Below are 57671 nucleotides of genomic sequence, written 5' to 3'. Positions count from 1 at the left end.
GCCGCCGAGCGCGGTGTGAAGACCTATTGCATTGTGATTTCGGCCCGCGGTCCGAACGAACGCGAAATGAAAGCGGTCGAAACGATCGTCCCCGAGATCAAAGAAAAGTACGATCTGAAGATCTGCGCCTGTTTGGGACTGCTGTCAAACGAACAGGCCGATCGTCTGAAGGCGTGCGGCGTTGACCGGGTCAACCACAACGTCAACACCAGTAAGGACTACTACGAGAAGATCTGCTCGACCCACACATATGACGATCGACTGGAAACGCTCGCCGCGGTCCGTAACGCCGGCATCGAACTTTGCAGCGGCGGCATCGTCGGCATGGGGGAGACCGATCTGGATATCGTCCGGATGGCGAACGAACTGCGCGACCTGAACGTCGAATCGATTCCGGTCAATTTCCTGAACCCGATCGAAGGGACGCCGCTGCACGAGCAAGGCCGCGACCTGACCCCGCGCCGCTGCTTGCGAATCTTGGCGATGTACCGCTTCGCCAATCCGGAAAGCGAACTGCGGATCGCCGGCGGTCGCGAGATCCATCTCCGCAGCCTGCAGCCGCTGGGCCTGTACGCCGCCAACTCGATCTTCCTGGGCGATTACCTGACCACCGAAGGTCAGCAAGCCGAAGACGACTACCGCATGCTGGAAGACCTCGGCTTTCAGGTCACCAAGTGCGACGAAGCGATCGTCGGCCAGGGGCGTCTGGAGAACTGAGGTTCTTGGAACTCTTGGTACTTGGCGCCATGTTCTTGCGGCGTCTTCGCCGGCTTGAAGCATGTCTTCGATGCAGCCAAGACGCACGACAATCGGCTAGCCCCGATTGCTCTCGCTATCGGGCCGACGAAGTTGGCAAGAGGCATCACTCCGCGTGATGTCCTGCGTCGGTTGCTTCGATCCCGATTAGCGTTGCCCAACTCTGGTTTCTTCTCGCCGCAAGTTGATGCCTCCTGCGGCTAACCTTGGGGCGTGCAGCGTCGCGTCTTACAACCGTCCCAACATCTCCGCCGCTTTCGTTTCAAACATCGCTTGCCACTGCGGCGCCAATAGACAGTCGCTGTCCTCTTGGGCGCCGCCCCGGTTTTGCATTTGCTCGACCGTCGGGCAGTAATAGATGTAGCCGTTGGTGTAGCCGGCGACGAAGGTCAGGTCGTGCGGCGATTTCTTCTTGATGTTCATCCCGATCGGGCTCGTCAGTTCGCCAGGGAAGGTGACCAGCACAAAGTCGCCGATCCGCAGGCCGACCAACTCGACGTCGATCGTGCGTTTGCCCGAGTCAACCATCTGCTGCTGGTGCTTTTTCAGCAAGGCCCGGTTGGTTTGCAGTCGCGTCAGCTGTTCCATGATAAAGATGTTCTGCAGATAGGCCTGCATCGCCCGTTTGTTTTGGGCGTCGAGCGTTTTCAAGTCCGCCCGGTCTTGCGCTTCGTCATAGAAATAGCGATGCGAATAGTGCGAAGGAAACTCGGGCGACAGTTTGTACTTCACGGTGAGCGCCATGAACGTCTTGAAGTTGAGCGTCGTGCCGCGCAGCTTGCTGAGCAGCAGCTTCTCTTCGGCGTCGAGTTCGGCGATCCGATCAGCCAGATCGCTGCGCGGCAGCGTGAGCGACTCGTTCATGATTTCGAGGCGATCGTCCGCCTTGCACTCGATCTGGCGAACCGCCTTCAGCGTGCTTAGACCCAGCAAGTTGCCGAGCGGCTCGGCGCTGCGAGGATGATCGACATCTTTATAGTAGGCGGGATTAATGTCGCCGGCGCAGCCTTGCAGGAACATCGCCAGCGTCCCGTCGCTTAAGTTGTCTTCGATCACTTTGGACGAGTAGCCGATGATGTCGGCCGTGTTGGCGCCGCTGGGAACGCCCTGAATCGGATGACAGGCAAAGTTATAGATCACCGCCAGCGTCTCGCCGTTTTCTCGATTCAGCCGAACGACGCCGATCTCGGGATCGGTCTCCGCGACGCCGGCGATCTCCTCGTCTGGCGGCAGTGAGTAAGCGTGCCGCACGTCGACCTCTTTGCCGCTCTTCAGTTTCAAGCGGCGGTTTTCCATGATCCGGTCTTCGCTGCCGCGGCCGGCGCCGATCGTGACCGGCGTCAATTGGTCGACCGCCTGCTTTGCCGCTTGAACCGTGTGATCAGTGATGTCGGGCAGGATCACGCCATGGCAGTGACTCGCATTCACTAGCACGCTGGTCGGAGGGATATTGAGTTCCGCTTCTAGCCGCTTGCGAGTGGTCGGCAGATAGTCGCCGTTGATTCGCCCGATCTCGCCAATCGCGACGGCGTCGACCGAAATCAGCACCGCCGTTTGCGAGTCGTCCTTGATCACAATCGCTTTGACGTACATCGGATCGGCGACCGGGCCGGCGCTGTAGTCGGTGATGTCGACCTTGCCGGTCCCGGCCAGCAACTTGCCCGGCTCGGCCCCTTGCAGGCCTGAGGCCAGCCCGCAGCAAAGCAACATCAGGCCCAGCGTACAGCGCAGCAGATTCGATGGCATAGCGACAGTCTCCGAAGAAGGAAGGAAGTCAGGCGGGGCGAATTGCGGAGGGGAATGATGCCTCGTGCAATCATTGGCGTCAGATTATCCCACCGCTGGGCCGCTGTCAAATTTTCGCCACCGCGAGAGTCGTGCGGTTAGAGCGTTTTTCTGATAGCTGTAGCGTTTCTGGCGTTAGTGAGGCAAGCTGGTCAAGGCGGCCGCAACCAGCCAGAACGATACAGATGGAGGAAAACCGCTCTAGACGCCGATATCTTCGTTCCATAACTCCGGCCGAGCCGCGATGAACTCGCGCATCAGCTCGATGCACTCGGCGCTATCGACGATTTCCAACTGCACGCCGCGGCTGCGGACGTAGTCTTCGGGGCCTTGGAAGGTTCGGTTTTCGCCGATCACGATCTTCGGAATCTTGTAGAGCAGCGCTGTGCCGCTGCACATGTCGCAGGGCGAGAGAGTCGAATAGAGGACCGCCTGTTGATAATCCTTGGCGGTCAGCCGGCCGGCGTTCTCGAGACAGTCCATCTCGGCATGCAGGATGGCGCTCCCCTTTTGCACGCGGCGGTTATGCCCTTGCCCGCGGACTTGGCCGTCGACCACCAGGACCGAACCGATCGGGATGCCCCCTTCGGCAAGGCCTTGGCGAGCTTCTTCGATTGCGAGCTTGAGGAACGGATCCATGGAGTTTATCCCGCTTCTTCCAGCCATTTCCCATCACTAATGTTATCAATCGTCACCGGGCGCCAGGCGATTGTTTTGCCGCGCCACCGCATGAAGACGGTGATCGTTTCGTCTTCCGACATCACAAAGATCAAACCGCTTTGCAGACGACTGGCGAGCCAAGCCGCCGATTGGTGCCGGGTGCCGAAGCTTGACAGGTCGAAGCGTTCTACCCGGCTGGCGGCGACGTCGCGGGCCTTGTAGATATCGGCCACTTTACCGACGTTGCGAATCATCACGCCAAAGCCAAGCACGCTCAGATCGGTTCCCAGCAGCAAGGCGCCGTCGGGGCTGGCGAGACTGCCGATCGCATATTCGGCGTCGCGGACGGCGCGCTCGGACGACTGCAGCATGTCTTTCCAGACGTTGAAGCCTTGCATGTTGCCGTTGCGGCGATCGCGGGCCGCCATCTCGTCAGCGGCCGCCCAATGCGACGCGAGCCGCGACAGGAAACGCCCGTTGGAAAGTTTCTGGATCTTGCCTTTGAAGACCTCGTCGGTCGAAAACGTGCGGGGTCCGATGTGCGGACCTTTCAGATCATGCGTCGATTCGTGCGACGGGGGCGGCGGCGCTTGGCGATCGGCCGCTTTAGCACGAGCCCAGCGGCGGCTTTTCTGTTCGCTATTGCGATAGATGGCGATCGAGTCGCTCAGGGCGATGTCGTACTTCGACTCGAAAACGTCGGCGTCGCTTTCGCTCAGCCGGGCGTATTCGGCGATGTCGGCGACGACCACGATGCCGCCATGCCCGAAGTCGACCGCGCGGCGAACCAAACGCTGGATGATCGGCAAGATCGACAATCGGCACGGGGCGACGCCAAGCTTCTTGCTGTCGAGGAAGCGGCGAATCGGGCCGTCATCGCGAAAAATCGGCAAGTAGTCGGTGACGACGGCGCCGGACTTGTATTCGCCGACTCGATAGTCGAGCACTTCCGCCACCAGGTGACCTGGCGCACGCGAGCGAAGCAGCACCGGATGCGGACCAACCGCCGACCACTGCGACGACTCGCCCATCATCGAGTTATGCAGCGACCGCCCGCGAGCGACCATGCCCCAGATCTCGAACTGCCCGTCGTTCTCTTGAGCCAGAATCGACGTTTGGCCGGGATCGATCGCCGGGCCAAGCTTGATCAGATTGGCCGGCGTCAGCGGCAAGGGGCGTTTGAGCCGAAAGAGGCTGACGTTCCGCTCCATGTCGGACGCCTCGAAAACGGTGCGGGGGATCAACTCGATCCGCAGCGCGTAAGAGATCTGCTCTTCTTTTTCGAGGCTGGCGAAGTAGAGCGCGCTGACCGAATGGCGGACTAGTTCACACGATGGCGCTGTCGGCAGTCGCCGCGACTGTTCGTAGACCAGTTGGGCGAACGCGTCGGGATAGACCAGCGGCGAACCGACCGAGTCCTCCGCCATTTTCGGTTCCGGCAGGTCGACGCCCGAGACCCAGGCGGTGTTCGTTTCGATGGCGTATTTGCGGTGTTCTTCCATGTCGTGCCGCTTCATCCGATCCATATCGGGAACAATTTTGCCGTCGGTGCGAATGTAATCGATACCGGCCAGCGGCTCGAACCCCAATTGCACCTGAAAGCATTCCAGGTGCTCGCGAATATCGGCCTGATCGTGCGAAAACATCACGACCCGACCCTCTTTGGTTAGTCCGGCGAACATGAACCTCCTCTGTTCCTTCCCTTTCGCGTGGAATGCTCGCTATAGGCCCGGAGCAATCTTCAGCACGCGTCCCCCGTTTTCGCCTTCGCCGAACTCCGCAATGTAGAGCGTTCCATCTTTGGCGAAGTCGAGAGAGGTTGGTTTCATCAGGTCGATGATCTTGGTCGCTTTGGCCGCTTGCTTGCCATCGACGCGGACAGCGTCAATGCGGAACAGTCCGCCTTGCGACGGATCGTGCCAGCTGAAGTCGACCGCGTACAAACGCCCGGTCTTCGGGCTGTAGGCCAAACCGACGATGTCGCTCAGCCCGGTCGGCAGCGACATCAGCATTCCTTTTTCTTGCACGTCGTAAAACGTCAGCAGGCTATCGCCAGGCGTGGCGATCTCGCCCATCTGGCCGACGACCGCTTCTTGGCGGGGGCTGACGGTGATCGCGGCGGGAGCGTCGACTTTGGTCAGCTCTTTGGTGGCGATGTAGCGCGTCAGCGGCTTGAAGTTCGACTTGTCTTTCTTGGCCGCGGCCAGCCAACCTTTTTCGTCGTCGCCGTTCGCCGTGGTGACGATCCAGTCGACGTTGTTTAGCTTGACGACAGCGACGCCGTAGAAGTTGCCTTCCGGCTTCACTTCGCCTTCGGCCGGCAGCGGCCCTAGTTTTTGGACCGGCTTGTCGGCGGTCGACTTCTGACCGAACTCATAGATCGCGACGAAGTCTTCTCCATCCGGATCACCGCCGCCGCTGACGACAATGTGATTTTGATCGAGAAACGCCAAGCCGAGCGGGCCAATCTTGTAGGTTGGATCTTTGCCATACTCGTCGAGCGAGAAGCCGGTCACCACGTCGACCGCTTTCCCTTCTTCGATCCGGGCGACGCGGCCGGCGGCGCTTTCGGCGATGTAGACGTCGCCCGACTCGGGTTCGACGGCGACCGCCGTCGGATTGGCCAGGCCTTCGATCACCACTTCGGTTTCGACTTCCGCCTTCAGCAGCGCGGCGGCGGACAGGAGACAGGCGAGCGGCAGGAGATAGTTGCGCATCAAGATGGGTCTCGCGAAGATTTTGGGTAGAGTCGGATTCTGATTCTTTCAATTATGTTCCGCAGGCGCGATCCGCCGCAACAGCAGCGCGAACCGGAATGAACCTTAGCAGTCCGTTGATTTTCTCGACGGACTGCGTGATCGCACGGATGCGATCCCAAAATAGCGACGTAAGTCGTTATTTTGCGAGCCGCGAAGAGCTACGCTCTGAGCCTGGCGAGGTTGGAAAATGCCACGAGGGCATTTTTCAACAGGCAGTTAGAGCGGTTTTCCTCCATCTGTATCGTTCTGGCTGGTTGCGGCCGCGCTGGTCGGCGTTGACCTGCATCGACTAAGCTTGAGGATTCGCCTGCTTCGGTCACCTTGACCAGCTTGCCTCACCGGCGCCAGAAACGCTACAGCTATCAGAAAAACGCTCTAGAATTCAGCTTGGCGCACAAAAAAGGGACGCTTGATGCGTCCCTGGTGAAGTCGGTTGCCGCTAGCGGCGCCACTTACAGGCCGTTCGCCGCTTCGAATTCGGAGATTTTGTCTTCGTGCTGCAAGGTGAGCGCGATGTCGTCCAGACCATTGAGCATCTTCTGCTTGCGGGCTTCGTCGATCTCGAAGTTGAACAGGATGCCGTCGTTGTCGGTGACGGTCTGGGCGTCCAGGTTGATCGTCAACTCGTAGCCGGGTCCGGCGGTCTTCGCCTTCTGGAAGATCTCTTCGACCTGATCTTCGGTCAGGCGAACCGGCAGCAGGCCATTCTTGAAGCTGTTGCCGTAGAAGATGTCGGCGAAGCTGGGAGCGATGACGGCCCGAAAACCGTAGTCGTCCAGCGCCCAAACGGCATGTTCGCGGCTTGAGCCGCTGCCGAAGTTGCGGCGGGCGACCAAGATTGAGGCCGACGCCAGGCCGGGCTGGTTCAGCTCGAAATCGCGATTCGGCGAACCGTCGTCTTCAAACCGCCAGTCGAAGAAGAGGAACTGACCGAAACCGGTCCGCTCGATCCGTTTCAGAAACTGTTTGGGAATGATCTGGTCGGTGTCGACGTTGGCGCGGTCCATCGTAGCGACGACGCCGGTGTGGGAGGTGAATTCTTTCATGACTTTGAAGTAACTCGCAAATGCGCGGTGATGGCTGGAATTGGGAAAAGGGGCGACTAGCTGTATTTCCAGTCGCGGATGTCGACGAAATGACCAGTCACGCCGGCGGCGGCGGCCATTTCGGGCGAGACGAGATGGGTTCGTCCCCCCTTTCCTTGTCGACCTTCAAAGTTGCGGTTGCTGGTCGAGGCGCAACGTTCGCCGGGGGCCAGTTTGTCGGGGTTCATCGCCAGACACATGCTGCAGCCAGCTTCCCGCCATTCAAACCCAGCGTCGCGGAAGATCGCGTCGAGCCCTTCCGACTCGGCTTGTTCTTTGACCTGACCACTGCCGGGGACGACCATCGCATTGACGCCGGCGGCGATCTTGTGTCCTTTGACCACCTTGGCGGCGGCACGCAAGTCTTCGATCCGGGCGTTGGTGCACGAACCGATGAAGACGCGATCAATTTTGACTTCGGTCAGCGGCTGGCCGGCGGTCAGTCCCATGTAGTCGAGCGCGGCTTGCGTCGACTTTTGCTCGGTCGCGTCGCTGTAGTCAGACGGGGACGGCACGTTGGCGACGACCGGAGCGACCTGGCCGGGGTTGGTTCCCCAGGTAACCTGCGGAGCGATGTCCTTGGCTTCAAAGATCAAGAATTCGTCGTAGGTGGCGCCTTCGTCGGTCGGCAGTTGCTTCCACTTTTCGACCGCCGAGTCAAAGTCTTTTGGCGCGAACTCGCGACCCCGAACGTATTCAAACGTCGTTTCGTCGGGGGCGATCATCCCGGCGCGGGCGCCGGCTTCGATCGTCATGTTGCAGACGGTCATCCGCTCTTCCATGGTGAGGGCGCGGATCGCTTCGCCGGTGTACTCGATCACGTAGCCGGTACCGCCGGCGGTGGTCAGCTTGCCGATCACGTACAGGATCAAGTCTTTGGCGGTGACGCCGGGGGCGGGCTTGCCGTCGATGCGAACTTCCATCGTCTTCGGCTTGTTCTGCAGCAGCGTCTGCGTCGCCATCACATGTTCGACTTCGCTGGTGCCGATTCCGAACGCCAAGGCGCCAAACGCGCCATGCGTCGCCGTGTGGCTGTCGCCGCAGACGATCGTCATGCCGGGCTGCGTCAGGCCGAGTTCCGGGCCGATGACGTGCACGATCCCCTGCTTGCGGTCGTTCAGGTCGTACAGACGAACGCCGAATTCTTCGCAGTTGCTGCGGAGGGTATCGATCTGCTGTTTCGAGATCGGATCGACGATCGGCAGCGAGCGGTCGGTGGTCGGGATATTGTGGTCAGGCGTGGCGACGTGACGATCGGGGCGGCGCATTTTGCGGCCGGCCAGACGGAGCCCTTCAAACGCTTGAGCGCTGGTCACTTCGTGCACCAGTTGCAGATCGATATAGAGAATCGCCTGCTGGCCCTCTTCTTGCAGAACAAGGTGGTTGTCCCAGATCTTCTGGAACATGGTACGGGGCGCCGATCCGCTCATACAGTTACTCCGAAAGTCTCGCCGCTGGCGCCGATGTCGCCAGGGGCCGCAGATGGAAGGAAGGATGGGGTTGCCAGGGACAGCCCTTCCCAGGACGGGAAAAGGCCTGTCAGCAAACTATTTAAGATAGCCGAGATTTCGCCGATTGGCGAGTCGCCGCCCGGCTTTCGAGTGAGAGTGGGCTGGGCGCGGAAAGGTTCGCTGCTCGCGGATATCCGTATCCGTCGTGTGGGGGGTGGTTAGGCGAAGGCTTCCTCTTCGTCGACCGGAATCCGGCGTTCCTCGGCGCTCCACCACTGCTCGGCCAAACGGCGGTTCCACTGGCCCGACGCATCGCAGCGATCGAGGGCGTCGCCCAGTTCGATCACCGACTGGTAGCGGTCTTCCGGCTGTTTCTCGAGGCAGCGGAGGACGATCGCCTCGAGATCGGCAGGGATGTCGGGGTTAATCTCCGACGGTCGCACCGGCGTTTCGTGGGCGTGGGCGATGATCACCTTGATCGGGCGATCGTAGTTGAACGGCGCCTGACCGGTTAGCATGAAGTACATTAGCGCCCCAAGCGAATAAATGTCGCCGCGGGCGTCTGGCTCACGCTCGCCTGAGGCTTGCTCGGGGGACATGAATAGCGGCGACCCGGTGATCGACCCTTCCTGCGTCAGCTGGGCGTCTTCCTCTTCGGCCTGGATCGGCTTGGCGAGCCCAAAGTCGAGCAGCTTCGCCACGTCATAATGACCGCCACGCTGGGCGGCGAAGACGTTGGCCGGCTTGATGTCGCGGTGGACCAGACCTTTGGTGTGCGCTTCGGAAAGGGCTTCGCACGTTTGCGACATCAGGTAGATCGCTCGCTGGGGCGATATGGGGCCGTACTGCTTGACTAGGTCGGATACTGACAGGCCCGGCAGGAACTCCATGACGTAGTAGAAGGTGCCGTCAGCGGTGCGACCGTAGTCGTAGATGTAGATGTTGTTCCAGTGCGACAGCTTCGACGAGAGTCGGACTTCGCGCTCGAAGCGAGCCAAGACGCGTCCATCGGCGCCTTTCTCGGGACGGATCAGCTTGATGGCGCAGGGACGCTTCATCAGGGTGTGCTCGGCCAGATAGACCTCGCCCATGCCGCCAGAGCCGATCATCTTTCGCAGGTGATACTGACCCAGCTGTTTAGCGCGGAACGCTTCGGACCGCAGCCGGTTGATCGTATAGACGCCGAACACGGCGACGCTGCTGCAGACGAGCATCGCCAGAACCGTCTTGCCGACCATGTCCCAGTTGCTGCTGATCGCCCACTGCGCATCGGGTATGACGAACCAGCCGATCAACATCAGCATCACCGGCGCCATCGCCATGACGCTGATGACCACAGCGGCGCGGGGCCACTTGTTGGGGATAAACAGCGCGTACGTGAAGATTAACAGTAGCCACATCGGAGCTGGGCTGTGAATCATTTGATTGGTCGCGGTGCATTGCCCTAGCGCTTCGAGCTGCACCCAAAATGTAAATGCGGCCGAGGCGCCAAAGATGAGCGCCTCTTGCATGTAGAGCAGCGGTGTACGGCGATCGCATTTGGGGCAGAGATAAAACCCCATCGTCAGCAGCATCACCACCAGCACGCCATGGAAAAGGAGCAGCTCGATGCTGTCTCCAGCACTAGACCGAGAGAAGATCCAGAAGTGAAATAGTAGGAAGACCCCATAGGATGCCCCTAGCGCGAACGCCGTCATCCGCAAGCGGAGGCGAAACAGCGACTGGGTGATCGCCGAAAAGTGGGGGCTGGTTCCCTCGACGAGAGCGACATCGGGCGCAAGCGAGCGGGACGCATCGGTCGACTCCGATGGAGCTACGACCGTTTCGTCGATTTCGGGGTTAGGGGGGACTGCGTCAGATTCGCTGCGCATACTCGGCGTCGCTTCTAATCATCGATCCAAAGTCGTTTCTTCCTTACCTCCATCGTAGCCATTGCGGGGAGGAAAGGCGAATCACAACCAAGGGCGATTGGTCCAATATCCGCGGTTCTCGGAAAAACGCCAATTCGCGGGTGAGAACTGGCGTTTTCCCTTCTTATACTCGACGACCGAGCAAAAGGATTCGTTCGCGAATTTCTTGGAGCGCGAATTTCTTGGAGATTAAGCGGCGCGGCGCGCCTGAGTCTCGGCCGCGAAATGAGAGAGCGACAGCTTTTCCATATGGAGACCATCGTCCCCTAAACGCTCCCAGAAGATGACGCTGTTTTCCGTTAGCATTCTTGGTAGCCAGCTAATCGCAGCGTTGACGTTACTGGTCTCTTGGTCTGCGGCAATCAGCAGCAGTTGCGTATTGGGCAAGCTGTTGGCCAATCGGGGTAGCGCCATCGACGCCGTACCGGGGGTCAGCTTCACTTTGGCGCCAGTCGCGACGAGACATTTGTGCGCTTGTTTCAGCGGCAAACCATCTTTGTTCTCGCGGGCCTCGAACATGTCGATGCCGGTGTACTCGATCTGCGTTTCGCCCGCATATTGCTGGGAGAAATCGATCACTTGCTGGGCGAGAACGCCGTCTCCAACACCGATCTGGACGATCCGCGTGGGCGCATGTTGGCGAATTTCCCGGTAGATCTCACGCTGGTGAGCCGGTGACGAAAGGTGAGCCTGGTATAGATAACGCAGGAAGCGAACGGCGGTCAATTTGAGTCCCTTCAAAACGACGCCACATGAAATTGGTCGATACCGCGGCTTAGGGTGATCATCACCGCCGCGTGCAGATAATGTTCGACCGACCACGAAGCGGAAAATGAGGAAATCTAATCGGTTCGGTTTATCGCCGCTTTGGATGTCTGCGCAGAATGAGGTGAGTGCGTTGAGTTCGTGGCGTAGAGAAGCGGCCAAGCGATTAGGACGGGTCGAGCGTCCTTAGATATTGGCGGCAATCGGCGTCTGGATCGGTGAGTTGCCGCCGCAGATAGTAAGAGGCCGGCGTTTTCGGTTGCTGCGGTTGGGCGGCAAAGTATTGGCGAAGCGCCTGCTGTGCCTCTTCGGGACCATGGCGGAGAAAATGGACCCAGGCCCAACAATGGCGATACTGGCGGTCTCCCATCGCGTTGACGCTGCGTAGTCTTTCGAGCGTCGTCAGTGGGGTTAGCTGGCCCAGTTCGGCTTCCTGGGCGACTTGCGGCAAATAGTCGCTGCGGCTGCGGCGGTTCTGTTGCGGCGGCTCAAAGTACTCGGCGATTCCTTCATCGAGCCACAGCGGTAAGTCCTTGTGGGCCTGATGGGCCAGAGAGTGACAGCACTCGTGGCGCAAATCGGTCAGCAAATGGGGCGAGCGATGGGCGAAGACCATTGGCACATCGTTGGCCTGGATAAACAAGGCCCGCCGTTGTGGGACGCCGGGGAAGTATCGGGTGACGTACTCTCGATAAGTGGATGCTGATCCGAACAGGTAGACGTGGATCTCAGTCAGCTGCTTGGGCAAAGTAAGAAAGCTGGCGAGGTCGCGGCGGAGTCCGGCCAGCTCCCCGTCGAACTGGGGAACCGATTGGATGGCAAAGTCGGCGTGGATGACAAACGGCTCGATCTGCTGTTCGTCTGGCCATTCTGGGGTATCTGCCCAAGCCATTGCCGGAGCGCTTCCGACCGCCAATGCGGCCGAAAGGAAAAGTCGCCGGGCGATGCGGTGAGAAGTCATGACCCGGCTGTCCAGTAACTGATCGGCGATGAAGTGTTCATGAAGCGAGCGAAGCGTAGAAAAAACGACGCTGGCACGTCAAGGTCGAACGACGACTGGGCCAATCCGGTCTTCCCTCCTTCCCCAGATTCGTTAAGCTCTGTTAGGCAAACAAGTAACGGTGAACGATGTCCAATTTGCGGCGACATCTTCCGCTGATTTGAAAAGCAAAGGACGCTTTGTGAAGTACGCGTCGATCGGACCGATCGCTATCCATTTGCCGGAGCGGGTCGAAACGAACGAACAGCTGCAGGCCGAGTTCCCCCAGTGGGACATGAACTTGATCGCCGCCAAGACGGGGATCGAGCAACGCCATGTCGCCGCCGAAGGAGAGTGCGCCTCGGATCTGGGCGTCAAAGCGGCGCTGCGCTTGTTCGAGGAACATGGCGTCGATCCGAAGTCGATCGACTTCTTGCTGTTCTGCACGCAGACGCCGGACTATCCGCTGCCGACGACCGCTTGTTTGATCCAAGAACGTCTTGGCTTGCCGACCAGTTGCGGCGCGCTCGATTTCAATCTGGGCTGCTCTGGGTATATTTACGGCCTGGCGATGGCGGACGGTTTGATTCGCTCGGGCGTCGCTCGCCGCGTTTTGTTCATTACGGCCGAAACGTACTCGAAGTACATTGCCGCCGATGATCGGAGTATTCGCACGATATTTGGCGATGGCGCTGCGGCGACCTTGGTCGAGGCGAGCGACAAGCAAGAGCTGTACGGCTTTCAGTTTGGAACGGACGGTTCTGGCGCCAATACGTTGCTAGCGACCGAGGGAGGCGCTCGACCGGCCGAGGATGCGATTCAGCCGCGTCATCGCAAGCGGTGGAGCAGCCGCTTGTATATGGATGGTCCGAGCCTGATCAGCTTTACCGTCGGCGCGATTCCGCAACTGATCGAAAACATCTTGGCCGCCGCTGCGATGGATCGCCAGCAGTTGGATCTCTATCTGTTCCATCAGGCGACGCGAAAAATGCTAGAGCAACTGCAGGAGCGGTTGGAGCTGGACGAAGCGCGGATGCCGATCGAACTTAGCCAGTATGGCAATACGGTCTCGGCGACCATTCCGATCTTGATTCATGACCTGCGAAAACGGGGACGTCTGGAAGCGCATCGCAAGCATGTGATGGTCGGCTTTGGCGTCGGTTGGTCGTGGGGCGGCTGCATCTGGCGCGATCCGCACGGCTCGAAATCGTACGTCTCTGCGGACTAACTGTCTGCTCGCTGATCAAAAAGTGCGCACCCTGGTTTTTTGCGCCGTTTCGATCAAAAATAGAAAGCGTCAGGCTTTCGTTCACTTGCCGCACGAGGTTTCGCAACATGCAGTCGCTTCAAGGTCAATTGCTGATTGCGTCCCCTCATTTGCCGGATCCCAACTTCTTGCGGACGGTCGTCTTGATGGTGCAGCATGACGACGAAGGGGCGCTTGGCTTGGTTTTGACTCGCCCGACCGAACTGACGATGGCGGCGATGTGGCAAGAGGTCGCGGAAGAGGAAATCGAGGACGAGAGCCCGGTTTTTTTGGGCGGCCCGGTACAAGGTCCGCTAATGGCGCTGCACGCCTACAAGGCGGCAGGCGAAATCGAGGTTCTGCCGGGCGTCTATTTCTCGAGCGACAAGGACCATCTCGAAACGTTGGTCCGCCAATCGATTGAACCGAAGCGGCTGTTCATCGGCTACTCGGGCTGGGGCCAGCATCAGCTGGAGGCTGAGATGGACGCCGGCGGCTGGCTGTTGTTGCCGGCCGACGCCGAGCTGGTTTTTACGACCGACGTCGATCGGCTCTGGAAGGACGTGACCAGCAAGATCGGTTCCGACATCATGCGGTCAACGCTCCATTTAAAGGGCATGCCGACCGACCCGAATTTGAACTGATCTTGGCGGAGAGCTGAACCCGTTTAGGTCAGCCCAATCGGGAAATCGGAGAGCAGCTCGACGCCGTCGGCGGTCACCAGGTAGTCGTTCTCTAGCCGCATGCCGTAACGAAGCTTCTCGTCATACAGGCCTGGCTCGACGGTGAAGACGTCCCCTTCGGCGAAGACGTCGTCCCAGCAGGAGTTCAGGTGCGGGCCTTCATGCGGGAAGAGGCCAATGCCGTGCCCCAAGTGATGGTCGAAAACGCCAATCGGAGCGGCGCTAAGGATCCCCACGACTTCGTTGAACAACTCTTTGCAGCTTTTACCGGGACGCACGGTCTTTTGGACGTGGTCAAACGTCTGCATGACGATCTCCCACGTTTGTTGTTGCTCGTCGGTCGGCTTGCCGTTGACGGCGATCGTGCGGCAGTTGTCGGCAAAGTAGCCCCGATAGGCGGGCCCCAGGTCAAGAATGTACAACTCGCCATCTTCGGTCAGGCGATCCCGCGGCGGTCCCCCCTTCTCTCCACTGGCGTAGTCGTTGCCGGCGCCGGTCAGCATCTCGCCATATTCTTTTACCGCCGCCGCTTGCAGCGCGTTGAAGACGTTCAGTTCGCTGACGCCGGGGCGGATCATGTCGCGGGCCACCTCGTACATCCGCGCGGTGCCGGTGATCGCCTTCTTTAGGCGGGCCAGCTCGTCCGGATCCTTCTTGCGACGCAGTTGATAGAGGGTCGGTTCGACGTCGACCAGCGTCGCGTCGAGCTGCTGCGACATGTGCAGCGAGAAGGTCGAATATTCGACGCCGATCTTGCCGAGCTTGTCGCGCGACTTCAGGTAGGTCAACAAGACTTCGCTGCAGGCGTGACGCTGGTCGTTTCGCAGCGTGCAAAGCCACTGCGCTTCGTAAGTCAAAATCTCATCGGCCGCGGCGGTTGCCGGGGGCTCGTTCGGGGCGATCAACGTCGTCGTGCCGTCGGCGAACAGAATCGCGGCCGGCGAATGCGTCCACGCGAAACGGGGACCGACCAGATATTGAATATGTTCGATTTGCGTGACGATAATCGCGTCGAGTTCGACCGAGGCGAGTGCGTTCCAAAGTCGTTGCTGGCGTGCTCGGCTTGCATCGATGTTCAGGTCTAGTTCGCTCATCGCGTCTCCCTCTCGTTGTAAAACGTCGTTGTAGGTTGGCGACGTCGGTCCGGCGCTCCACCCTTAGCTGCCTGTTGAAAAATGCCCTCGTGGCATCTTCCAACCTCGCCAGGCTCAGAGCGTAGCTCTTCGCGGCTCGCAAAATAACGACTTACGTCGCGATTTTGGGATCGCATCCCTGCGATCCAGCAGCCCGTTGAGAAAATCAACGGACTGTTAGGCCAAACTAATGGAAACCCGCTTCGACGAAAAGTGGGGAGACCGCGCCGTTTTTTATTGACTTGCTTCCAAACGATCTCTCGGGAAATCGCTCGTCCACTTTTCACCATCATGACGTAGAATACTGGCGCCTTGGAATTCACCTTCGATAGTGCGGACGATGACTGCTGGATCTCGAATTTTCGCCATTGGCGACGTACATGGATGTTGTGACGCTTTAGCGGCACTGCTGGCGCAGATTGCCCCGCGAGCGGAAGATATGGTCGTGATGCTCGGCGACTACGTCGATCGTGGACCCGATTCGGCCGGCGTGATCGACCTGTTAATCGAGTGGAGCGGGCGGACGCAGATGATTTTTCTGCGAGGGAATCATGAAGTGATGATGTTGAACTCGCGCACTAGCAGTGAGCAGCGTCATTTTTGGCGCGAATGCGGCGGCGCCGAAACGATGGAGAGCTACGGCGGCAGTCTGAATAACGTCCCCCAAAGCCATTGGGATTTTCTGCTGGCGACGGCGCCCTATTTCGAGACCGACAAATTCTTCTTCGTCCACGCGAACTATCAATACGATTTGCCGCTCAAAGATCAGCCTCCCCTGTTTCTTTATTGGGAGCATCTGCGACCCGCGCCGCCACCGCAGCACGAAAACGGGAAGCAGGCGTTTGTTGGCCACACGCCGCAGAAGGATGGGCTGCCAGGCGACTTCGGCCATTTGATTGCCGCCGACACGTTTTGCGTCGGCGGCGGCAAGTTGACCGCCGTCGAGTGTAATCTGCTGGAGTGCTTCCAGGTCGATCGCGATGGTACCGAGCCGTCGAACTTCTGGCTGCGATAAGAGTCGCCGCAAACCACTACAAAAAAAAGGTCGCCTTCGCAGGCGACCCTTTTTCGTGGGTGATGGTTTCGATTGGCGATTAGGCCATTTCGATTTCGTCCCATTCGGCGAACAGATCGTCGAGCGATTCGTCTTCGGCGTCGCCCGATTCGCTGACGTCGATATCGGAGATCGTCGATTCGATCAGCGACGAGTCGTCGAAGTAGGTGTCGACGTCGGTCATCGCTTCCGAGACGTACTCCGCTTCGACCGCCGAGTAGTTCGACAGCGTCTTGAACGCGATGCCGTTCTGCTCCAGCGTGCGACGGGTCGTTTCGGGCATGACGACCGCGACCCCGGTGCGACCGCTGACGTCGGACAGGTCGGCGACGTCGTCTCCCAGCACGAAGCTGGTGGTCGACAGGACCGATTCAATTTCGACGGTGGTCGTTTCGGTGACCGGGCTGACGATGACCGGACTCTGACCGTCGGCCGATTGCTCGGTTAACGCGGCGCTACGGGGATCGACTGTCGTGTTCTCGTCGGCCGAGGCGTAGGCGGTCAGGATCATCTCGACGTTGAGCGACGAGATCTCCTTGCGAATGCCCGGAGCCAAGTAGGGGCTCATGAGATCCGACGAGTAGAGATCCGCATTCACGTGCTCGCCGCGAGCGTCCATCTCGACGGCGAACATGTCGCCGACGAAGATGACCGAATCCTCAAACGTCTCGATGTGTTCGCCAAACGCCGAGTACTGCGGCATGAAGCCGTACAAGTGCCCCAGCTCGTGCATCATCACGGTGTACAGGTCGTACTGATCGCTGCTGGGGCCCCCTTCCAGGTCGGTCGACCAGCCGAAGCCGGCGCCGTCACTGTCGATGGTCAGCACGCCGCGAACCGGCAGGCCTTCTTCGTTCAGCCCAACCAGCTTGGCTTCACCCAACTGAGCGCCGCTCAGGTTGGTGACTTCCAGGCGAACGTCGAGCGGCTCGTCCAGGCCAAGGGCTTCGGCCCAGGCGGCGTTGGCCGCCGTGAAGATCGCGTCGACCGTGTCAGGCCCATCGGTAACCAGACCGCTGCCGACCCACAGTTGGGTGAACGTGGTCGGGTAAGACAGGTTCTCGGCGGTCGCCTTCGAGACGCCGACATTGCGGACCAACAAGGTCAGGTCTTCCAGCGACGTGTAACCGTCGTTGTTGAAGTCGGTGGCCGCCGTCATGGCGTCATCGACTGCGATCGACTGGTTGCCGATGTTGCGGACGATCTGCATCAGGTCGACCAGCGAAACGTTGCCATCGTCGTCCAGATCGTAAGGAACGGCCCAAACGTCGAGGTTCGGCGCGTCGCCGGTCGAGGCGCGGACCAGACCTTGATCGGTCAGTTCCAACTGGCCGCGGGTAATTTCCAGATCCAGGCTCGCCGGGCCGTATTGCAGGCCGTCTTCGATCGACAGCCCATCCTGGACCAGCGATTGGAAGCGGACGCGACCCAGCAGGACGAACCCATCTTTTCCAACACCTTCGGCAGACGTGCCGCTGCCGAGGTTGGTAATGACGCCAGACACGTCGTTGATCAGGCCGCCACGGTTTTGGTCGAACGTCGAGGCGTACTCGATCTTCGTCGCGGTGAACAAGTTGGTGTTGTACTTCAGGTCGACAACGCCAGACTGAATTCCGGCGGCATCCGCCGTATTGCCCCAGACTTCAACCCAGAAGGTGTCCCATTCGCTCTGCCAGGTATTGCTGACCGGCAACGCGGCGATTTCGCCATTCTCGTCCATCGCGGTTGGCGAATCGACGACCGACATGAAGACGCCACTACCCTCTTCCAGCGGTTGTCCGCCATCTGCCGATACCGTACCCATCAGCGGTACGCCGCCACCATTTCCATCATACGTGGCAGTAATGGTCGACTGTCCGAATAGGCTTACGAGAGTTGCTGCTCCAGGGGAAAGCGGTTGATTGACCAACGCACGCTTCAGGTTGAACGTTAGCGAGATGTCATCATCCGCAAAGCCGGCACTGCCGCCATCCGTCGCGGTAATCGTCCCCGATTCCGAGGCGTAGCTGTCGACGACGCTACCGGTGAGATCGGTTTCCGTGGTTTCGTAAATGCCTTCGACGCTTTTGAACTCAGCTTGGTCAATTCTTCCGGACGAGAAGAATAGGTCCATCTCCTGGGAGTCGAACAGTCCCATGCTGCCGCCGAAGAAATCGCCTGTAATTTCGAGCTCAATCGCTTCAGAGAGCATCAATTCCATGTTGCGGAAGGCGAAATCGCGCGAACCCGATTCCAGGCCTAAGTTGGCCGGAGCCGCGTCGTCCGCATTGTTCGGGTTAACGCCATCGGCCGGCGTATAGCTCTCGTCCATATCGAACTGTAGGTCAGCAGCGACAATTCGCAGCTTGGCTGGATCCGACATCGTCGCATCCAGGATCTGAACGTACAGCTTGCCAGTAAGATTGGACACGGAGCCGCTCGGATTTTGAGCGGTAAATGCGTTGTTGATAAACTTGCTGTTGAACGAATCATTTCCAGTCAGATTGAGGCTGAATGGAGAGGCGTTGACGTCAAAGACCAGGAAGTCGGTGACTACTTCGGTCATCGAAGTGTTTTCCGAAATCTGGTCGAAAGAGACGACAGTGACTTGCGCTTCCGCCGTCGCCTCGAGGACCGGACCTCCGTCGCCGGTTGCTCCAGTCGGGTCGAGCAACACCGAAATCGGACCGCTAGTCGGGGTGACGAACGGAGCAGGATCGCCATAGAAGAGCGAAATCAGCTGATCGGACGTATCGGGTTCCATCAGGTTGGTGTCGAGCGTGAACTCCATCGTCGCGATGCGAGCATAGTCGCCGGCGCTCATGTCGGGGAACATGTAGGCGCCGTTGCCGTTAACGCCACTGTTGTTCCCCGTCGTCGCGACCGTCGACATCAAGCCGACGATGTTGAAAATGTAACCATCGTCACCATTTACGAAGAAGCTTGGCGCAAGTCCGGCGATCGGCGTATTGTCCAATTGATCGAACCCGCTGGTCACCAGGTTGAGATAGCGGTTGTCATACTGGAGGTTGTAGTTGAACAAGCTCATGCCGTCGAAGTAAACCCGGCCCGGCGCGGCTTGATCCGCTCCGTAATTCACCGACACCCACAGTTCGTAGTAGAACGTGTTGTCGAGCGAATCGTCGGCAACCAGCGTCAGGCTTTCCGAACCCGGCAGTAATTCCTGGGTGACGCCGCCGCCGGTGCCGTCGTTGGCCGAGATATCTTTGACCGCACGGATCTGGACGTCGACGATATTCTCGACCTCGAACTTGATCGTCAGGTCAGCTTCGGCCGAGAACAGGCCATCAGGGTCTTCCGCACGAATCGTGATCGTCTGCGGAGCCCGGTTCTGCGACGGCAGGTAGTGGAGGACGTGGAGGACCAGTTCGCCGGTGTTGCCGTCGACGGTGGCGCTGACGAACGAATCGCCATTGGCGTAGCTGAAACCGGAGACGACGTCGAAGGTCAGATTCGCAATCGCGTCGTCCACATCGCTGAAGATCGGGTTGTCCATCTCGTCGACGATGTCTTCGATCGCGAACCGAAGCTCGTAACCGTCGCGGTCGATCGTGCTATTGGCTTGATTCGGATCCGGAATCTGCACCGTCACGTTGGCTTCAAAGTTCGGATTGCCGCCGGCGAACAACTGCGACTCGTCGATGACGATCGCGGCGGTCGCTTCGCCGCTCGTTTCCGGAGCTTCGTTGACGTCGTTGATGTCGATCGTGACGGTCGCCGTCGTCGGAGCCGACAGGCCGGCGCCGTTTTGGTCGGTGACCGAAACGGTCAGCACATATTGCGAGGTCGTCTCGAAATCGAGATCGGCGCCCGCGGCGACGGTGATCACGCCGTTGGCGTCGATTTCAAAGTTCTCGGCACCAGTACCGCTGAGCTCGAACGCCAGTTGCGAGAAGCTGGCGTCGCTGGCCGGCACAACACCATCGTCGGCGGCATCCGGGTCGGTCACGGCGACCGGGCCACCGGTCAGCATCGTGCCGGTATCAGTCGCACTGCCCGGCGCGATTTCGTCGACCGTGAAGCTGAAGCTGCCGTTATCAAACGATGGGGCTTCGTTGACATCGGTGACCGTCACGGTGAGGGCCACGGTGGCTGCGACGCCGCCGCGATCGTCCATGACGTCAACCATCAGCGTGATTTCGCCATCGGCGTTGACCGCACGGACCGCCTCGTAGTCGAGCAGGGCCGGATCGGCCACCTGCAGCGAATAGACGTTGGTGCTAGTTTCAACCAGCTTGAAGGCGCCGGAGAATTGGCCCGACAGAGCTGGGGTCAGGATCGTATCGGCCACGTCGGCGTCGGTCAGCGTCAGCTCGATGCCAACCGGCGTGTCGACCGCCGTCCCTTCGGCGATGGTGGCGGACGCCGTGTCGGGCGTGATGACCGGCGGGTTGTTGCGTTGAACGCGAATGGCCAACTTCATGCCGCCGGTGGCGCCGAGCAGTACGTCAGACGTGTCGGCTCCGTCACCGTAGTTGAAGAACAGTTCGTAATCGTCGAAGTTGCCGACAGGCTCGGCCAGAGACGCGGCCAGCTCGATTTCGCCAGTCGCGCTGTCGATCAGGAACTGCGACACGTCGCCAATCTGGCTGAAGAAGATCGTGTCCCCTTCCGGATCAGCGGCCAAGTTCAGCTTGTCGAGGACATCGAGAATGCCGTTCATCGACAAACCGCCAGGCAAGGTTTCGCCCGCCTTGTTGTCGGCCGGAACAATGTCGTCGAAGATCAGGTTCAAGACGCCCAAGTCGACCACCCCGGCGTCGTGCGTCAGCGGCGTGCCATTGCCGTCGGTCGGCAGGGGGAGTTCGTTTTGCGGGGTCAGAGAGATCGTGATCACCTGCGAGGTGGTCGCGTCGCCGTCGAATGCCTGAACCGTGATGTCGTACGAGGTCGGACCGTCGTCGAAATCGAGGAGGCCCGGGTTGGCGACAACGATCTTGGAACCTTGGACCGCGAAGATGCCATCGGGGTTGCTGGCCGGATCGATCGAGAAGGTCAGGTTGCCCATGTCCGAGGCGTCTTGATCGGTAAAGGCGGTCGACAAGTCGAGCGCCGGCGACAGATCCGAGTCATCGGCCGGAGTTCCGTCGGTCGGCGGAATCGCAGCGACGAATTCATCCGTCGAGAAGTTCGTGCCGCCGACGTAGGTCGGAGCGTCATTCGCATCCGGCACGTTGATGTCGATGACGTAGTCGGCGAAGCTGCCGACGCCGTCGGTTACGCGTACGGTAATCGACATCGTCGGATCGCTCTCGAAGTCGATCAGCGTGGTGTCATCGATGATGACGTCGATGCTGTTGCCCGAGAGCGTGCCGAGTCGGAAGGCCCCTCCGGCGCTGTCTTGCAGCGTGACCGAAGCGATGCCGTCCGTTTCGCCATTCTGCTCGGAGAAGGTGAGCGTGAAGGCCGTCGTGTCATCAGCCAGGTTCTCGGCGACGTCGAATTCGTCGTCGTCAACGACCGGCGGCAGGTTGTCGACGACGTTGATCGTGATCGTGCCGCTGAACATCTGAGCCGGCGAGCCGTCGTCCGTACCCTCAAAGCTGAGTTCATACGTGCCAGGCGGAACCGGACCGTTGGTGTAATGGATCTTGCCGTTGCCGTCGACCTCGAAGGTGAAGTAGTTGTCGCCCGATTCCGACGCGGTAAGGTTGGTGAAGGTCACCACGCCACCTTCCGGATCGGTGAAGTCGAGCGTCAGGCCGGTGTCGCCGCTGGCGTTTTGCAGCATCAGTTCCGAGACGGTGTAGTTGGTCGCGTTCAGAACCGGGGCTTCGTTGACGTCCGAAATGTTGACGGTCAATGCCAACGGTGCGCTGGTGTTGACGCCATCGGTGACGACGATGCTTAGGACGTAGGTGTCCTGGGTCTCAAAGTCGAGCGAATCCTCAGCTGTGACGGTGATCGTGCCGTCGGCTGGGTTAATGGTGAACGGACCGCTGGTCAGGCCGCCTCCCTCGAAGCTGTAGGTCAGCGTTTCGAGGTTGACCGAATCCGCGTCATCCGGATCGACCGCCGACAGAGCCGGGGTGACCGAGACAGGGGCGCCGGCGCCCGCATCTTCAGCAACTCCCGCCATGTAAATCGCATCTTCGATCCGCGGGGTTTCATTCACGTCGTTCAGCGTGATCGTGACCGGCACGCCGACGCTGTCCAAACCGGCTCCGTTGATGTCGGTCGCGGTCAGGGTCAGGTTGAAGACGCTTTGGGTCTCGAAATCGAGGGTCGCGTTGGCGGCGACCTTGATGTTGCCGGCGCTGTCGACGTTGAAGTTCTCGGCGCCGGTTCCGGTCAGCGTGTAGGTGAGCTCGGCGAAGGTCGGGTTGGTCGCCGTCGAAGTATCGTCGGCGGCGTCCGGATCGGTCGCCGAAACGAGTCCGACCTGCGAATCTTCGGCGGTCGAGCTATTGTCGGCGATTTCGTCGATCGTGAACGAGTAGCTCGCTTCGTCAATTTCGGGCGCTTCGTTGACGTCGTTGACGGTAATGTCGACGGTGACCGGAGCGCTGGTCGTCACGCTGTCGGTGATTTCGATGGTCAGCTGATACGACTTGGCGACTTCATAGTCGAGCGTATCGCCCGCTTTCAGCGTGATGGCGCCGGTGGTTCCGTCGATATCGAACAGGCCGTCCGGGTTGCCGCCGGTGGCGAACTGATAGGTAAGCGTTTGCTCCAGGCCTTCGCCGTCGGTATTGTCTGGATCGAAGGCGGTCAACATCTGGTCGAGCGTTACCGCGGCCATCGCCGCACTATTCTCGTCGATCGAACCAGTGACCGTGGTGGGAGTCAGCGTCGGGGTTTCGTTGATGTCGTTGACGTCGATGGTGAAGGTGACGCCGGCCGAGGTCAGACCTTCGCCCGGGTTGTTGTCGAAACCGTCACCCTTGTCGTCGGTCGCTTTGACGGTGAACGTCAGGTAGCGAACGCCATTTTCAAAGTTGAGCGTGCCAGTCGGATCCGAGATCGTCACCACGCCGCCCGCGTTGATCGAGACGATCACGCCAGCCGCGCCCAGCGAGTTCAAGCTGTCGTCGAGGGCGTCGATGCCGGAGACTTCGTACGAGAGCGTTTCGCCCACGTCCTTGCTGCCAGCGGTCAGGTCGACGTTGAAGCCGATCAGCGAAACCGGATTGTTCAAGTTGTCCGGAGTCGTTTCGTCCAGGCTGGCGCCATCCAGGCTGGTGTTGTCGACGACCGGGGTGTTGTTGCTGACGATTTCGACGGTCGTCGAGCCGCTGTTGCCCGCTTCGTCCGTGTAGGTGACTTGCAGCGTGTTGACGCCGACCGACAGCGGCACATCGCTGATCGTAACCTTGCCGTCATCGTCGCTATCGGTGGCTGAGATGCCGCCGATGGTGACGGTGGCGCCCACTTCGACAGTGACTTCAAAGTCGGCGTTGTCTTCTTCGGTACGCGTGGCCGAGGCGCCCGCTTCGACCGACTTGTTGGCCAGGTCCAAGACCGGGGCGTCGATGTTGCGATCGACGGTGACGGTCAAGACGGTGCTGAGCGCGCTGGCGTTACCCGCGGCGTCATAAGCCATCGCCGTGATGTCGTAGTCGTCATCCGTGGTGAATTGCGACATCAGGTTGAACAGCACTTCGCCGGCGTCGGCGCCATCGATCAGTTTGCCAGCCGAAACGCCGTCGACGAACAGTTCGACGATCGAACCGGCTTCGGTCGTGACCTCGAACTGCAAGGTGCTGGCATTGGTCAGGTCGTCGGTCGTCGAGACGCCGGTATCGGTCGTCAGATCGATCGACGGAGCGGCCGGGGCCGTCGTGTCGAACTCGAACGTGAAGTTGATCGGCGTCGCGTAGGTGTTGCCCAGGTCGTCGGTCGCGTTCAGCATCAGCGTGAAGGCGCCGCCGGCGGTGACGTCGGTTCCAAACAACGTTTCCAGGTCGTCCGCACTCAGGCCGAAGGTGATGTTGCGGATGTCGGAGAGGTCTTTTTCCGCGATCGTGTCGGCGAAGAGATCAAACGTCGCGTCGGTGCCGCTGATCGTCGCCCCGGTGATGTTGCTGAAGTCGGTGATCGAACCGCGAATCACCGCTTCGGTCGAAGTGGCGGGCAGAACGTTGGTCACGCCGTCAGAATCGGCGCCTGGGAAATCCACCGCGGCCGAATCGTCGACCAGGCCGACCTCGATGGTCGGGGGATCAATGTCGCCGATCAGGTCGAGATGAATGACGACGTTCTGGTTCCGCTGGACCCAACTCAGTTCGTGCGATTCAACCTTGCCGTTTTGATTCAGGTCGAACTCGTAATCGTATTGCGACTGGTTGAAGTCGATTCCCCAAACCGACTTGTAATAAAGCGCGGTATTCTGGTTCCCCGTGCCGGCGCCTTGCATCTGGGCGGCGCTCGCCTTCATGTATTCTTGTTCGCTCGTCATGCCGCTCCCGTCCGAGTCGCCGAACAGGAAAATCTCGGCTTGGAATTCGCCGCCGCCGTTGCCGCCGACTTCGATCGTCAGGGTCGCGGTGCCCATCTCGAAGAAGACCAGGCTATCGGTCGTGCCGTTGACGTTGGCCATCGCACTGACCGGCGTGATGACCTGCGAAGGATTGTCCTTCAGGTGGATGAGCGGCACGTTGGGATCGAAGTTGCCGCCGGTTCCCTTGATCTTCAGGCCAACCAGAACCGAAGAGGCTCCACTGATATGGTCGAGCGTGATGTCACGGGTCGTCCCCTCTGCGATGGTAAGGTCTTCCACCAGGTCGATGGTGGTCAACGCGAGGAGGTCGCGAATCTCTAGGCGTTCGCTTGCCAATTTCTGATGTGCCTGACGACGACGATTTCGTCCATGCTTACGAAGCTTGCGATTATTTTCACGAGTCCAATCTGTGTTTTTCATGCTATGCACCGACCACCCAAGATCCGGGGAGATGTTGATAGTTTGGGGGGTTAAGGAGAGAAAGGGGAAACGAGGACCGTAGTTAGCGTTGGAGCGATTCTAACCGTCGGGAAAAAATCCTGGGTTAGAGAGGGGGTAGCGTTCTACGGAGTTCCATTTAAATCAGGCGGTTTCGTGATTTCAACGAGAATGCTGTCACTATGTTGATCTCAATCACCTAGTTTTCCCATGCCACCTTATCGTTATGCCGCCTTTAGGGGATTTCAGGGTGGTGCGTTTTAAGCGTTTGCCATGCATAAGCGTTTGTTTGTGCATTCTGTGTGAAGATATTCCGATTAGCGACTCTGTGCGGCCTCTGTCGCAATAATCCCTTTGGTACCAATCATTTCGATCAAACTTTAGGATTCGATTGTTCCGAATGAACTACTGCCTACCGTGTCCATTTGCGCGGTACCGTCTCGCCGTGAACGTATGTTCCATGGCTTGGCGCCCTGAAGTCCCACGGGGGGCGGGGGATTTTTGGTCAAAGGAGTGCAGGATGCCGCACTACCCAAACTGGCGACTTTTTCTACTAGCGGGCGCCTTTTCCATCGGACGTGCGTGTTTCGCGCAAGACGTCGGTGTTGAGCCGGTCGTTTTGCCCCCCTCTGTAGAGGCTGCCCCGGTGTCTTACGAGGATGTAGAAGTCCAGCCAATCACGCTTACCGACGAGATCGAGCCAGTAAGCTGGGGAGAACCTTGCTGCAACTACAACGTGGGCTGCTGCAATAACGGTTGCGGCTCGCAGGGGGGCGGCTGGTTCACCGATGCGTGGATCTCGCAAGGCTACACCGCGAACTTCGATCATCCGGCGGATAATTTCAATACGCCGATGACGTTCAATGATCGCGCCGACGAATACCAGATGAACCAGCTTTACCTGGCGATGGGTAAAGAGGTAGACGATCAGAGCTGCTGCTGGTCGTTAGGAGGACGAGTCGACCTGCTTTACGGCTCCGACTACTTCTTCACGATGGCCAATGGTCTGGAATTGCACCAAGACGGTACGCGAAAGTGGAACGGCGACGGTCCTCGCGATAGCGGCAATGCAGCCCTGTACGGCTTGGCGATGCCGCAGCTCTATGGCGAGATCTTCGCCCCGATCGGTAACGGGTTGCGAGTGAAGTTCGGCCACTTTTACACGATCATCGGCTACGAGTCGGTGATGGCCCCGCAGAACTTCTTCTACTCGCACGCCTATACCATGCAGTATGGCGAGCCCTTTACCCACACCGGTATTTTGGGCAGCTATACCGCGGGCGATAACCTGACGCTGCACGCTGGTATCACCAACGGCTGGGACAACTTCGACAACATCAATGGTCAGTGCTCGGGACTGTTCGGCTTTCAGTACGCCAACGACGTGTCGTCCCTCTCCTACTCGTTTATTAACGGGAAAGAGGACGCTGACGGCCTGAACAATCGCTTTCTGCAGTCGCTGGTCTACACCCGCAAGTTGGGCAATCGCTGGACGTATGTCTTCCAAAGCGACTTGGGCGTGGAAGAAAACGGCAAGCTGAATGCGGCGTTCGAGCCGGATACCGCGTTCTGGTACGGCATCAACCAGTACCTGTTCATGAAGTACACCGAGACGATCGATCTGGGCGTGCGGTTGGAATGGTTCCGCGACGAGGACAATGCTCGCGTGATTGCGATTCCGATCGAAGCGTTCTCGCAAGGCGGAAACTACTACGAGTTGACGCTCGGCGCCAACTGGAAGCCGTACGACTTCGTCAATGTCCGGCCGGAACTGCGGTACGACTGGTCGAACGTCGACCTGCTCGGAGCCCAGGGGCCGTACAACGACTTCATGGATAAGCAGATGTGGACCGCGTCGTTCGATGTGATTTTCAAGTTCTAAAGCACGCCGGGGGTGCTGTCGCTGCTGGCGGCGGCCCCCCGAAAAATCGGCGCAACCGTTAGAATCGACTGGAGCGACTTCGGCCGAAGGGTCGATAGGTTGACTGTGCGGGCGAGGTTTCCGCGCGAAAAGTGCCTCGCCTTGATGTCAGTCTCCCCCACCGGACTTCAGGCGATTCAACATGTCGCGTTACCTGCTTTGCGCCGCTTTCCTGGTTGCATGTGTTCCCCACATCGCTTTCGGACAGCAGTCGCCCTTCTCCTCCGATCGAGTTTATCGACCTTCGCGCGAGATGTCGGAGAGTTCGGCCTTGGTTGTCGTCTCTCCGGCCTCTACTTCGTATGCCGAGCCGGACGTGGTCTCGACGGAAATGGGCCAGGTCTACGATACGGCCAGCTATCAGCCTGGTTGCGGCCCCGAATGCGGCGGCTGCGACACGTGCTACCCGGGCCTATTCGACCGCTTCTTCGTCAATGGTTGGCTTGATCAAGGCTTTACCGGCAATCCGAACGCCAGCAGTTCGAATGGGCCGGTCGGTCAGAATGGGCCGTTGATCTTTAATGATCAGGCCAACGAATACATGATGAATCAGCTCTATCTCTCGATGGGGCGAGCGATCGATCCGAACGGCTGCTGCTGGGACATCGGCGGCAAAGTCGACCTGCTGTACGGCACCGACTATTACTTCATCCAAGCGAATGGGCTTGAGACTCACGCCGACGGCAGCCAGCACTGGAACAGCGGCAATGGCCCGCGCAACGCCGGCACGGCCGGTTTGTACGGTTTGGCGATGCCGCAAGCCTATGTCGAAGTGCTTGCCCCGGTCTTGGGCGGCGTACGAGTGAAGATGGGGCACTTCTACACCATCTTGGGATACGAAGCGGTCAAGGCGCCGGAGAACTTCTTCTACTCGCACACCTACATCATGCAATATGGCGAGCCGTTCACCCACACCGGCGTGTTGGCCAGTTGGGACAGCTCGTGTTGCATGACCTGGAACGCCGGCGTCACCCGCGGCTGGAATACCTGGGAACAAGACAACGGCACGACCGGTTTCATCGGCGGTTTCGACTGGCGGTCGCCCGACGAAGCGACCAAATTGCGAATGGGGGTCGTCGCTGGGCCGGAAGATCCGGAAGGCGATAACTATCGCACGGTCATCGACGTCGTGCTGCAACAGCGACTCTCTTGCTGCTGGACCTACGTCCTGAACTTCAACTACGGCACAGAAGACAACGTTCGCGTCACGACCCAGAGCACCCTGGACAACGCGTCGTGGTACGGCATCGCCAACTATCTCTACTACACCGTTAATCCCTGCGTTGACTTGGGCGTGCGGTTCGAGTGGTTTGACGATCGCGACAATGCCCGCGTCTTCGCACTGCCCAACGATAACATCACCAGCGGCGGCTCGTACTACGATCTGACCCTGGGCGCCAATTATCATCCCAGCGACTGGCTGGTCGTTCGACCGGAAGTCCGTTGGGACTGGTCCGACCTATCGGCGCCAGGGATCAACGGAGCCTTTGAAGATGGGAACTCGGACAGTCAATTCACGCTCGGTTTCGATGTGATCATGGTCTTCTAGAGCGGGTTTTCTTCAATACTTTAGCGTTCTGGCTGGTTGCGGCCGCGCTGGTCGGCGTTGACCTGCATCGACGAATTTTGAGGATTCGCCTGCTTCGGTCGCCTTGACCAGCCTGCCTCACCAACGCCAGAAACGCTACAGCTATCAGAAAAACGCTCTAAGCGGGCGATTACGACCGCTTGTCGATGTTGATCAGGCCTGCGCCATCGCCTGATCGACCAGCAGTTGATAGACCGGCAGGTCTTCAGGGGCGAAAAGGTAACGCGTGCTCGGGGCCAGCGTATCGGCGAAGAGCGGATTCTGGGCCTCATCTCCTTCGCCGATCAGTTCATGCAGGATAACGCTGAGCAGATCAATGCCGCCATCCGCGTCGCCCGCCGCAATCGCCGCCCAGGCGTCGTCGCCGCTTGAGGTGAATTCTTCGTTGACGGTGGGAGTTGAGTCGATGAACCAACCCCAGCCAGCGGCGTCAATGTCCAGATAGATCACGCCGTTGTGGCGATAGCTGAGCTGCGAGCCCGGCAGATCCACAATCTGGAAGCTGGTCGCAACCGTGAAATTGAAGACATCGAGCTGGCTATAGGCGTCTGCGATCATCGCCGTCGCGGCGTCCATGACCGGCTGGACGGTCTCGGTCTCGATCGTGGTCGGCTGGCTGGTTAGGCCGAACGCCGAGGCGACCAGCGGCTCTTCGGCAATCGCTCCTTCCAGATAGCTGAAGTCGTAAATCAGTTTGCTGCCGCTGCTGACCGTGACCCACGACTCGCCTAGCTCGCGAAGCATAAGCGTGACGTCGTACGGCGTCAGGGCGCCGCTGGCGTCAAAGTCGCCCAGCGGCGATTGGGCCGGTGCGCCGTTGTTGTACAGATTAGCGAAGGTGAAAATGTCGGCCAGGTCGATTTGACCGTCATCGTTCAGGTCATAAACGACCGGCAGAATCTTGACGCCGGGAAGCGAGGTGATCTGGGCGTTGACCAAGTCCGTATCTGGCGCCTGGATCTGGGCGTTGCTGACGGAAAAGACCGATCCGAAGTCGAGACCGTCGCTGTCGACCGCCAGGCCGTCGCCAGAGGCTGGCTGAAAGCGAACGCGGGCCAACAAGACGCGGTTGCCGGCGCCCAGTCCCGACGAAGTTGCGACGGCGCTCAGGCCGGTGATCTCTCCCGTTTCGCCATTGATCGCCGGCGTGCCGTTGAATTCAAATCCCGCGCCCGGTTCGACCGCCGTCGCAGAGAACAGTTGCGGCATGAATTTCAGGTCGAGCGCCGCGGCGCTGACGCCTTGCGTCGAAATGCGGTCGCCATTGGCCCAGATTTCGACCCAGAACGCATCCCATTCGCTGAGATAGGCTTCGTTCTGCGGTAGCGCGTCGACGGATGTTGCGGTCGTTTTCTCGCGCGTGACGGTAACGCTGATGTCCTCAATCTCGAGGACCGAAACGGTCACCTCGCCGATCGCGGTCGTATCGCCGTTGGTAACGCTATAGGAGAACGTGTCGAGGCCGGTGTAGCCGGAAGCCGGGATATAACGGAGCTTGCCATTTTCGATCGAAATGGTCGCGCCAGCGGCCGAGTTGCCGATCGAAACGATCGACAGTCCAGCGCTGGTCGACCAGTATTTGTTGGCTCGGTCGTTGCCGAGAACGTCGAGAATGGCGACGCTGGCGACATCGACCTGGAACGCGTCGGCGCCAGCGACCGTCTGGGTGTTGGCGACGACATTGATGGTAATCGCCGCGCTGTCGGCGGCGAAGCCTCCGTAGATGTTCTCGACGTTGTATCGCAGCGTGAAGGTGCCGGTGAAACCCAGCGGCGGCGCGTAGGTGATTACGCCCCCTTCGACCGAAATTTGTAACCCGTCCGGCGCATCTAAGAGCTCAAAGGTGCTCAAGTCAAACGCCGGCGCCGCAGCGGTATCGTTCGCCAATGGCGTCAGCGTATTGACCGAGCCGGCGATCGTGTCGAACGTGTCGCTCACCAAGACCGGAGCGGAGGAGGCCGAGATGGTGATAAGCTGAAAATCGACGTCCCCCGAGCCCGACGCATAGCCGTCATAGGCGGCGACGATAATCTGCCCCTCGCCACGGAAGTTGCTGGGAGCCTGGATCGTCAACGTGCCGGAGACGTTATCCACCGAATAAATCAGGCCGTTGCTGGCATGCGGTTCATAGGCCCAGCCTCGCGCGTCAAGCCCGGCCTTGTCCAGAAAACGCACCGTGTGGCCGTTCGCATCGAAGCCTGCCAGTTGAAAGGTGCGAACGTTGCCCGGGTTGACGACCATGTTTGGAACCGGGCCGAGGTACGCGGGCTTGTTGGCCGAATACGGGATGTAGCTGACCGAGACGTTACGCGTAAACGTATTTCCGCTGGCGTCGGTCGCGGTAACGGTTAGCGTGTCGGAGCCGGCGATGCCGCTGACGAAGGTATCGAGCTTGACCAACGCGTTCTCGCGGTCGTAAAAGATCTCCGCTTTCTCGATGACGGCGGCGTAGCTCGGATAGTTGCTAGCGTTGGTGGGGATGTTGCTGATCGCTTCTCGAACCGCGTCCCCTTCGGTCATGTAGCCAAAAATGGTGTACCGAAAATCGAGCGAGTTTCGATAGTCGCCGTTCTCGGTAATAAAGAACTGCGACGTGTTCGTGTCATCGTACGACTTGGCCATCCCAAGCGTACCGGCGCGGTTGTAACGCAGGTCGAAGTCGTACTGATCATTGAACTCGGGCGTTTGGCCATCGCCCATGCCGGTTCCGGTTGGATCGCCACCCTGGATCATGAAGTCGTTGATGATCCGATGGAAGACCAGGCCGTCGTAGAAACCCGATTCGACCAGCGAGATAATCTGCTGGGTCGCCAGACTGGCGTAGTCTTCCAGCAGTTGGAACTCCATGACGCCGAAGTTCTTGATCGTCAGTCGCAGGCTTCGCGTTTGCTGCCGGACCTCGGAAAGGACCGTGCCGCTTTCGCTGGTGACGGTGTAGGTGAGCGGTTGCCCGGTGGGCGAATAGCCGTCCAGCGTCAGGAAGAGCGGCTCGCCCGAGTAGAGCGTGACTGGATCTATCTCGGCGATGTAGGGATCGGTGGAGGTCGGCACGGTCACGCCCGAGAACTGGACTACCTCGGCCAGCGTCAGAGTTCCTTCTTCGCGGCGTCCATCGGCAAAGATCCAGGTTGGCAGACTGGTGATTCCCAACGACGAGCCAAGGTCATTGAGCGTGCGATCGGGGTTGGTCACTTCGACGAACGGCAGATACTCGCCACCTTCGCCGAAGATTTGTTTTTGTTCGGTACAGTGTGGGCACCAGACGGCGCCATAGAACTTGGCGCCGGTGGCGGTGATCGCTTTGGCCAGGGCGACCATGTCGACGTTGGCGTAGAACTGCCCGTCGATGAAGATGTTTTCGCCTTCTAGCTCAACGCCGGAAGCGTCGAAAACCTCGCGTACCTCGAGCGCCTCGACCTGATGGGGGCCTGGCTTGCGACGTTGGTTGCCGCCGATTTTGGCCGGCAGCGCCTTCGCTTGGGAAATGCGACTTACCATCAGAATTGCCCCACAGCAGAGGACGAAACCAACGAAAGTGAAGATGGCGATTTCAAGGGGAAGCACGGCAGGTAGCTCTTGAGTATTGGGGAGACCGACCCCGGGGGGCTAGGTGAGTTAGATTCCAGAATACTTGGTTTTGCCAACCTGTCAAAAGGTTGAGGTCGCCGCGCAGACGGATTGCTCCAACTATTTCGACGATTGATCGCGGCAAGAAGTTCCGTTGGCGTAAGCCGCGGTCTGATAACGCCTTGGAACCCGGTTTTTTCCCAAAAAAAAGCGACAGCCTGAATCAGGCTGCCGCTTCGGGTGAATTACGTTGGCATGGTGCGCCAGACTAGCCTTGCGGGCGAACCGACGGCAACATCCGCTTCTGGAAATCGATTTCCAGGTTACCGAACGCCGCTTCATGGCGCTGAACCGAAACCTGCAGCGCGGCGAGCATTCGCTTGGCGGTGAAGTAGTTCAGGATGATGCGTTGGTTGACCTTGATCGATCCCTGCGGAACACCGACCGGCTGCGTGTTGAGCGCGAAGTCGATGATCAGTTCTTCCGGCGTACCGGTCACGCGGCAGAAGTTGGCGTAGGAAGCGATTAGCGTACTTTCATCCAACTCGACCTGCTGACGCACGGGAGCGGCGGGCTTGCCGGCTTCGGGGGAGGTGGCTTCTTCTTTTTCGGGGGCGTCGGCCATAGAAATTCGACTCCTAAGGGGAAAAACGAACAGAGCGAGTTGTAACAGTTTCGATAACGGTTAGCTTAGTTGCGGCGCCGCCGGAACTGGTCGGCGAAAAGTCCCTACTCCGCAGACTATTGAATTCTTTATCCAACATTATCGCTGGAAACGTTACAAGCGATACCCGGGGATCGTTGCGGCGGCTACAGCTTGAAGTGGAAGGTGCGGTTCACGTAGCGCCACATTCGGACGCCTAGCGGCTGCCAGTCGACGAAAATCTTGGCGCGACCTCGCAAGCCGACCGCCGTCATCGCCTCGACGTCGGTGAGCGGCGCTTGCGCCGGAAACGTCGCATTCTGCGGTTTCGCTCGGCCAGAAAGGGGATCGGTTTCCGCGGCGAGTTCGCCGCCTTGCTGCACCGTCAGGCTGGTCGGAACGTATTCGACCTGCTTGTCGCCAATCTCCGCCAGCTTGGTTTCGAAGGTCTTGCCTGGAAACGCATCGAGCTTGATGTAAACCTCTTGGTCAGGGCGGACCAGTTCGACGAAGTCCTGGTCGACGTAAATGACCGCTTCCATCTGATCCGATTGGCCAATCTGACAAAGCGCGTCGCTGGTGGTGACGTAGGCGCCTTGATTTTGCTCTTCAAATGGCGAGCCGCTCCAGCTCGGCAATTGCCCCGAACCCGCTTGCGGATCGCGGCGGTCGGCCGAAGGGAAAATGTATCCGCTGATCGGCGCCGGCACGTTGATCAACTGCTGCTCAAGTCGCTTTTTGCGAAGTTGTTCCGAAGCCGACTCCAACTGTTTGCGGACTTCCATGTAGCGCTGCTCGAACGAGGAGCCGGCGTTGTCGCCCAGCCGCAGGTGGTGCAGGCTGTCGCGCAGACGGGTCAGCCGCTTTTCCTCTTCTTCGAACTCGGCGATTTGGATCAGCAGGTCGTAGTTGACCACGCGGGCCAACTGGGCGCCCTTCTCCACTTGCTGGCCGGGCTCGACCAGCATTTCCTCGAGCACGCCCGGGACGACGACATACGCGACTTCCGCGTTTTCCGGTCGGACTTCGACCGGGCAGTTGACCCATTGCGGCAATGGAATCAACGCGATAGCGGCGATCACGCCGACGGCCACGGCGACCGTCGCGAGCACGTTTTTACGTTTCACTTGCGACATTCTCCCCGGCACGTACATGAACTTGCCGAACTTCCAGAGGGGCATCACGACCAGCCCCCACAAACCCATGATGGCGATCGTTTGACCGATGACCTTCAAGCCCATCGGCTCGAAGACTTGATTGAGAAAGTACAGAATCGAAAACATCACGACCCAACGGTAGATGTTGGACGCAATCGTATACAGGCCGAACGCTAACTGATTTCGCTGCGGCAGGAACGGGTCTTCCGGCTGTTCCAGGCCCAAGCACCACTTCGACATCGTGCGCTGCAGGATGGTGCTCGCCTTCTGCCGCATGTTCGGCACTTCCATGATGTCGGCCAGGATGTAGTAGCCGTCGTAACGGAGCAACGGGTTGCCGTTAAAGACGATCGTACTAATCGAACTGACGAACATCACTTGTAGGCAGAGGTGATTCAACAGGCCTGGTTCGCTAAACCACCAGATGAACGTCGCGGTCGACGCCAGGATGATTTCGATATACATCCCCGCAGCGCCAATCGCAGCGCGGTGCCACTTGTTCGGCAACATCCAAGAGTCGGAAACATTGCAGTACAAGCAAGGGGTCAGCACCAGGAACATGACCCCCATCTCATGACACTCGCCCCCAAATCGTTTGCACGACAGGCCGTGGCCAAACTCGTGGCAGATCTTGGTGGCGGCCAGCACGCAGCCGAGCAACAGCCAGTTAGACCATTCGGGGCCGAAGAACTCTTGAAACTCCGGCAGGCGACTGCGGAAGGTATCGTATTGCACCAGCACCAGCAGCAGCGCCGACAAGGCGTAGAGCGAGAAGAAGATCAACGCCGCCTTGGTAAACAGCCACCGGGTGTACGGCATCAGCGCGTTTAGCAGCCATTCTGGATCGATCCCTTTGAAGCGGATCGATAGAATGTTGGAGGCCGTCTGCATGCGCTCTTGCCACCTGCGATTGTCGCGGCGTTTCCGCAGTTGGCGACCTTGGTCGCGCGACTCGGCGATGATCAAACCGCTGCGGTGGAGCGTGCCGACAAACTGCTGCAGTTCGCGAAAGCCGATCTTCTGCGGCGCGAACTCTTTTTCGAATTTCTCTTTGATCGTTTCCAGCGAAGTATACCCATCCAGCATTTGCAGAATGGCGTACTCTTCTTCCTGGAAGCGGAAGTAGTTCAGCCCAAGCGGTTCCTTCACCACCCAGTACGCGCGTCCCTGATAATAATGCCGACGCGAGGTCAGATCAGGGCGAACGCGCAGGCCGAGGGGGCGTGAACTGCTGGCGATCAAACTGTCAGTTAGCGTAGCCAACGTATTTGCTCGTTTAGTTCTCGGTCAGCGCGGCGGTCTTTTCGTTTCGCGTGCGGAAGCGTTCCAGATCCGCAGCAGAAACCGGTTGACGATTGGTGTGGACGTCGATGCCGGCGATGTCGCCCGGGCTTAGCGCCCAGTAACCTTTGGCGGTTTGACGATTCTCAACCACGGCCGAGATGTCGAACGAGCCGGTCGCGTCGATCTCGGGGCTGACGAAGTTGACGAAACCTGAGAACTGCTGCAGGCCCGAAGGCGTGTTAACCGTCACGGTGACCGGGCGATGAATCAGTTGCGAAGGATCGTGCTGATCGGCGTCGAGGGTCCCTTCCACTTTCAACCACTGCAGACCAATCAGTCGCAACAGCGGATCGCCGGGACGAACCCACTCGCCTTCTTGACGATAAACCTGCACGACGACGCCGTTGATCGGCGATTCGGTACGGCAGCGGTCCATGACCATCTGGGCGCCTTCCATCTCGGCGCGGCTTTCGGCGGCGGCGAGACCGGCGATCTTCTGATTCATGGCGGCTTGTTCGATTTGCAAGACCGCCCGTTGGTAAGCGAGCCAGGCTTTGTCGAGCTGCATTTTGCTGATCGTACCGCGGCTTTCCCGGTTACTTTGCTCGAAGACTTCGTGCTCTTTCAGCGCGACTTCGGCCGCCTTGGTGGCGTAGCGGACGTCGATGTCGTTGGCGGCCTCGGTCTTCGCCTTGTCGTGACGAAACTTGGCGATGTCGGCTTGCTTCGACGCGGTCCGGTCGTCAATTTGCGCTAGCAGATCGCCATCGGCGACAATCCGACCGCGATAGGCCGGAATCGAAACGAGCATGCCGGTTTCCTGGGCCGGCACGTTCACCTGGTCGATCAACGAAACCAGGCAGTGCTCGACGACGATGTCGCCAGGCTGAGCTGACGAAGCGGGAACTTGTCCAACCGCGGCGGCGAGTAAAAGGATGGCGAGGGTCATGCTATCTAATTCCTGAGGACGGATTGTGGGGAGGTGGGCGAGCGTCCGGCGGTTCGATTCCGCCGTGCGACTGTCGCTTAGAACAGCACGCGCGATTGAATGAACTCCCAGACCTCGTGCAGCCAGGTGTAACCAAGCGGAGCGGTTCCGCAATTGATCTTGGCGGTAGCGGTCGCTCCGGTACGGAGTTGGGGAATCGCTTCCATCAGTTTTTGTTTGTCGATCGCCACCTTGATCCGAACGATCTGTCCTTCGTCCGGATCGGATTGAGCGAGCCGCTGGATTTCGATCACTTTGCCTTCCAGTTGCACGCCCGGTTGGCTCGCCATGATGTAGGTGACGTCCAAGTCTTGGCCGATCTCCTGTTGCGCCATGACGATGTGCTGCAGACGCTTCTCCGGCATCTTCACTTCCAGCACCCAGTCTTGCGACGGATCGACGACCGTCATCAAGATCTGACCCGGCGAAACGGGACGTTGCATCAGCGAGTCTCGCACGTCCCAGCTGACCACTTCGCCCGAGATCGGGCTGCGTACTTCCAGGAACTGCTGCTTCTGAGCGAGCAGCGCCATTTGATCGTTTAGTTTGTCGACTTCCATGTCGGCCAGCGCCAAATCGACCGCCAGTTGACGTTTTTCGTCGTCATCTTTGGCGAAGTTGCGGCGATGGATCAAACCACGCAGCGACTGCTCCGCCTTCGATTGTTCGCCGAGCAAACGTTCGTACTGCATGTCAAGATCGCGGTTGCGAAGTTGGGCGACCAGTTGGCCCGCTTCGATGATCTGGCCATGTTTGACCGGAACGTCGATTACTTCCCCCTCTTCGCGAACGAAGATGTCTCGCTTTTCGACCGGCGTGAGGGTCGCTGTTCCGGAGAGACGGAACGGCACCTGAATCACGCACAAAGCGATCGTCGCCGCGATTACCGCAACGGTAACGCCGACCGTCTTCGGCAGGTTCCGCGCCTCGACCAGCACCTGCGATTTGGCCAGCAATCGCCACAGCGGCGTCAGCGGGATGTTGTTGTAGTCGATCGCGTTGGCCAGGGCGCGGCAGCTATGCTCGGAGATCAGTTCGACCCCTTTGCGGAACTCGGCCTGGTTCGAGCTGTCTTCGATTTGCTCGACGATCAGCGCCCCCAGGATTTCGCCCTGGTATTCGCGTTCTTCTTCCCCTTCAATCTTCTCTTTGGCGTCGGTCGCATGTTCAGGCCGACGAAGCGGAATAATCGCGATCGTCTTGGTGTGCGACTCATCGACGTAGTCGTGGACGGCCGTCTCAAGCTGGGGCGAGAGATCTTCGGTGTGACCACTAAACCAGAAGGCTTCGCCGGTATCCATGACCGTTTTGGTCAGTTTGCCCAGCAAGGTGATTTGATTCGATCGGGCGTCGAAGACGTCTTGCCCGCTGACCGCTTCTACCTTCCAGCGACGACCTCGTCGCAAGGCGACGCTAACCCGGTCGCAACCGATCAGGCGGCGGCCTTCGTTGGCGATGGTGTAAGCGGTCTGACGCAGGTCGAGGTTTTCGTGAACCGCGCGAGAGAACTGCTCGATCTTCGCCCACAGCGATTGGCGGTCTGAGAAGTCCTTCAGCTGACGGGTCTTAAACCATTCGGTCGTCAGCCCACACATTTGTTCAAGGAAGCGGAGGTATCCGCGTTGGCTGGCCGGTTGCGAGTCAGGCCGCTGGAAGATCTCGATGACCCCTTCCACTTCCTGATCTTCGTTCTTGATCGGAGCGATCACCAGCAGCGAGTTGGTCGGGTTACCCGAAGCGCCTTCGTCAATCGAGCCAGATTGCGGCGGCAGCAACTGCCCGGGCGAACCCTTGAACATCTCCTCGATCAGACGGAGATGGCGGATGCCGTCGTTGTCCTCGGGATCGACAAGGCTGCGCGTCAAATTGACCTGATAAATCAGGCGCGGCCGGCGCTTTTCGTCATAGATCCACGCGGCGCCGCCGATTGCGGCCAGCGCAGAGACGACTTTCGGCAACATCTCGCGAAAGTAGTCTTCAGGAGCGACGTTTTGTTTCGAAAGCGCAGCGATCTCTTGGATCAGACTTCGAATCTGTCGCTTTGTGCTTTCGAGGGACTCTGGATTGGCCGAGGACGATTCGGAAGACATAGCAGATTGTTGATTCATCAAGAGCTTCGGAGGGGATTGGGAACCCTGGGGAGGGATTCCAACAACAGAATCTTACGTCCCACCATACCAACGGCGAGCAAAAACCGAAATTGACGTATTTCAAAACCAGATCAGATCTTTGGGAAAGTCCAGCGATCTCTCCCATCAAACCGGCTATGAGGATTGCAACGGTCGTAACGACCGATGGCGATTGAACTTCAGTACGAAAGCGCAAGCGAACTGGCCCAAACAATTCAGACGTTCTGAATTGCGATTTCGTTCCGGATGCGACGAAAATGCGGGTCGCGATGTTAATCTGGGGAGTCTAGGTAGGGGTCTTGGCCCATTTCGCGGTGCATTTTCTTCCGCATCTTTTCGTGATAGAGCAGGACTTTGCGGTCGCCAAAGTGCTTACGTTCGATTTTCCGCTGCGCTTTGCGGAAGAGCGAAGCGTACTGATTGAGTTCACCGCTCGCCTTTTCGCCAATGGCGGCCAGCTTTTCGGCGCGGATCGGGCCGTACCCGATGCGCAAACAATCGTCGTCGAGCGACATGAACTGACGCACGCTGCCGGGGTCTCCCTGGCGGCCGCAACGTCCGACCAGCTGACGATCGATCCGGGCCGAGTCGTGAAGTTCGGTGCAGATCACATGCAAACCTCCCAGGTCTTTAATCTCCTGGGAAAGCTTGATGTCGGTACCGCGGCCCGCCATGTTGGTGGCGACGGTCACCTTGCCGGGAGCGCCGGCGCGGGAGACGATCTCGGCTTCGATCGCCACATGCCGGGCGTTGAGGACTTCGTGCTCGATCCCTTCCGCTTCCAGCAGTTTCGCCAGGTGCTCGCTTTTCTCGATCGTGCGGGTACCGATCAAAATCGGGCGACCTTGGCCATGAATTTCGCGGATTTCTTCAATGATCGCCGCCCACTTGGCGTCTTCGGTGCCAAAGACGCGGTCGGGCCAGATTTGTCGCTGGACCTTACGGTTGGTGGGACAGCGAATGACGTTGAGCTTGTAGATCTTCTTGAACTCGGCCGTCGAGGTTGACGCGGTGCCGGTCATGCCGCCCAAGTGGCGATAGCGAATGAACATGTCCTGCACGGTGATGCGCGCCGCTTGGCCGGTGGCGACGGTCACTTCGATTTCTTCTTTGGCTTCGATCGCCTGATGGATGCCGCCGCTCCACTTTCGCCCTTCGGCCAAACGTCCGGTCGACTCGTCAACGATGACGATCTCTCCTTCGTTGATGACGTAATGCTGGTTGAAGTGGAAGTCGCGGGCAACCTTGATGGCTCGCTCGATATAGTCATACAGATCGACCAGACCGACCGAATCGAGTTCGGGCGGTTTCGGCAGTCGGCGTACCAACAACCGGCCTTCGATCGTCAGTTCGACCGACTTGCGGTCGTGGTCGTATTCGTAGTGGTCGTCTTCGTCAAATTCCTTGCATTTCTCGGCCGCCCAACGAAAACAGGCGACCGCCCGTTCTTCCGCTTCGCCTGGGATCGAGCTAATAATCAGCGGCGTCCGGGCATCGTCGATCAAAACGCTATCGGCCTCGTCGACCAAGCAGAAATAGGCGCTGCGCTGCACCGGTTGCTCGTTCGTTTCTTCGTCTTTTGACATTAAAGCGCCAAGCACGCCAAGCCCTTGTTCGCGAATCTGCCGTATCAGCAGGCGATCGCGCAGAAAGTCGAACCCGAACTCCTTCGAGGTGCCGTAGGTGATATCACAGGCGTACGCTTTGCGACGCGCGTCGGACTGCATTTGCGACTCAACCACGCCGATCGACATGCCCAGCATTTCGTACAGCGGCTGCATGATTTCGGCGTCGCGGCGGGCCAGATAATCATTGACCGTCGCCAGGTGGGCGCCATTGCCTGGCAGCGCGTAGAGATACATGGGGAGCGTGGCGGTCAGCGTTTTGCCTTCGCCCGTTTCCATCTCGGCGATGGCGCCGTTGAACATGATCATGCCGCCGATCAACTGCACGTCGTAATGCCGCATGCGAATGGTTCGCCGCCCTGCCTCTCGGACGAGAGCGAACGCTTCGGGAAGCAAGCGTGCTAGCGGTTCGCCGCTTTTGGCGCGATGGCGGAGACCCAGGCTATATTTCCGAAGTTCCCGGTCGGATTTGTTTTTGAACTCTTCTTCAAAACGCTCGATCTTGGGGAGTTCTGCGACAAAACGCCCCAAGCCGCGGCCCGTCACCACGCTGTAGGCCTGGGAGAAGGGATCGGCTCGAAAGGAACGGGATTCGGCGATTTGCGTCGTCATGAGGTCTCTTGGAAGGAATGTGCGACAGCTATTTAGTATGACTTCCTGTCGCAAAGGTTCCTACCGTCTAGAAATCGGAAAGTATGGGATTGCTGCCGTTAAAATAGGTAAGATCTGCCCGGAGCGCCTTTTTCATTCGCCCCGCCGCAAAGTCTGCGCAGCTCCCCTGGCCTGCCGATCGCCATCCTGCGACCGATCGATAATTCGGTTTATGACGGCTGAAGCGTGCTTTTGCTTAATCGCTACAGGCGGTTTCGCCGACATCACTAATACGTCCAGGACAACCGCATTACGCTCGGTGAGCGGAGGCGGTTCGCGAGAGCCACGGACGTGACTAAACGATGACGAAGCGGAGTCTTCGTCTCGCCAGAAACCACCTTGAATTCGCCTCATGCTTGCGGCTCAATCCGCATCGCCCCGGCGCATGGCATGAACACGTTTAGTAGTCGTAGCGTGCGAGCAAAGATCATGAAGCCCAAAAAGTTGATTCTGTCGACGGCCTTATCCGCCGTTGCACTCTTCTCGACGCAAGTCGGCGCCCAAATGCCGAATGCCCCAGACTATCCGCCGCAAGCGGCGCCTGGGTACGGCGCGCCGGCCGGCTACTCGGCGATGGGTGGAGGTTATGCGATGCCGTATGGTCCCATGGGACCTGCGCCCGGCAATGCCGCGGCGCCAATGGGATACCAAGGCGTCGCCCCGGCCGGATATCAAGATCCCGCCATGCACGGCGCCCCGATCGAATACGAACAATATGTCCCCGGACAAGAGTACGGCGACAGCGTTATGGAGGGTTCGCCCTACCACGAAACGATGCATGACGCTTCATGCAACAACTGTGATCTGCCGCCGCGAGTTTACGGCTCGGCCGACTTGCTGGTCATGTGGCGGAAGAGCTCGAACCTGCCGCCGCTGCTGACGACCAGCGATCCTGGCGCCCAGGGCGTGATTGGCGATCCGTCGACGCAGATCTTGTTTGGCGGTTCCGAGCAAGGTCATGCTTTGACCGGCGCCCGGATCACCACGGGGCTATGGCTGGACGACTATCAAAACTGGTCGGTCGGCGGTAGCTTCCTCGCCTTGGAGCGAGAAGTGTTGGGCATCAGCACCACTTCGACGCAGTTCCCGGTGCTGGCCTACCCGTTCTTTAACACGAACACCAGCGCCAACTCGTCGATCGTGATCGCCGAAACCGTCGGCGCCAACGCGGCCAACAATACGACGGTCGACATTCGGAAGACGAACAACTTCTACACCGGCGACGCGTTCATCACCAAGCACCTTTACACGAGCCACGCGAATCGGGTCGACTTTGTGACCGGTTACTACTTCGCCCGGATCGACGACGCCTTGTCGAACAACGCCCAGTTTACGTCTGTCGGCGGCGGTTCGTTCCCAGTCGGAACGGTCGTTAGCTACAACGACATCTTCCAAGCGAAGAACGAGTTCAACGGCGCCCAATTCGGTTTGATCTTCGACTTCCAGGATGGCCCGTTTACCTGGCGAGCGATGGGCAAGATTGCGATCGGCGGTATGCATCAGCGGATGGCGATCAACGGTTCGCGAACCGAAGACGTCTTCGGCACGGTCGACATCTTCAGCGGCGGCGTCTACGCTCAAGACTCGAATATCGGCAGCTACTCGCGAGACGTCTTCTGCTTCATCCCGGAAGGCCAGCTCGACTTGATCTACGCGTTGACCTGCAACGTCGACCTGAAGGTCGGTTGCACCTACATCTATGTCAGCGATGTCGCACTGGCTCAAAGCGCCATCCCCGGGACGATCAATCCCAGTGGCGGCGACCCGGTGTTCGCCTTCGGCGACGACGACTATTGGGCCTTGGGTATGACCTTTGGCGTCGACTTCCACTACTAAGCGAAGTCGCATCCACAACAAAAAACAGAGCCGACCCAAAAGGGCCGGCTCTGTTCGTTTCTTGAAACTCGAACGTCAGCGAAGTTGCGTTTAGAAGTCTGAGAACGCGACGTCGACGGTCGACAGGTGATCGACGATCGTTTCGATATCGCCATTAAGCATAAAGATGACGGCGTCATCCGTATCGGCGATCAAGACGAAGTTCGGATGGTTCGGCGAGAACGTGATCGGAGCGACGACGTCCGGGGTCGCCGAATCCCCATCCTGATCGATGAGCAGAACGGCCTGGCCGGTCTTGGTCGTCGAGTTGAACAGGAACCCGTCGATCTTCACCAGTTCGGACCAACCTTCGTCGACCGAGTACCATTCTAGCACGCCGGAACCGTCCGCCTGCTTGGAAACCGCGAAGGTGATCGATTCGTCACCAACGTCGGAAAGTTGGTCCGCCAAACCACGATAGGCGCCGGTGCGTCCCAGGTAACCGAGGTTCAAACCGTTGAACTCCAGCACGCCAGTGGCGCTGATGGTCATGTTGCTGATGACCACCGAACCGTCGCTTTGCACGCTCCAATTGGCCGGCAACGCTCCAGAGAGGCCGGTACCGAACTTGTAGACGAACTTCGGCTGGTTGATCTTGATCGAATAGGTGCCTTCCTCGATGCGGAGGAACTCGAACGTTCCATCCGCTTCCGAAGAGAAGGTCTCGGCGACCAGCGTGCCGCCATCGTACAGCTCAACCCGGATGCCGCCGATAAACTGTTCCGGCGTAGCGCTGGTCGAGCCGTTGCCATCCCAGGCGCCGTTGTTGTTGACGTCAAAATAGAGGCCTCCGCCGATCCGACTGTTGATCGGAATGCGAACCGTAACGGTCGCCATGTCGGTAATCGGCTGATTCAGGTCGTCCAGGATCGGATCGCCCAGGTCATCGACGTAGGTGATCGTGTAGGTGAAGGTTTCTAGGCCTGGAAGCGCTGCCCCCGTGTACGCCAGCGATTTGCCGTCGGCGGCGATTACAAGGCGGCCATCGTCAAACGCCTGACCGGCGACATCCGTAATGACGATGTTACCAAGCGAGTCTTCCATGCCGTCGCCAGCGATGAAGTCTGGGTTTTCGCCAGTGAAGTCGGGAGCGTTAACTTCTTCCAGAACAAGCAGCGTGACGGTTTGGTTCGGCTCGACTTCGGCGAACGGCGTGGTCGCGTCGCCGTCATCAACGGCGACGAGCACCTGGGCGATGTTGACGGTGACGGTCGCCGTCGTCGGATCCTCGACTGCATTCGGGTCGGTGATCATGTATTCAAACGATTCAACGCCCGATTGGTCGCTCGGCAACAGATAGACCAGATACTCGTCGCTGAAGCCAGCGATCGCGTAATCGGTTTGGGTGTAAATCATTACCCGTTGCTGCAGGGCCTGATCATCGGGAAGCTCGTCGATGGCGATCGAATTGCCCAAGGCCAGATCGACCTCCGAGCCGTCGGTGAGCGGATCGCCATTGAAGTTGAGATCGTTCGCCTTGACGTCGATCGCCAGGTAATTCACGCCATCGATTTCGACGATTCGCGTGTCGCCCGCTTCGATCTCGTTAACCAGGTCGGCCGAGACGTCGACGCTGTCGTTGTTGGCGCCAGGACGCTGCAGGACGGTGACGTTAAATTTAGGGAAGGCCAAGTTGACGATGTCGAGCTGGGTAACCATCCCGTTTTGCTCGATCCGGGCATCGGTGAAGACGACCGCGGCGGCGTTTTGGTCCGGGTCGTTTTCGTCCTCAAGATTCGCCATCTCGCCTTGCAGCATGAAGGCGCCGGACTGCGTCGGGTTAAATTCGACGGTGTAAAGCAACTGATTGCTTTCCCAGCCCCCGGTTACCTGCGAATCGCTGAACGTGGTGCCGCCGCCAGCATTGACAATCGAGTTGCCATCAATGGCGGGGACGATTCCGCCATCGTTGTCAAAGGGGGCGGCGAAACTTCCGGCATCGGTGGGCGTTACGATACTTGAATCAAAATTGATGTTGAGGAACGCGGCCGCAATATCGGGACTTTCGTCCATCCCAAAGGTGACGCCGGTAATCGCCGAAGTGTTGCGAATATAGATGTTGAGCGTGAATGGCTTTTGTTCGACCTCGATATCCTCTGGGAAGATGATCGGATCTTGGCTGTTGGGATCGAAATCGGTCACGGCCGTACCGATGACGACCGGGTTGCTCATGTCGTCCTCTTGGATGATCTCGAACGTGAACGCGGCGGAGTATTCCTTGCCGGCGTCTTCCGCTTCCAACAGCTCGCCCAGCAGCGAGTTCAGGTCCATCGGAGTGAACAGGCCGTCATTGTTGATGTCGAGGTAAACGACCTGTTCCCCTTCCAGCCCGCCTGCCGACTGGCTAGAGCTGGAAAGACTGCGGGAACCGAGTCGCAACTGCGAAACCACGATTTCCAGATCGTTGTGGTCGACCAGATTGTCGCCGTTGACGTCATGCGCCAGAGTCGGGTTATGCCAGGCGTTGAGGTCGGACGCCAGCATTGCTCGGGGTTCGAGGGCTTCCATACTGACGGCCGGTTTTCGCGAGGAGCGGCGATTCGACGGACGGCGTTTGGAGGCAGATTTATTTCGCTTTTTCATGGCCAGCCAACGGTTCTGGATGTGTTTAAACGGGATAAGCAGGGAGGACTGGGGAGCCTTGCGGCCCAGGATAGTTGTGCTAATTCGGCTTCGCAATCAAATTCCTCGAATCGCCCCAATCGCTACGTTTTGTCTGGGCGGTATTACTTGGGCGATCCGGCAATTCGATGCTTTTTGTCGCAACCCTCGGATGCGAAGTTCCCGAACTGGACGATTTTTTTGTGAAATCGTTGAAATTTGACGCGGTGATGTGCCCAAAAGGGAACTTTGCCCCATATAAGCGCATCAGATTCTGACCAGCCATCCTGGTATCGGCCGGAATAATCCCTATGGTCGCTGCAGGCGGCCTTGTGTCGCGTTTAGCGGGGGGATTGTTGTTGTTGAGGGCGCGGGTTGCAATTATCGTGAGGAAGTTGCATTTCCGCATCAAACCGGCCGCTTTTAGTTGTCACTCCATCTTCGCTCATCGCGAGATTCATTCATGTCAAACTGCTTGCGTCGATATCGTCCCTCGTTCGAGACGTTGGAAGCCCGCGAGGTATTGACCAACTATGTCGGCGTCGAATTACGTGCGACCGACTTGGCCGGAAATCAGATTACTGCGATCACCGAAGGCCAGGCGTTCAATCTGCAGATCTACGTTGATGACCTCCGCTACATCGCCGATCCGCCGTCCAACTATATTGACGAAGAGGAAACCCCCTTTAAGTCGATCCCGTTGGGGGTGGCCAGCGCGGTGTTTGACATCGAGTATGACGGGGAAGCGTTTGATTTCACGGGGCCCAGCGGTCTGTTGCAGGGGCCAGGATCGCCCACGCTAGAAACGCCGACCTACAACGCGCAGAAGTCAGTGGATGGTTACCTGGAAGAAATTGGAACTTTCCAGATCTCAACCGCCGATGGGTCGGGCGTGCCGCGTCTGTGGCTCACGATTCCCATGGTCGCGGAAAACACCCTGGGTGAGTTCACGATCTCGGCAATGCATCCGCTCAGCAACGAGTTTTTCCCCGACACAAAGCAAGGGGGGATCGATGAGTACAAATTTAACAGCCTGAACCCGACCGCCAATCTCGAGGGGGGCGGCTTCTTAGATCCCGACGAAATCGACTACACCGAGGCGACGATTACGCTGGAGGTGGTTGAAGCGGGATTGCCGGTCGATGTCGAAATGCGCATCGTCAAGCAGCCGACGACGGTCGATTCGAATGGAGAAGTCGTGACTCTGCCTGACAATGCAGAGTGGATCGACGAGTGGGACAGCTTTTACGTAGAGATCTACGCCCGGGCCCCGGAAACCGGTTCGGTGAAGTCGGTCTCAGTTGTGATCGATTATACCAATGAATATCACAACGCCTCTTCATTCACGAGCAACTCGGACCTGAAATTTACGCCTTCCAACACCGTCTATGCTTCCTATGCCGATCGAGTCAGCGCAACCTTCTCGACGCCTCTCTCAGGCTTGGGAAATGATGGCAAGTCGGTGTTGGTCGGGCGGATTCTGTTTGGCCCCGATCAGTCGCTCGGCAATGGCGTCGCAAATACGCCGGCAAGCGATTACGCTGATCCGGTCGTTACGGACTTCACGCTTGTTGGCGGCGGAGCGACGGTCCAATACGGCGGCGGTTACGAAACGACCGGCGTCAGCGGCGTCAACGTCCCATCGACCGAACTGTTTGCTGTTCCGTACGACCTAGATGATGATCGGACGATCTCGATCGTTGACCTGACCTACATCATTCGTAACATCGGCAAGGCGGCGACGCCCGCCAATCAACTCTACCGCATGGACTTCACGCATGACGGCTACGTTGATCTAGTCGACCTGGCGTTGATGGTGCGAAACATCGGAACGACGGTCTTCAACGCTCGAGATCGGGCTCGCAGCTATTTCGACGGCTTCCCCTATTTCGACTCGGGGGCGAGCCTGATGGAAGGTGAATCGGTGGGCGTTAGCGGTTTTGTCCTAGAGGGCGAATCGGTCGACGTCGAAGACGAGATGCTGGCCGACTCGCCTATTTCGACGCCTGCACCGACCTACATGCCTTTGTTTGTGCCTGGCCCGACCGCCAGCACCGCGACGACGTCGCAACCGACTCCGGAAGAGGAATCGGCAACGACGGATTCCGAAATCGCGAGCAGCGTGACGGTCAGCGAAGGGAACCTGGAAACGATGTTGATCGTCGCCGCCGCCGAGGAGGCGCTCAGCGAGGAGTCGCCGGAAAGTTCGGAGAAGATTGACGAAGCGTTCGCAGAATTCTCGGTCGATGATCCGCATTTGACAATGTAGTTGAATTAACGCTGCGTCTCGTTTGGCCTCGTCCCTATTGACGGTTGTTTCTGATCTATGTCCTCCGCTCGTCGATTTCGTAAGGAGCGCGCGTTACGCGGCCGGAAATCGGCCTCGGCGACGCTCCGCTGCGAATCGCTCGAGTCACGGCTTAATTTCTCTGGCATTCCGCTGGGAGCCGCTCCCACCGATACCGGCGAGTATATGCTGGGCGACGTGTCGGTTACCGTCGTGTTTCTCGAGTCGAAGCAGACCGGCGGAATCGACGTCAGTACCGAGGATTGGACCCAGGCCGAAATCGACGCGACCAAAGCGAAGATCGACGAAGCGATGCAGTGGTGGGTCGATACCCTCGCCACGCAGAACACGGTCCACGAACTCAACTTCCACATCAACTACCAATACGCCGATACGCCGTTTGAGACGCGCTACGAGCCGATCAGCCGTTCAGCGGCCGAGTTCAGCACCTGGGCCGGCGAATTTCTAAACCACGTCGGGGCCCAGCGGACCGGCGATATCGTCAAAGACATCCGCCTGTTCAATAACACACGTCGTGAGATCGAAGGTACCGATTGGGCCTTCACAATCTTCGTCGCGGACGCCTCGAACGACGCGGACGGATTCTGGAAGAACCCCAGCAGCATCGCCGGTGGTTTTTCGATCGCCGGTGGCGCTTTTATGGCATTTCCCAATGGGCGTCCGGCGTCCACGATCGCGCACGAAACCGCCCATCAGTTCTGGGCGATGGACGAGTATGCCGGCTCCAAAGACTACTATGACCATCGCGGCTACTACGACACGCAAAACACAAACGCCGTCGTTAATAACCCGGATCCCGATCAGATTGTCGACAGCTTGATGTTGTCGGGCGATCAACTGCTGAACGCGTACGAGTCTCATACCAGTTCGACGCCGATGTTCGAGTCGATCGGCTGGAAGGATTCGGATGGCGATGGGATTTTCGATGTTCTGGATCTCCCTCTGTCGCTGCAGGGGAGCGGCTCGCTCGATTCCGACACGATGGAATATCGCTTTGTTGGTCAGGCGGCGGTCAACGTCTTGCCGAATCTGAACACGGCCGGCGTACAGCAATCGCAGAACCAGTTTCTACAGAACGACATCACAATCAACACGGTCGCCGAGGTCCAGTATCGGATTGACGACGGCGCTTGGCAGACGGCCGCAACCTACGACGACTACATAGCCGACATCGATATCCGGATCACGCTGCCCGACTCGGGAGAGCACTCGATCGAGATTCGGGCGATCGATGCAACCGGCGCCATCTACTCGGACGTTTTTGCTGGTTCGACGGGCGAGGTCACGCCGACCGTCGCTATGGGCGCCAACGGGTTCTTGTTTGAAGATCGAAACCGCAATGGGGTCTTCGATCTGGGCGAAGTCGGGCTGTCTGGCTGGACGGTCGCCTTGGTGGACGACCAAGACATGCCGGTCGAGACGCAGATCTTCGTCGAGCCAGACGATTTTGGCGACGGGGATCAGATCAACGCCAGCGTGCCGGGCGCTTCGTTGTCGGCCTTTGGAGAATACATCGACGAAGTGGTGTTCCCGGACGTTTTCGCCCTGAATCATAATGACGCCGCGACCGGTTCGCGAGTGTTCGGCTACTATCGCTCGAACGGGACCGAAACCGGGTTGTTGACCGATTGGAACCAACAACAACAGCTGCGCGTCGATTTTGACAATCTCGTCAGTCGCGTCTCGCTCGATGCGATCGGGGGCGATTACGGCAGTATTGGCCGACTCGAGGCGTTTGATTCGCAAGGCACATTGATTGGGCGATACACAACCGATCAACTCGACGCTGGCGAAGTCGAGGCAATGAGCGTCGCCTTCGATTCGCCGCAAATTGCGTACATTGTCGTTGCCGGACAGTTAAACACGAGCGTTCGGCTTGATAACCTGGTGGCCGGACAGCCGGCGTCGGCAACGACCGACGCCTTTGGCGCGTTCTCTCTTCAGATCGACATTGCAGGCGACTATCAACTACAAATCACGGCCCCTGACGGGGACTCGCTCACCTATTTTGTGCTAGGTGACGCGACGGCGGACTTCGCACTTACGCCGTTGACCGGATATCAATTTGCTGTCGGCGTCGACACGCCGGCTTGGCGAAATCCGATCGACCTGGGGGACGTCAACAATGATGGATCGGTCGACATGGCCGACTTCGACGCCATCCGGGCTGAGATGAGTAATCCGGTCTATACCGACTCGTGGCATTTCCTAGGGGATCACGTCTATCCGGCGCCGTTCCTCGATCCAAATAATGACGGGATCTTCACCGTCATGGATGTCATTCGCGTGCTGGAAGCGATCCGGCATGCCCAGAGCAACGGCGCCGCGGGAGAAGGCGAGCTTGTCTCCGCCGATAACAACTCTCCAGAGGACGTGAATGAGTCGGTTGCGTCGACCAGCGTCGATTCTGGCGAACAGACCGGCGCCCTGGTAGAGCAGCAGGAGCCTGCGCAGCAAGTCGCCTCGCGGTCGTTCGTGACGTCAACCAGTCTTGTTCTGAGCGACTGGGGGCTTGGCAATCTTACGACGCCTACCGAAACGCAAGCGGAATCGGACGCCGGACAGCGAGAAGCTCTCGCCTTCGAGAGCGTTACTTTGCCCGCCGACACGTTGGGCGTCATCACCGCGGATGATCGGATTCTGGCGGTTGTCGCCGATGATTTCTATCGTTCGTTTGGCGATGCTGAGGAAGAGTCGGACGAAGGTGAAGCCGATCTCTCGTCCGGCTTCTGGGATCTGCCGTAATAGTTTGGCGATTGCTTTTCGGTCGATGCTCATCTGAACGCGAGCACTGCTGCGGTTGCTTCCATACGTCGACCGCCGATGGTTCTTCGCCCCAGGTCATCTCCCCTTTGCGGCCAAGTGATCTGCGAATGCATCGCGAGAGAATGCAAGTCTGGCGACACTTCCTGCCCGTGATGGCGCCTCCGAGCAGTCTGCGAGAGTCTTTCCTGATGCCATGATGGCGAAGGAGCGAGGATGACCGCGATAGGCTACCTTGCGTGGAATTGGGCTGGCGTCCCGCTCCCTTGCCCTGCTTGACTGATCATGCTCCAATAAAAAAGGCCTCCCCATACAGGGAGGCCTTTTCTATCAATTGTCGGCAACTGGCGAAGACTACTCTTCGTCGCTGATCAAGGCGATCAGGTCATCAAAGTCATCGGCGTCCTCCGCATCGACGCGCCAGGCGTCGCTGATGTCATCAGCAACCGAGTCCAGCATCGCGTCGAACGAATCGCCGAGTAGCACCTCGTCGGTGAACGACGCGTCGATTTCCTCATGCGAGATGGTCGCCGATTGCGACTCGCCCACAGTAGTGACGGTCGTTCTCGACTGCTGGAAGCTGACGCCGAACAGGTCGACCGTCGGCTGGCTCATCGGATTGGAGGAGATCGTCGTCGATTCGCTGAGCGAACTCGAAGTCGTCGTGAACGTCGGAGCGAACGATTCGGTCGTGACCGATTCGACCGTGACCGGTTGCTCTTCGCTGGTTGGGGTCGTGACCAACGGCGTGTTCTCGACGGCCGGATTCACGACGTCGAGCGAGTAGCCATCCAGTAGGTTCATGTCGATCGCTTCTGGATCGAACTGCTGTGGGTTAGCCCGGAAGTAGTCGAGGATGATCTGCACGTCGGCCGAGCTGACGGCATAGTCATCGTTGACGTCCAAATAGGCCGGCACGCCCTGCGGGCCGAAATAGTTCTCCGCCGCTTTCGTGTCGAAACCGTCAGTGTCAGGATTCCAGGGAGAATCGAATTGGAACGTGTTCGGATCGGTATACTCGCGATTACGGATTTCGTACAAGACCATCGCCAGGTCGTGGGTGGTCACAGCCGAATCGCCGCGGGTAACGGCGGACGGGGTGGTGTAGTTGTGCCACGGGTTGTCCAAACCTGGCGACAACGTGACCGCGTAATCTTCGACTTCACCGTCGATCGCCAGCCCGGTCACATTCAAACCGCCGGTGCTGCTGTAGCGAACCCGCATGACGGTGTCTTGCGCGGTTCCGCTGGGGACGGAGAAGTTGATCAACTGGCCGGCGCCGCCATTGGCGCCATTGACGGCGTCCTGGCCCAGGGCCCGATCCAACACTAGTTCGTTCTCGTTGTCGAACATTCCGTCGCCGTTGAGATCGACCCAGGCCTGGACGAAGCCGTAGTTGGTTTCGTTCAGCGGTACAGTCGCCGTGATAAAGATCTGGTTGACCTTACCAAGCAAGAGCGAACCGGACGTCGTGGTGCTGGCTTCGCCGAACTCAACGCCATCGTCGAAGTTGTCGCCAGAGGCGTCTGCGTGCGGGCTGGCGTTCAGTTCCGAGTCAATCCCGGAGCCCAGGTGGAAACCTTCGCGGATCTGATGGCGGGCGCCGTCATTTTCAACGTAGGTTCCATAGCCGGAGCCGCCGATCTGATCCGGGGCGTCGCCAAAGTCGAGCAGACCGCCAACGCGAATGAAGAAGCTCGTTTCGTTGCCGTCCACCTTGTTCGGCTCGATTGAGTTGCCTGCGTTGTCGCGGATCAGCACCGCCTCGTCCACGTCTGGGGTGAAGCGGTTCTTCAAGGTGATCTTGTAGGTGACCCCTTCTTCAAAGACGCCGGAGACCGAGGTCAGACGGATGACGTTGTTGGTCGCGTCATAAGCGAACCGATAGTCGACGCCAAGGAACAAGTCCTCAACTTCGCCGCCGCTGATCTTCTGGACGAAGAACGAATCGGCCGTAACGGTGGTGTCGTCGATGCCGGAGCCCTGCGGTTGGCTCGATAGGCCGCTGCTATCGATAAGTTGAATCGAAATGTTGGTTAGCGGGCCATTCAGCAACTGCACCACGTCGTTGGTCTGATCCAGGTCCAGGTTGGCGGCGTCGTTGTCTTGCGGGCTGACCAGTTTGCCGCTAGGTCCGCGGCTATCGGCTCGGTCGAGGGCGCCAAGGTCTTTGACTGCTCTTTCGCCGACGCCGCCGGGCGAGTTATTGAGCAATGGGTCGTCGTATCGCAACTGTCCGGATTGATCGCGAGTCGGAGCGACGACCGGCGAGGTTTCGATGCCAAGCGGGCCGTAGACCGAGGTAAACTCATCACGATCGCCGATCGAGTCGATCGACGCGTCAATCACTTGCGAACCTGCCATGAGGTAGAAGTTGCCGTTCGCGGCATCGACGAACAACGGATCGGCGTCGGGTACTGTCGGGTCTGGATTGCTGTTGGCGAGCAAGATCGGCGACTGCCCGGTGGTGGCGGCGCCGCCGGCGTTGGACGCGTTGTCGCGGAACGCCGTGCGACTGATTCGCGTATGTTCCGGCGACACGACGTCCGCTTCGACAAAGATGCCGGTGGCGAAGTTCGCGATGATATTGTTGACGATCCACGGGCCGGCCTGGTCTTCAACCTGGATGCCGACGCCGACGCCCGCGCCATACAACGTGTTGTTGATGATGCGGCCGACCGGAACGGAACCAGGGGCTTGGCCCGTCGTCGAGGTGTCGCCGCTGTACAAGATAGCGCCGGTGTCATTGTTGAAAATGATGTTGTTGACGATCGTTACGCCGGTCGCCAGGCGAGCGGTGTTCAGCTCGCGAGTGACGCGCGGGGCGCCTTGGTTCGGCAGGTTGTCGCCGCCATCGGCTGCCGACCCGCGAGGAGCGGCGTCAACCAGGATGCCCCAACCCGACGAGTAGGAGACGCGATTGGAGCTGATGATGATCTGGCCCTGATCACGGAAGGCGTTTTGGTCGTCATCTTCGTCCGCACGGCCGTAGTCGACAAACTCGAACGGATTGACGTAGCCGTCATCCAGCGAGATGTTCAGCTCGTACATGCCCTTCACGTCCGAGTAGGTGCGATTGCTGTTCGCATCGTCAGTCGGCGTAACCATGGGGTTGTAAACCACGTTGGTATCGTGGCTGACGGCGATAATGTAGTGACCAGCGTTGCCGGTGATCGGATCGTTGTAGTAAACGAGCGACGGATCGTTGCCGCCCGCCGACTGTTCGAGAGCCACTTCGGTGGTATTGGTTCCGTCGAAGTAGAACAGGCGAATCGCGGTCGCCAGCGGCGAACCGAGCGACAACGCTTCGACGTCGACCTGGATGGTGTTCCCAAGGCCCAGTTCGACCCGGTACATGTCGACGTCGCCGCTGAGCGAAGCGTCGTTCGGATCGGTCGCCAGCGGGTTGTCGCCAATCTGGCCGCGAGCGTGGAACTCGGCGTAACCCGGGATCGTCACGCCATCCAAGCGAGTGTTGGTCACTCGGTTGGCGTACGAGTTCGGATCGCCGCTGAGGTCGCTGGTGAAGAAGTCGTTGTTGCCTTCCGTCACGCGAAGGGTACCGGCGCCGGTCGTCCCGAGCAGGCCGACGATCACCTCGTCGGTGTACGGATCCTTCGGCGACAGATCGATCTGGCCGCTGGTGGTCAACGCCGCCTCTTGCGAGTTGACGCGAGCGATGACGCCAAAGGTGCGGGTCGACTCGGTCAGGTTGCGGGCCTTTTGGCCAGTGGTGTCGTTGATCGCGGCGGTTAACGCGCGAGCGACGTCCGCTTCGCTCCAACTTTCGCGATAGCCGACCGTGTAGACGCCGGCGATCTGGTCTTGTTGGATCGTCGGGAAATCGGTCGCCTGGTCGAGATCCCACATACGGAAGACGAGCGTGTCGACGCCGTCGCTGATCTCGATACGCGCGTTGTCCGCGATCTTGTCGCCGGCGGGCGCCTCAATGGTGCTGGAGAACGACAGGCGATCGTTGGTGTCCCAGACGGTCCCGGCGTTATAGCCGCTGGTGTAGGGGCCGCCGGAGAAGACGTACTCGGTACCTTCCCGCAGTTCCAGTTGGTACTCGCCGACGAACGTGTCGTTGACGATCGAGTCTGGGTTGGCGATGAAGTTGGTGGCGTTTCCGGTGGCGCCGGTAATCATTTCGCCACGTTCCGCAAAACCGATGATCAGGTCGTCGATAAAGACGCCCTGGTTGGCGTTGTCGACGCCCCGTTCACGCGAGCGGTTTTGCCCGGTGTTCGTGTTGAACACGTCAACGACGCCGTTGTTCGTATTCACCGACGTGATGAAATCCTGCATCACGCCGAACGTGTCGCCTTGCAGCTTTTCGTCAAGACCGATGCGAGCTTGAATCGCATCCAATGAAGAGGCGTCGAGATAGGAGTAGCGAGTTACGTTGTAACCACCCACCATGAAGACGAACTCGTCATGGCGTGGGAAGGCGAGGTATGTGGGGATGGTCGTTCCCGCCTGAACGGTCAACGAGGCCATCGTGTCATGGAACATGAACTGCATGATCTGCGCGATCGTTTCGTCGCCGATCCGTTGTTCGCCGTTGGCGTCGGGAGTTGATGTGACAAAACGATCGTCATGCAAATCGATGATGGTGGTCATCTCGCCAGCGAGGCCGATATCAGCCGTGCCGTCGATATTGTTCAACACCGGGGTCGTGCCAAGGGTGCTTTCGAAGCCTTCGATCGCGAGCCCGCGAATCGTGCCGTTCGTATCGACCACGATGCGAGTGACGCCTTCCGACGTCACCGCGGTTCGATCGCCGGTGGCGATGTCTTCGATGTCGCGAATCGTGATGGCGTTGCCGTCGCGGAAGATGCGAACCGGAACCGTGAACGCACCGTCGACCGCCTGGCGGATCTTCTCGGCGATCGTTTCCGGGGTGTCGCTCACCTCCAGCATAATGGCGACGTCGCCGGTGTTGGCGCCGTCCCCTTCCTTGTCGAACTCAAAGACGAACGTTTCGGCGCCGCCGGCCGAGACGAGCGTAAAGCTGTCGCCTTCATTGAATTCGGCGTACGAACCGGTGGTGAAGGTCTGTCCCTTGTTGATCTCGTAGTAGTAGATCTCGCCGGTGTAGGGATCCTGGACCGAGAAGATCTCGCCGTCGACGTGTTTGTTCGAGTCGAGCGCCCGGATTTCGGAAGTATCGGCCGAGAACGCGGTGTTGTTGTCGGCGACGCCAACGCCGCCGATGTTGACCTGACCGCCGGTCGAGAAGTCGAACCGGAGCTTCAGGTTGTCCATGCCCGCGAAGGTCGAGAGGTCGATCCGGACCTGGCGCCAGGTTCCGGAACTATCGTAGATCTGTTGGACCGCAGTGGCGGCACGCGGTTCCAGCGTCTCTTTGTCGTTCAGGTCGAACTCATCGTTGTTCGTTCCGGCGATAATCGAGTTGTTATTGGTCGCCAACTGCTGCCAATTGCCGTCGTCGCCCGCGATGAAGACGCGAAGGGCGTCACGCGCCAGATCGCCGTTGACGTTGTCGGTGTCAGAGAAGTAGTTGAAGTACAACACCGGCAGATCGGTCGCGTCATACCCATACAGACTGAAGTCTTCGGTGATCAACGTACCGTGGGCGCCGCCTGGTAGATCGTAGTTGTTGTTGGTCGCGTTACCGTAAGGATTGCCTTGCAGATAGGTGTCTCGTTCGTTGCCGAACCAGAAGCTGGCGCCCCCTTGTTCCGCATCGCGATAGCTGCTGACCGGTACATTGATGCCGTGGCCGGCGTCTCCTTCGCGAGTCGTTGTGGTGTGCCACAGGTTTCGATTGAGCGTGCTAAAGGCGACGCCGGTGATCGTGCCGCCGACAGGCGATGCGATCGACGTGCGTCCGCCGGCGAAGGCCGGCGCCAGGTCCGCCTGTTCGTAGCCATTGACCATGCTGGTCCTAATCGCATACATCCGCCCGGTTGACGACATGGCGAAGAGCACGTCTTGCAGGCTGTCGACGCTGATCGTGTCGGGGCCGGCGTCCAAGCTGACGAAGCTGACCGGGTTGCCGCCATCTTCGATCGTGCCCAGATAGTCGCTCTCGAACGTTCCGCCGTTGGCTCCATAGATATGGAAAACCCCACCCGCGTCGTCGACGGCGTACATGTTTCCTTGCAGAATCGCCAAGCCGGTGATGGTGCCGCCCGAGCCGATGCCGCCGATCTCGAATAGCATCTCGTCGTCGGTAACCGTAGCGGCGCCGGCATTGAAGGTGACCAAGGCGTTGGCCGACGATGCGGTAAACGATGCATGGGCGTCGACCGCGGCGGCAATCTTCATGGCGACCGTCGCGGCGTCGTCCGCGGCGCCGATGTCGACAACGATGTCTCCGGTATTGGCCGTGTCTGCGGTGACGGTCAACGCATTTTGACCGACCAGTAGCCCGGAGAAGTCTGCGGAGGTTGCGAGCACCGTGAGCCGGGTATCGAACTGGCTGGCGACGCCAGGGGTCTGCCCGTTAATCGCATTGGCGATCGCAGTAACGTATTCGAGTTCGGTTGGGGCCAAGTCGATAACCACCGGGATGTTGCCAACGCCCACGGTGTTCTGCAGGTTAATCGACGTGCCGCCGAAGCCGCCTGAGATCGCCATCGATGCGTCGCCAACCACCGCAATGGCGTTGCCCGAGATGTAGGCGGTGCCGTCGAAGTTGGAGGTGGCGTTGTTGACGCTGGAGTTGTCGTTGATCGCTTTGACGATCGAGTTCATCAAATCGACGGCGCTTTGACCAGGTTGGAATTGGACGACCGCTCTCGAATCGAGGCCGGTATCGAACCCGGCGGGCACGATCGAGGCCGTATCGGTGGTGCTGCCATCCGAGTTGTCTTCCAGCAGGATAAACAGATCGGTGCCTGTTTCGTCGGTGATCCGCAGGATCGAGCCTTCGTCGGCGGCGGTCAAGCCGGTGAACGCGCCGAAGTCGATAAAGTCGTCGTAAACCGTTTCGTAGGTATCGGCGCCGACGTCGAACGTCTGACTTTCCGCGGCGAAAACGCCGCCGGAACGAGTGATGCGGCCTGCGTTGTTGTCCTGAATGGTGCGGTTGAAGCTGTCGAACAGCAGGTCGTAGCCAAGATTCAATTCGACGGTGAATTGATCCCCCAGGGTCATCGAATCGCCGTCCGCGTCGAGAGAGAACATATTCCCATCGACGTAGTTGGACAGGATCGTCACGCCATCGGAGTCAAACGTGGTGGCAGCTCGCGTGATGATCGCGGTCGAACTAGGAGTTCGTGAGTCGAATTGGGTGAGGATCTGGCCCACCGCCACGGCATCGGCGGCGCCCGTTTGGAAATAACGACCCCCATTGCCGGTGCCGTTGTTGCTCGTGCCGTTGGAATCGAGAATCTCGCCACGGTTAACGCCATTGCCGTCGATTTCCGACGCGTCCGTCCGATAAAGGATGTTGGTGT

General features: G+C 59.0%; 28 protein-coding genes (2 of these 28 running past the window's edge). 9 read left to right on the top strand and 19 right to left on the bottom strand.

Translation table 11 applies throughout. The features are described from left to right. Positions 1–717 carry the 3' portion of a biotin synthase BioB gene (bioB, locus tag Enr8_RS16590; protein ID WP_146433591.1) on the top strand. It extends 330 nt beyond the left edge of the window, so the window shows 717 of its 1047 coding nt (coding positions 331–1047); its start codon lies off the left edge, out of view; it ends in the stop codon at positions 715–717. A 267-nt stretch (positions 718–984) separates the two neighbouring features. On the opposite strand, the gene Enr8_RS16585 is transcribed toward bioB, so the two are convergent. The 9 genes from Enr8_RS16585 to Enr8_RS16545 form a co-directional block, all read right to left on the bottom strand. Further along, positions 985–2502: a hypothetical protein gene (locus Enr8_RS16585; RefSeq protein WP_246120125.1), complete on the bottom strand. Its 1518-nt coding sequence runs from the start codon at positions 2500–2502 to the stop codon at positions 985–987. A gap of 240 nt (positions 2503–2742) precedes the next feature. Next, positions 2743–3180 (bottom strand): nucleoside deaminase, encoded by a 438-nt coding sequence (locus Enr8_RS16580; RefSeq protein ID WP_146433589.1) that lies wholly within the window; start codon positions 3178–3180, stop codon positions 2743–2745. Positions 3181–3185: 5 nt separating this feature from the next. After that, positions 3186–4883, bottom strand: a complete 1698-nt coding sequence (locus Enr8_RS16575; protein ID WP_146433587.1) for a putative sensor domain DACNV-containing protein — start codon at positions 4881–4883, stop codon at positions 3186–3188. A gap of 39 nt (positions 4884–4922) precedes the next feature. After that, positions 4923–5918: a hypothetical protein gene (locus Enr8_RS16570; RefSeq protein WP_146433585.1), complete on the bottom strand. Its 996-nt coding sequence runs from the start codon at positions 5916–5918 to the stop codon at positions 4923–4925. A gap of 494 nt (positions 5919–6412) precedes the next feature. Further along, positions 6413–7006 (bottom strand): 3-isopropylmalate dehydratase small subunit, encoded by a 594-nt coding sequence (leuD, locus tag Enr8_RS16565; protein ID WP_146433583.1) that lies wholly within the window; start codon positions 7004–7006, stop codon positions 6413–6415. A 56-nt stretch (positions 7007–7062) separates the two neighbouring features. Then, on the bottom strand, positions 7063–8475 hold the full coding sequence (leuC, locus tag Enr8_RS16560) for a 3-isopropylmalate dehydratase large subunit (RefSeq protein ID WP_146433581.1): 1413 nt from the start codon (positions 8473–8475) through the stop codon (positions 7063–7065). Between the two features lie 239 nt (positions 8476–8714). Further along, positions 8715–10367 (bottom strand): serine/threonine-protein kinase, encoded by a 1653-nt coding sequence (locus tag Enr8_RS16555; protein ID WP_146433579.1) that lies wholly within the window; start codon positions 10365–10367, stop codon positions 8715–8717. Positions 10368–10595: 228 nt separating this feature from the next. Then, a complete protein-coding gene (locus tag Enr8_RS16550) occupies positions 10596–11147 on the bottom strand; it encodes a hypothetical protein (protein WP_222434889.1) in 552 nt (183 codons plus the stop codon). Positions 11148–11337: 190 nt separating this feature from the next. Then, entirely contained in the window at positions 11338–12132 is a 795-nt protein-coding gene (locus Enr8_RS16545; RefSeq protein WP_146433574.1) for a DUF1570 domain-containing protein, read from the bottom strand. A gap of 220 nt (positions 12133–12352) precedes the next feature. On the opposite strand from Enr8_RS16545, the gene Enr8_RS16540 reads away from it, so the two are divergent. Together Enr8_RS16540 and Enr8_RS16535 are read left to right on the top strand one after the other, a co-directional pair. Continuing rightward, positions 12353–13378 (top strand): ketoacyl-ACP synthase III, encoded by a 1026-nt coding sequence (locus tag Enr8_RS16540; RefSeq protein WP_146434936.1) that lies wholly within the window; start codon positions 12353–12355, stop codon positions 13376–13378. A 107-nt stretch (positions 13379–13485) separates the two neighbouring features. Beyond that, the gene (locus tag Enr8_RS16535) at positions 13486–14040 is read left to right on the top strand and encodes a YqgE/AlgH family protein (protein WP_146433572.1); all 555 of its coding nucleotides are present in this window, start codon (positions 13486–13488) and stop codon (positions 14038–14040) included. 23 nt (positions 14041–14063) lie between these two features. Here Enr8_RS16535 and Enr8_RS16530 read toward each other — a convergent pair whose 3' ends face one another. Then, positions 14064–15173 (bottom strand): M24 family metallopeptidase, encoded by a 1110-nt coding sequence (locus tag Enr8_RS16530; protein ID WP_146433570.1) that lies wholly within the window; start codon positions 15171–15173, stop codon positions 14064–14066. 379 nt (positions 15174–15552) lie between these two features. Here Enr8_RS16530 and Enr8_RS16525 point away from each other — a divergent pair, with 379 nt between their 5' ends. Beyond that, positions 15553–16227 carry a metallophosphoesterase family protein gene (locus Enr8_RS16525; RefSeq protein WP_146433568.1) on the top strand — a complete coding sequence of 225 codons (675 nt, stop codon included), beginning with the start codon at positions 15553–15555 and terminating at the stop codon, positions 16225–16227. A 79-nt stretch (positions 16228–16306) separates the two neighbouring features. Here Enr8_RS16525 and Enr8_RS16520 read toward each other — a convergent pair whose 3' ends face one another. After that, entirely contained in the window at positions 16307–25042 is an 8736-nt protein-coding gene (locus Enr8_RS16520) for a cadherin domain-containing protein (RefSeq protein WP_186767708.1), read from the bottom strand. Between the two features lie 748 nt (positions 25043–25790). Here Enr8_RS16520 and Enr8_RS16515 point away from each other — a divergent pair. Together Enr8_RS16515 and Enr8_RS16510 are read left to right on the top strand one after the other, a co-directional pair. After that, the gene (locus tag Enr8_RS16515; protein ID WP_186767707.1) at positions 25791–27026 is read left to right on the top strand and encodes a porin; all 1236 of its coding nucleotides are present in this window, start codon (positions 25791–25793) and stop codon (positions 27024–27026) included. Between the two features lie 181 nt (positions 27027–27207). Then, positions 27208–28614 carry a porin gene (locus tag Enr8_RS16510; protein WP_146433562.1) on the top strand — a complete coding sequence of 469 codons (1407 nt, stop codon included), beginning with the start codon at positions 27208–27210 and terminating at the stop codon, positions 28612–28614. A 192-nt stretch (positions 28615–28806) separates the two neighbouring features. Here the strand turns inward: Enr8_RS16510 and Enr8_RS16505 are convergent, their stop codons facing one another. The 6 genes from Enr8_RS16505 to Enr8_RS16480 form a co-directional block, all read right to left on the bottom strand. Beyond that, entirely contained in the window at positions 28807–32217 is a 3411-nt protein-coding gene (locus tag Enr8_RS16505) for a peptidylprolyl isomerase (protein WP_146433560.1), read from the bottom strand. A 271-nt stretch (positions 32218–32488) separates the two neighbouring features. After that, on the bottom strand, positions 32489–32845 hold the full coding sequence (locus Enr8_RS16500) for a DUF3467 domain-containing protein (protein ID WP_146433558.1): 357 nt from the start codon (positions 32843–32845) through the stop codon (positions 32489–32491). A 185-nt stretch (positions 32846–33030) separates the two neighbouring features. After that, positions 33031–35283 carry an HlyD family efflux transporter periplasmic adaptor subunit gene (locus tag Enr8_RS16495; protein WP_146433556.1) on the bottom strand — a complete coding sequence of 751 codons (2253 nt, stop codon included), beginning with the start codon at positions 35281–35283 and terminating at the stop codon, positions 33031–33033. A gap of 13 nt (positions 35284–35296) precedes the next feature. Next, a complete protein-coding gene (locus tag Enr8_RS16490; RefSeq protein WP_146433555.1) occupies positions 35297–36253 on the bottom strand; it encodes an efflux RND transporter periplasmic adaptor subunit in 957 nt (318 codons plus the stop codon). 77 nt (positions 36254–36330) lie between these two features. Next, positions 36331–38382, bottom strand: a complete 2052-nt coding sequence (locus Enr8_RS16485; protein ID WP_186767706.1) for an HlyD family efflux transporter periplasmic adaptor subunit — start codon at positions 38380–38382, stop codon at positions 36331–36333. Positions 38383–38693: 311 nt separating this feature from the next. Next, positions 38694–40658, bottom strand: a complete 1965-nt coding sequence (locus Enr8_RS16480) for a preprotein translocase subunit SecA (RefSeq protein WP_146433551.1) — start codon at positions 40656–40658, stop codon at positions 38694–38696. Positions 40659–41036: 378 nt separating this feature from the next. Here Enr8_RS16480 and Enr8_RS16475 point away from each other — a divergent pair, with 378 nt between their 5' ends. Next, on the top strand, positions 41037–42533 hold the full coding sequence (locus Enr8_RS16475) for a BBP7 family outer membrane beta-barrel protein (RefSeq protein WP_146433549.1): 1497 nt from the start codon (positions 41037–41039) through the stop codon (positions 42531–42533). Positions 42534–42623: 90 nt separating this feature from the next. Here Enr8_RS16475 and Enr8_RS16470 read toward each other — a convergent pair whose 3' ends face one another. Continuing rightward, a complete protein-coding gene (locus tag Enr8_RS16470; RefSeq protein WP_186767705.1) occupies positions 42624–45056 on the bottom strand; it encodes a dockerin type I domain-containing protein in 2433 nt (810 codons plus the stop codon). A gap of 580 nt (positions 45057–45636) precedes the next feature. On the opposite strand from Enr8_RS16470, the gene Enr8_RS16465 reads away from it, so the two are divergent. Both Enr8_RS16465 and Enr8_RS16460 read left to right on the top strand, forming a co-directional pair. Beyond that, positions 45637–47442 carry a dockerin type I domain-containing protein gene (locus tag Enr8_RS16465; RefSeq protein ID WP_146433545.1) on the top strand — a complete coding sequence of 602 codons (1806 nt, stop codon included), beginning with the start codon at positions 45637–45639 and terminating at the stop codon, positions 47440–47442. A 57-nt stretch (positions 47443–47499) separates the two neighbouring features. Then, positions 47500–50226 (top strand): hypothetical protein, encoded by a 2727-nt coding sequence (locus Enr8_RS16460; protein WP_146433543.1) that lies wholly within the window; start codon positions 47500–47502, stop codon positions 50224–50226. 372 nt (positions 50227–50598) lie between these two features. Here Enr8_RS16460 and Enr8_RS16455 read toward each other — a convergent pair whose 3' ends face one another. Beyond that, positions 50599–57671 carry the 3' portion of a GEVED domain-containing protein gene (locus tag Enr8_RS16455; RefSeq protein WP_146433541.1) on the bottom strand. 6946 nt of this gene lie beyond the right edge of the window, so only the last 7073 of its 14019 coding nucleotides appear in the window; its start codon lies off the right edge, out of view; it ends in the stop codon at positions 50599–50601.

The organism is Blastopirellula retiformator (assembly GCF_007859755.1).
GTDB lineage: Bacteria > Planctomycetota > Planctomycetia > Pirellulales > Pirellulaceae > Blastopirellula > Blastopirellula retiformator.
The sequence above is the reverse complement of the archived record's forward strand: the minus strand, read 5'-3'. Positions and strand labels throughout refer to the sequence as shown.

Coding starts and splice junctions, on each gene's coding strand:
- Enr8_RS16585 (WP_246120125.1), bottom strand. CDS start 2,502: ATGCCATCGAATCTGCTGCGCTGTACGCTGGGCCTGATGTTGCTTTGC.
- Enr8_RS16580 (WP_146433589.1), bottom strand. CDS start 3,180: ATGGATCCGTTCCTCAAGCTCGCAATCGAAGAAGCTCGCCAAGGCCTT.
- Enr8_RS16575 (WP_146433587.1), bottom strand. CDS start 4,883: ATGTTCGCCGGACTAACCAAAGAGGGTCGGGTCGTGATGTTTTCGCAC.
- Enr8_RS16570 (WP_146433585.1), bottom strand. CDS start 5,918: ATGCGCAACTATCTCCTGCCGCTCGCCTGTCTCCTGTCCGCCGCCGCG.
- leuD (WP_146433583.1), bottom strand. CDS start 7,006: ATGAAAGAATTCACCTCCCACACCGGCGTCGTCGCTACGATGGACCGC.
- leuC (WP_146433581.1), bottom strand. CDS start 8,475: ATGAGCGGATCGGCGCCCCGTACCATGTTCCAGAAGATCTGGGACAAC.
- Enr8_RS16555 (WP_146433579.1), bottom strand. CDS start 10,367: ATGCGCAGCGAATCTGACGCAGTCCCCCCTAACCCCGAAATCGACGAA.
- Enr8_RS16545 (WP_146433574.1), bottom strand. CDS start 12,132: ATGACTTCTCACCGCATCGCCCGGCGACTTTTCCTTTCGGCCGCATTG.
- Enr8_RS16535 (WP_146433572.1), top strand. CDS start 13,486: ATGCAGTCGCTTCAAGGTCAATTGCTGATTGCGTCCCCTCATTTGCCG.
- Enr8_RS16530 (WP_146433570.1), bottom strand. CDS start 15,173: ATGAGCGAACTAGACCTGAACATCGATGCAAGCCGAGCACGCCAGCAA.
- Enr8_RS16525 (WP_146433568.1), top strand. CDS start 15,553: ATGACTGCTGGATCTCGAATTTTCGCCATTGGCGACGTACATGGATGT.
- Enr8_RS16510 (WP_146433562.1), top strand. CDS start 27,208: ATGTCGCGTTACCTGCTTTGCGCCGCTTTCCTGGTTGCATGTGTTCCC.
- Enr8_RS16500 (WP_146433558.1), bottom strand. CDS start 32,845: ATGGCCGACGCCCCCGAAAAAGAAGAAGCCACCTCCCCCGAAGCCGGC.
- Enr8_RS16490 (WP_146433555.1), bottom strand. CDS start 36,253: ATGACCCTCGCCATCCTTTTACTCGCCGCCGCGGTTGGACAAGTTCCC.
- Enr8_RS16485 (WP_186767706.1), bottom strand. CDS start 38,382: ATGTCTTCCGAATCGTCCTCGGCCAATCCAGAGTCCCTCGAAAGCACA.
- Enr8_RS16480 (WP_146433551.1), bottom strand. CDS start 40,658: ATGACGACGCAAATCGCCGAATCCCGTTCCTTTCGAGCCGATCCCTTC.
- Enr8_RS16470 (WP_186767705.1), bottom strand. CDS start 45,056: ATGCTGGCGTCCGACCTCAACGCCTGGCATAACCCGACTCTGGCGCAT.
- Enr8_RS16465 (WP_146433545.1), top strand. CDS start 45,637: ATGTCAAACTGCTTGCGTCGATATCGTCCCTCGTTCGAGACGTTGGAA.
- Enr8_RS16460 (WP_146433543.1), top strand. CDS start 47,500: ATGTCCTCCGCTCGTCGATTTCGTAAGGAGCGCGCGTTACGCGGCCGG.